The organism is Oceanobacillus chungangensis, assembly GCF_003369565.1.
Classification (GTDB): Bacteria; Bacillota; Bacilli; order Bacillales; family Amphibacillaceae; genus Oceanobacillus; species Oceanobacillus chungangensis.
On sequence record NZ_PIOD01000010.1, the window covers coordinates 10,986 to 67,727 of the forward strand.

General features: G+C 39.0%; 70 protein-coding genes, 1 pseudogene and 1 other annotated feature (1 of these 72 cut by a window edge). Of the genes and pseudogenes, 68 read left to right on the forward strand and 3 right to left on the reverse strand.

Annotated features, from left to right (window positions below; translation table 11 throughout):
* Positions 1–79 precede the first annotated feature (79 nt).
* The 63 genes and pseudogenes from cysE (at position 80) to CWR45_RS09805 (ending at position 50,727) form a co-directional block, all read left to right on the forward strand.
* A complete protein-coding gene (cysE, locus tag CWR45_RS09495; RefSeq protein WP_115749728.1) occupies positions 80–745 on the forward strand; it encodes a serine O-acetyltransferase in 666 nt (221 codons plus the stop codon).
* Positions 726–2,129, forward strand: a complete 1,404-nt coding sequence (gene cysS / locus CWR45_RS09500) for a cysteine--tRNA ligase (protein ID WP_115749638.1) — start codon at positions 726–728, stop codon at positions 2,127–2,129. The genes cysE and cysS overlap by 20 nt, the downstream gene beginning before the upstream one ends.
* On the forward strand, positions 2,129–2,527 hold the full coding sequence (locus CWR45_RS09505) for a Mini-ribonuclease 3 (protein ID WP_115749639.1): 399 nt from the start codon (positions 2,129–2,131) through the stop codon (positions 2,525–2,527). Before cysS ends, CWR45_RS09505 begins: the two co-directional genes overlap by 1 nt.
* Before the next feature lie 7 nt (positions 2,528–2,534).
* Entirely contained in the window at positions 2,535–3,281 is a 747-nt protein-coding gene (rlmB, locus tag CWR45_RS09510; protein WP_115749729.1) for a 23S rRNA (guanosine(2251)-2'-O)-methyltransferase RlmB, read from the forward strand.
* Positions 3,281–3,790, forward strand: a complete 510-nt coding sequence (locus CWR45_RS09515; RefSeq protein WP_115749640.1) for an NYN domain-containing protein — start codon at positions 3,281–3,283, stop codon at positions 3,788–3,790. The genes rlmB and CWR45_RS09515 overlap by 1 nt, the downstream gene beginning before the upstream one ends.
* Before the next feature lie 78 nt (positions 3,791–3,868).
* Positions 3,869–4,591: an RNA polymerase sporulation sigma factor SigH gene (sigH, locus tag CWR45_RS09520; protein ID WP_425453613.1), complete on the forward strand. Its 723-nt coding sequence runs from the start codon at positions 3,869–3,871 to the stop codon at positions 4,589–4,591.
* A gap of 99 nt (positions 4,592–4,690) precedes the next feature.
* Positions 4,691–4,840, forward strand: a complete 150-nt coding sequence (gene rpmG, locus CWR45_RS09525; RefSeq protein ID WP_115749642.1) for a 50S ribosomal protein L33 — start codon at positions 4,691–4,693, stop codon at positions 4,838–4,840.
* A gap of 132 nt (positions 4,841–4,972) precedes the next feature.
* Positions 4,973–5,146, forward strand: coding sequence for a preprotein translocase subunit SecE (secE, locus tag CWR45_RS09530; protein ID WP_115749643.1), 174 nt, complete (start codon positions 4,973–4,975; stop codon positions 5,144–5,146).
* Between the two features lie 229 nt (positions 5,147–5,375).
* The gene (gene nusG, locus CWR45_RS09535; RefSeq protein WP_115749644.1) at positions 5,376–5,912 is read left to right on the forward strand and encodes a transcription termination/antitermination protein NusG; all 537 of its coding nucleotides are present in this window, start codon (positions 5,376–5,378) and stop codon (positions 5,910–5,912) included.
* A gap of 377 nt (positions 5,913–6,289) precedes the next feature.
* Positions 6,290–6,715 (forward strand): 50S ribosomal protein L11, encoded by a 426-nt coding sequence (gene rplK, locus CWR45_RS09540; protein ID WP_147294831.1) that lies wholly within the window; start codon positions 6,290–6,292, stop codon positions 6,713–6,715.
* A gap of 155 nt (positions 6,716–6,870) precedes the next feature.
* Positions 6,871–7,560 (forward strand): 50S ribosomal protein L1, encoded by a 690-nt coding sequence (rplA, locus tag CWR45_RS09545; protein ID WP_115749646.1) that lies wholly within the window; start codon positions 6,871–6,873, stop codon positions 7,558–7,560.
* 51 nt (positions 7,561–7,611) lie between these two features.
* Positions 7,612–7,752, forward strand: a sequence feature (ribosomal protein L10 leader region).
* A gap of 86 nt (positions 7,753–7,838) precedes the next feature.
* Positions 7,839–8,345, forward strand: coding sequence for a 50S ribosomal protein L10 (gene rplJ, locus CWR45_RS09550; protein ID WP_115749647.1), 507 nt, complete (start codon positions 7,839–7,841; stop codon positions 8,343–8,345).
* A gap of 57 nt (positions 8,346–8,402) precedes the next feature.
* Positions 8,403–8,768, forward strand: coding sequence for a 50S ribosomal protein L7/L12 (gene rplL, locus CWR45_RS09555; RefSeq protein ID WP_115749648.1), 366 nt, complete (start codon positions 8,403–8,405; stop codon positions 8,766–8,768).
* 116 nt (positions 8,769–8,884) lie between these two features.
* Positions 8,885–9,487, forward strand: coding sequence for a class I SAM-dependent methyltransferase (locus tag CWR45_RS09560; RefSeq protein ID WP_115749649.1), 603 nt, complete (start codon positions 8,885–8,887; stop codon positions 9,485–9,487).
* Positions 9,488–9,920: 433 nt separating this feature from the next.
* Positions 9,921–13,451 (forward strand): DNA-directed RNA polymerase subunit beta, encoded by a 3,531-nt coding sequence (gene rpoB, locus CWR45_RS09565; protein WP_115749650.1) that lies wholly within the window; start codon positions 9,921–9,923, stop codon positions 13,449–13,451.
* Positions 13,452–13,554: 103 nt separating this feature from the next.
* Complete coding sequence (gene rpoC / locus CWR45_RS09570) at positions 13,555–17,160, forward strand: DNA-directed RNA polymerase subunit beta' (protein ID WP_115749651.1); 3,606 nt, start codon at positions 13,555–13,557, stop codon at positions 17,158–17,160.
* A gap of 245 nt (positions 17,161–17,405) precedes the next feature.
* Positions 17,406–17,666: a ribosomal L7Ae/L30e/S12e/Gadd45 family protein gene (locus CWR45_RS09575; protein ID WP_425453614.1), complete on the forward strand. Its 261-nt coding sequence runs from the start codon at positions 17,406–17,408 to the stop codon at positions 17,664–17,666.
* A gap of 123 nt (positions 17,667–17,789) precedes the next feature.
* On the forward strand, positions 17,790–18,206 hold the full coding sequence (rpsL, locus tag CWR45_RS09580; protein WP_115749653.1) for a 30S ribosomal protein S12: 417 nt from the start codon (positions 17,790–17,792) through the stop codon (positions 18,204–18,206).
* Between the two features lie 39 nt (positions 18,207–18,245).
* The gene (gene rpsG, locus CWR45_RS09585; RefSeq protein WP_115749654.1) at positions 18,246–18,716 is read left to right on the forward strand and encodes a 30S ribosomal protein S7; all 471 of its coding nucleotides are present in this window, start codon (positions 18,246–18,248) and stop codon (positions 18,714–18,716) included.
* A gap of 40 nt (positions 18,717–18,756) precedes the next feature.
* Positions 18,757–20,835, forward strand: a complete 2,079-nt coding sequence (gene fusA, locus CWR45_RS09590; RefSeq protein ID WP_115749655.1) for an elongation factor G — start codon at positions 18,757–18,759, stop codon at positions 20,833–20,835.
* Positions 20,836–20,960: 125 nt separating this feature from the next.
* Positions 20,961–22,148 carry an elongation factor Tu gene (gene tuf, locus CWR45_RS09595; RefSeq protein ID WP_115749656.1) on the forward strand — a complete coding sequence of 396 codons (1,188 nt, stop codon included), beginning with the start codon at positions 20,961–20,963 and terminating at the stop codon, positions 22,146–22,148.
* 519 nt (positions 22,149–22,667) lie between these two features.
* Positions 22,668–22,976 (forward strand): 30S ribosomal protein S10, encoded by a 309-nt coding sequence (gene rpsJ, locus CWR45_RS09600; protein ID WP_114914888.1) that lies wholly within the window; start codon positions 22,668–22,670, stop codon positions 22,974–22,976.
* 30 nt (positions 22,977–23,006) lie between these two features.
* Positions 23,007–23,636, forward strand: a complete 630-nt coding sequence (gene rplC, locus CWR45_RS09605) for a 50S ribosomal protein L3 (RefSeq protein ID WP_115749657.1) — start codon at positions 23,007–23,009, stop codon at positions 23,634–23,636.
* A 26-nt stretch (positions 23,637–23,662) separates the two neighbouring features.
* A complete protein-coding gene (rplD, locus tag CWR45_RS09610) occupies positions 23,663–24,286 on the forward strand; it encodes a 50S ribosomal protein L4 (protein ID WP_115749658.1) in 624 nt (207 codons plus the stop codon).
* Positions 24,286–24,573, forward strand: coding sequence for a 50S ribosomal protein L23 (rplW, locus tag CWR45_RS09615; RefSeq protein WP_115749659.1), 288 nt, complete (start codon positions 24,286–24,288; stop codon positions 24,571–24,573). Before rplD ends, rplW begins: the two co-directional genes overlap by 1 nt.
* Positions 24,574–24,604: 31 nt before the next feature.
* A complete protein-coding gene (gene rplB, locus CWR45_RS09620; RefSeq protein ID WP_115749660.1) occupies positions 24,605–25,435 on the forward strand; it encodes a 50S ribosomal protein L2 in 831 nt (276 codons plus the stop codon).
* A 57-nt stretch (positions 25,436–25,492) separates the two neighbouring features.
* Positions 25,493–25,771: a 30S ribosomal protein S19 gene (rpsS, locus tag CWR45_RS09625; RefSeq protein WP_115749661.1), complete on the forward strand. Its 279-nt coding sequence runs from the start codon at positions 25,493–25,495 to the stop codon at positions 25,769–25,771.
* 18 nt (positions 25,772–25,789) lie between these two features.
* On the forward strand, positions 25,790–26,131 hold the full coding sequence (rplV, locus tag CWR45_RS09630) for a 50S ribosomal protein L22 (RefSeq protein ID WP_115749662.1): 342 nt from the start codon (positions 25,790–25,792) through the stop codon (positions 26,129–26,131).
* Between the two features lie 3 nt (positions 26,132–26,134).
* The gene (gene rpsC / locus CWR45_RS09635; protein ID WP_115749663.1) at positions 26,135–26,776 is read left to right on the forward strand and encodes a 30S ribosomal protein S3; all 642 of its coding nucleotides are present in this window, start codon (positions 26,135–26,137) and stop codon (positions 26,774–26,776) included.
* An 18-nt stretch (positions 26,777–26,794) separates the two neighbouring features.
* Positions 26,795–27,229, forward strand: coding sequence for a 50S ribosomal protein L16 (gene rplP / locus CWR45_RS09640; RefSeq protein ID WP_115749664.1), 435 nt, complete (start codon positions 26,795–26,797; stop codon positions 27,227–27,229).
* Positions 27,219–27,419, forward strand: a complete 201-nt coding sequence (rpmC, locus tag CWR45_RS09645) for a 50S ribosomal protein L29 (RefSeq protein ID WP_114914897.1) — start codon at positions 27,219–27,221, stop codon at positions 27,417–27,419. The genes rplP and rpmC overlap by 11 nt, the downstream gene beginning before the upstream one ends.
* Before the next feature lie 25 nt (positions 27,420–27,444).
* On the forward strand, positions 27,445–27,708 hold the full coding sequence (gene rpsQ, locus CWR45_RS09650; protein ID WP_115749665.1) for a 30S ribosomal protein S17: 264 nt from the start codon (positions 27,445–27,447) through the stop codon (positions 27,706–27,708).
* Between the two features lie 43 nt (positions 27,709–27,751).
* Complete coding sequence (gene rplN, locus CWR45_RS09655) at positions 27,752–28,120, forward strand: 50S ribosomal protein L14 (RefSeq protein ID WP_115749666.1); 369 nt, start codon at positions 27,752–27,754, stop codon at positions 28,118–28,120.
* Between the two features lie 36 nt (positions 28,121–28,156).
* Positions 28,157–28,468: a 50S ribosomal protein L24 gene (gene rplX / locus CWR45_RS09660; RefSeq protein ID WP_115749667.1), complete on the forward strand. Its 312-nt coding sequence runs from the start codon at positions 28,157–28,159 to the stop codon at positions 28,466–28,468.
* 26 nt (positions 28,469–28,494) lie between these two features.
* Complete coding sequence (rplE, locus tag CWR45_RS09665) at positions 28,495–29,034, forward strand: 50S ribosomal protein L5 (protein ID WP_115749668.1); 540 nt, start codon at positions 28,495–28,497, stop codon at positions 29,032–29,034.
* Between the two features lie 29 nt (positions 29,035–29,063).
* On the forward strand, positions 29,064–29,249 hold the full coding sequence (locus CWR45_RS09670) for a type Z 30S ribosomal protein S14 (protein WP_114914902.1): 186 nt from the start codon (positions 29,064–29,066) through the stop codon (positions 29,247–29,249).
* A 29-nt stretch (positions 29,250–29,278) separates the two neighbouring features.
* Positions 29,279–29,677: a 30S ribosomal protein S8 gene (gene rpsH, locus CWR45_RS09675; protein ID WP_115749669.1), complete on the forward strand. Its 399-nt coding sequence runs from the start codon at positions 29,279–29,281 to the stop codon at positions 29,675–29,677.
* Between the two features lie 31 nt (positions 29,678–29,708).
* Positions 29,709–30,245 carry a 50S ribosomal protein L6 gene (gene rplF, locus CWR45_RS09680; RefSeq protein WP_115749670.1) on the forward strand — a complete coding sequence of 179 codons (537 nt, stop codon included), beginning with the start codon at positions 29,709–29,711 and terminating at the stop codon, positions 30,243–30,245.
* A 37-nt stretch (positions 30,246–30,282) separates the two neighbouring features.
* Entirely contained in the window at positions 30,283–30,645 is a 363-nt protein-coding gene (gene rplR, locus CWR45_RS09685) for a 50S ribosomal protein L18 (protein WP_115749671.1), read from the forward strand.
* 21 nt (positions 30,646–30,666) lie between these two features.
* Positions 30,667–31,170 (forward strand): 30S ribosomal protein S5, encoded by a 504-nt coding sequence (gene rpsE / locus CWR45_RS09690; protein WP_115749672.1) that lies wholly within the window; start codon positions 30,667–30,669, stop codon positions 31,168–31,170.
* A gap of 16 nt (positions 31,171–31,186) precedes the next feature.
* Complete coding sequence (gene rpmD, locus CWR45_RS09695) at positions 31,187–31,369, forward strand: 50S ribosomal protein L30 (RefSeq protein ID WP_115749673.1); 183 nt, start codon at positions 31,187–31,189, stop codon at positions 31,367–31,369.
* Between the two features lie 30 nt (positions 31,370–31,399).
* The gene (gene rplO, locus CWR45_RS09700) at positions 31,400–31,840 is read left to right on the forward strand and encodes a 50S ribosomal protein L15 (protein WP_115749674.1); all 441 of its coding nucleotides are present in this window, start codon (positions 31,400–31,402) and stop codon (positions 31,838–31,840) included.
* Positions 31,840–33,132, forward strand: a complete 1,293-nt coding sequence (secY, locus tag CWR45_RS09705) for a preprotein translocase subunit SecY (protein WP_115749675.1) — start codon at positions 31,840–31,842, stop codon at positions 33,130–33,132. Before rplO ends, secY begins: the two co-directional genes overlap by 1 nt.
* Before the next feature lie 33 nt (positions 33,133–33,165).
* The gene (locus tag CWR45_RS09710; RefSeq protein WP_115749676.1) at positions 33,166–33,810 is read left to right on the forward strand and encodes an adenylate kinase; all 645 of its coding nucleotides are present in this window, start codon (positions 33,166–33,168) and stop codon (positions 33,808–33,810) included.
* Between the two features lie 184 nt (positions 33,811–33,994).
* Entirely contained in the window at positions 33,995–34,321 is a 327-nt protein-coding gene (locus CWR45_RS09715; protein WP_425453615.1) for a KOW domain-containing RNA-binding protein, read from the forward strand.
* Positions 34,308–34,526, forward strand: coding sequence for a translation initiation factor IF-1 (gene infA, locus CWR45_RS09720; protein ID WP_040985051.1), 219 nt, complete (start codon positions 34,308–34,310; stop codon positions 34,524–34,526). Before CWR45_RS09715 ends, infA begins: the two co-directional genes overlap by 14 nt.
* 31 nt (positions 34,527–34,557) lie before the next feature.
* A complete protein-coding gene (rpmJ, locus tag CWR45_RS09725; RefSeq protein WP_029267374.1) occupies positions 34,558–34,671 on the forward strand; it encodes a 50S ribosomal protein L36 in 114 nt (37 codons plus the stop codon).
* 24 nt (positions 34,672–34,695) lie between these two features.
* On the forward strand, positions 34,696–35,061 hold the full coding sequence (rpsM, locus tag CWR45_RS09730; RefSeq protein ID WP_114914912.1) for a 30S ribosomal protein S13: 366 nt from the start codon (positions 34,696–34,698) through the stop codon (positions 35,059–35,061).
* Between the two features lie 25 nt (positions 35,062–35,086).
* Positions 35,087–35,476: a 30S ribosomal protein S11 gene (gene rpsK, locus CWR45_RS09735; RefSeq protein ID WP_114914913.1), complete on the forward strand. Its 390-nt coding sequence runs from the start codon at positions 35,087–35,089 to the stop codon at positions 35,474–35,476.
* A gap of 198 nt (positions 35,477–35,674) precedes the next feature.
* The gene (locus CWR45_RS09740) at positions 35,675–36,619 is read left to right on the forward strand and encodes a DNA-directed RNA polymerase subunit alpha (protein ID WP_115749678.1); all 945 of its coding nucleotides are present in this window, start codon (positions 35,675–35,677) and stop codon (positions 36,617–36,619) included.
* Between the two features lie 44 nt (positions 36,620–36,663).
* The gene (gene rplQ, locus CWR45_RS09745; RefSeq protein WP_115749679.1) at positions 36,664–37,017 is read left to right on the forward strand and encodes a 50S ribosomal protein L17; all 354 of its coding nucleotides are present in this window, start codon (positions 36,664–36,666) and stop codon (positions 37,015–37,017) included.
* A gap of 677 nt (positions 37,018–37,694) precedes the next feature.
* Positions 37,695–38,534: an energy-coupling factor ABC transporter ATP-binding protein gene (locus CWR45_RS09755; protein ID WP_115749681.1), complete on the forward strand. Its 840-nt coding sequence runs from the start codon at positions 37,695–37,697 to the stop codon at positions 38,532–38,534.
* Positions 38,510–39,379: an energy-coupling factor ABC transporter ATP-binding protein gene (locus CWR45_RS09760; RefSeq protein ID WP_115749682.1), complete on the forward strand. Its 870-nt coding sequence runs from the start codon at positions 38,510–38,512 to the stop codon at positions 39,377–39,379. Before CWR45_RS09755 ends, CWR45_RS09760 begins: the two co-directional genes overlap by 25 nt.
* Positions 39,376–40,179 carry an energy-coupling factor transporter transmembrane component T family protein gene (locus tag CWR45_RS09765; protein ID WP_115749683.1) on the forward strand — a complete coding sequence of 268 codons (804 nt, stop codon included), beginning with the start codon at positions 39,376–39,378 and terminating at the stop codon, positions 40,177–40,179. Before CWR45_RS09760 ends, CWR45_RS09765 begins: the two co-directional genes overlap by 4 nt.
* 16 nt (positions 40,180–40,195) lie before the next feature.
* On the forward strand, positions 40,196–40,942 hold the full coding sequence (gene truA, locus CWR45_RS09770) for a tRNA pseudouridine(38-40) synthase TruA (RefSeq protein ID WP_115749684.1): 747 nt from the start codon (positions 40,196–40,198) through the stop codon (positions 40,940–40,942).
* A gap of 157 nt (positions 40,943–41,099) precedes the next feature.
* The gene (gene rplM, locus CWR45_RS09775) at positions 41,100–41,537 is read left to right on the forward strand and encodes a 50S ribosomal protein L13 (protein WP_115749685.1); all 438 of its coding nucleotides are present in this window, start codon (positions 41,100–41,102) and stop codon (positions 41,535–41,537) included.
* Between the two features lie 19 nt (positions 41,538–41,556).
* Complete coding sequence (gene rpsI, locus CWR45_RS09780; RefSeq protein WP_115749686.1) at positions 41,557–41,949, forward strand: 30S ribosomal protein S9; 393 nt, start codon at positions 41,557–41,559, stop codon at positions 41,947–41,949.
* 262 nt (positions 41,950–42,211) lie between these two features.
* Positions 42,212–43,996, forward strand: coding sequence for a S9 family peptidase (locus CWR45_RS09785; RefSeq protein ID WP_115749687.1), 1,785 nt, complete (start codon positions 42,212–42,214; stop codon positions 43,994–43,996).
* 749 nt (positions 43,997–44,745) lie between these two features.
* Positions 44,746–44,907, forward strand: a pseudogene (locus CWR45_RS20490) (heterocycloanthracin/sonorensin family bacteriocin); the annotation flags it as partial.
* Complete coding sequence (locus CWR45_RS20135) at positions 44,837–45,052, forward strand: hypothetical protein (RefSeq protein ID WP_245975398.1); 216 nt, start codon at positions 44,837–44,839, stop codon at positions 45,050–45,052. The pseudogene CWR45_RS20490 and the gene CWR45_RS20135, both read left to right, overlap by 71 nt.
* Positions 45,053–45,229: 177 nt before the next feature.
* Positions 45,230–47,188: a putative thiazole-containing bacteriocin maturation protein gene (locus CWR45_RS09795; protein ID WP_115749689.1), complete on the forward strand. Its 1,959-nt coding sequence runs from the start codon at positions 45,230–45,232 to the stop codon at positions 47,186–47,188.
* Positions 47,185–49,128 carry a TOMM precursor leader peptide-binding protein gene (locus tag CWR45_RS09800; protein WP_115749690.1) on the forward strand — a complete coding sequence of 648 codons (1,944 nt, stop codon included), beginning with the start codon at positions 47,185–47,187 and terminating at the stop codon, positions 49,126–49,128. The genes CWR45_RS09795 and CWR45_RS09800 overlap by 4 nt, the downstream gene beginning before the upstream one ends.
* Positions 49,129–49,149: 21 nt before the next feature.
* The gene (locus tag CWR45_RS09805) at positions 49,150–50,727 is read left to right on the forward strand and encodes a SagB family peptide dehydrogenase (protein ID WP_115749691.1); all 1,578 of its coding nucleotides are present in this window, start codon (positions 49,150–49,152) and stop codon (positions 50,725–50,727) included.
* A gap of 109 nt (positions 50,728–50,836) precedes the next feature.
* Here CWR45_RS09805 and CWR45_RS09810 read toward each other — a convergent pair whose 3' ends face one another.
* Together CWR45_RS09810 and CWR45_RS09815 are read right to left on the reverse strand one after the other, a co-directional pair.
* On the reverse strand, positions 50,837–51,100 hold the full coding sequence (locus tag CWR45_RS09810) for a hypothetical protein (protein WP_211315961.1): 264 nt from the start codon (positions 51,098–51,100) through the stop codon (positions 50,837–50,839).
* A 122-nt stretch (positions 51,101–51,222) separates the two neighbouring features.
* Positions 51,223–52,263 carry an AI-2E family transporter gene (locus tag CWR45_RS09815; protein ID WP_115749692.1) on the reverse strand — a complete coding sequence of 347 codons (1,041 nt, stop codon included), beginning with the start codon at positions 52,261–52,263 and terminating at the stop codon, positions 51,223–51,225.
* A gap of 184 nt (positions 52,264–52,447) precedes the next feature.
* Here CWR45_RS09815 and CWR45_RS20310 point away from each other — a divergent pair, with 184 nt between their 5' ends.
* The 4 genes from CWR45_RS20310 to sspO all read left to right on the forward strand — a co-directional run bounded on the left by CWR45_RS20310 (position 52,448) and on the right by sspO (position 53,961).
* The gene (locus tag CWR45_RS20310) at positions 52,448–52,573 is read left to right on the forward strand and encodes a hypothetical protein (RefSeq protein WP_281271851.1); all 126 of its coding nucleotides are present in this window, start codon (positions 52,448–52,450) and stop codon (positions 52,571–52,573) included.
* Between the two features lie 550 nt (positions 52,574–53,123).
* Positions 53,124–53,510: a MerR family transcriptional regulator gene (locus CWR45_RS09820; RefSeq protein ID WP_115749693.1), complete on the forward strand. Its 387-nt coding sequence runs from the start codon at positions 53,124–53,126 to the stop codon at positions 53,508–53,510.
* Positions 53,511–53,579: 69 nt separating this feature from the next.
* Positions 53,580–53,726: a hypothetical protein gene (locus CWR45_RS19815; protein ID WP_170138836.1), complete on the forward strand. Its 147-nt coding sequence runs from the start codon at positions 53,580–53,582 to the stop codon at positions 53,724–53,726.
* A gap of 79 nt (positions 53,727–53,805) precedes the next feature.
* Positions 53,806–53,961, forward strand: a complete 156-nt coding sequence (gene sspO / locus CWR45_RS09825; protein WP_425453616.1) for a small acid-soluble spore protein O — start codon at positions 53,806–53,808, stop codon at positions 53,959–53,961.
* 563 nt (positions 53,962–54,524) lie between these two features.
* Here the strand turns inward: sspO and CWR45_RS09830 are convergent.
* A complete protein-coding gene (locus CWR45_RS09830; RefSeq protein WP_115749695.1) occupies positions 54,525–55,709 on the reverse strand; it encodes an ROK family transcriptional regulator in 1,185 nt (394 codons plus the stop codon).
* A gap of 202 nt (positions 55,710–55,911) precedes the next feature.
* Here CWR45_RS09830 and uxaC point away from each other — a divergent pair, with 202 nt between their 5' ends.
* Positions 55,912–56,742: the 5' portion of a glucuronate isomerase gene (uxaC, locus tag CWR45_RS09835; RefSeq protein WP_115749696.1), read on the forward strand. 567 nt of this gene lie beyond the right edge of the window; only the first 831 of its 1,398 coding nucleotides appear in the window; its start codon is at positions 55,912–55,914; the stop codon falls past the right edge of the window.

Here is a 56,742-nt window from a genome sequence, read left to right on the forward strand (position 1 = left end):
ATTTGATTTGGCTGCAGTATCCATTTGTATGGTATGCATAATTTCTTGTTAATCAAGAGGGGGTTTCAGAAACGTGGGGATATTTAAAAGGATGAAAGAGGACATGGATGTGGTGTTTGAACAGGATCCAGCTGCGAGAACGTATTTTGAAGTGTTTTTAACCTATTCTGGTGTGCACGCTGTTTGGAACCACCGAATAGCCCATGCTTTTTATAAAAAGAAATTATTCTTTATTGCTAGGGTAATATCGCAGGTTAGTCGCTTTTTTACTGGAATTGAAATCCACCCTGGTGCAGTAATTGGCAGACGTTTATTCATCGACCATGGCATGGGGGTTGTCATTGGTGAAACATGTGAAATAGGTGATAACGTCACGATTTTCCAAGGAGTGACGTTAGGTGGAACGGGGAAAGAAAGAGGAAAACGTCATCCAACGGTTAAGGACAATGCACTTATTTCAACTGGTGCAAAGGTACTTGGTGCAATTACAATTGGTGAAAGCTCTAAAGTTGGTGGTGGCGCTGTCGTTATTAAAGATGTCCCAGACCACTCTACAGTTGTAGGTATACCGGGGAGAGTCGTCGTACAAAATGGAGAAAGAGTAAGGACAGATTTAGATCACCATATGATACCAGATCCTGTAGCAGACCGCTGTAAAGAATTGCAACAGGAGATTGAACGGTTAAAAATTGAAATCGATAGGCTAAAGGAAGGGAATGCTGATTATGTCAATAAAAGTTTATAATACGTTAACCCGTAATAAAGAAGAATTCAAATCACTAGTTGATGGAAAGGTCAGCATGTATGTATGTGGACCAACAGTTTATAACTATATCCATATCGGTAATGCCCGTCCTGCAATCGTATTTGATACAGTAAGAAGGTATTTTGAATACAAGGGATATGCTGTCGACTACGTACTCAATTTCACTGATGTCGATGATAAGATTATTAGAACGGCAAATGAAGCGGGTGTAGAAGTACAGGAAATTGCAGATAAATATATTGATGCCTATTTAGAGGATGTTGCTGCATTGGGAGTGAAAAAGGCAACCGTTAACCCTCGTGTAATGGAATCAATGGATGATATCATTACGTTCATTGAAGTTCTCATAAAGAAGGATTATGCATACGAAGCAGATGGCGATGTTTATTTTAAACCACGTGCGTTTGAAGGTTATGGGAAGTTGTCCCATCAGTCCATCGATGAATTACGTTCTGGTGCAAGAATTCAAATTGGCGAAAGAAAAGATGACCCACTTGATTTTGCCTTGTGGAAAAAGGCAAAGGATGGCGAAATTTCTTGGGATTCCCCGTGGGGAAAAGGTCGACCAGGCTGGCATATCGAATGTTCAACGATGGTGAAGAAATATCTTGGCGATACCATTGATATTCATGCAGGCGGACAGGATTTAACCTTCCCCCATCATGAGAATGAAATAGCCCAGTCGGAAGCGATGACAGGGCATCAATTTGCCAATTACTGGATGCATAATGGTTATATTAATATTGATAATGAAAAAATGTCAAAATCACTCGGGAACTTTGTATTGGCACGTGAATTAATTGAAAAGCATGATCCACAAATTTTAAGATTTTTCATGCTAAGTGTACATTATCGCAATCCGATTAATTTTACAGAAGAATTACTAGAGAATGCAAAAAATGGATTTGGTCGAATTAAAACGGCATTCCAAAACCTAGAACATCGAAAAGCTTCAAGTACTGGTTTGGCAGAAAATGAAGCAGAATGGCTAACGAAGATTGATACATTAAAACAACAATTTGAAGCAGCGATGGATGATGACTTTAATACTGCAAATGCTATTTCTATATTATTTGATTTAGCAAAGGAAGCAAATGTTTATTTACAATCGAAGCAGACAACAATTCAAGTTATCGAGACATTCCAAGAAACGATTCGAGTATTCTTACAAGTTCTTGGAATTAATGTGAAAGAAGAAAAGGATTTGCTAGACGAAGATATCGAAGCTTTGATTGCCGAACGGAACGAAGCAAGAAAGAACCGCAACTTTGCTCGAGCAGATGAGATTAGAGATTTACTGAAGGACCAGCATATTATTTTGGAAGATACTGCTCAAGGAGTTCGCTGGAAAAGGGGCAAATAATGGAATTAGATGTAAAACAAATGAAAAGTTTAGCGCTTGCGTACATGGGGGATGCGATATATGAAGTCTATGTACGTGAGTATTTATTAAATAAAGGTGAGGTTAAACCTAATCAACTTCATAATCATGCCGTTCGTTTCGTATCAGGAAAAGCCCAAGCCTCTGTTATCTTACACTTTTTAGAAAAGGACATCTTGTCAGATGAAGAGAGCCGTGTCGTAGGGCGTGGGAGAAATGCGAAGTCGGGATCAATTCCAAAGAATATCAGTGTTCAAACTTATCGCTATAGCACCGCATTCGAAGCGTTAATTGGTTATCATTATTTATTGAAAAATGAAGCTCGATTAAGTGAATTATTACAACTATCGGTAGCATTTATCGAAGGAAGGAGCGAATAAGATGGAAATCGAACAGGAAATTATTATTGGTAAAAATCCGGTAATGGAGGCATTGCGATCTGGAAGATCTGTGAATAAAGTGTTAGTACTTGAGCATCTAAATGCGCAGACAATGGGCAAGCTTCATCAATTAGTCAAGGAAGCCGGAACGATTGTACAAAAGGTGCCAAAGTCCAAACTGGATCAATTATCAGATGGAAATCATCAAGGGGTGATTGCATATGTTGCTTCCTATGAATATGCGTCATTAGATGATTTATTTAGAAATGCAGAGGAAAAATCGGAGGATCCATTTTTCATTATTTTGGACGAGCTGGAGGACCCGCATAATCTGGGTTCTATTTTACGGACAGCAGATGCTACAGGGGCACATGGCGTCATTATTCCCAAACGCAGGTCGGTCGGACTGACAGCAACAGTTGCTAAGACAGCGGCGGGCGCAATCGAGCATATTCCGGTTGCGAGAGTGACGAATATCGCTAATACGATTGACGAGCTGAAGGAAAGAAATATTTGGGTTGTTGGTACAGAAGCGGAAGCGACAGAGGACTATCGAAGGCTTGACGGAACCCTGCCAATCGCTTTAGTTATAGGGAATGAGGGTAAAGGAATCAGTCGATTAGTACGTAAAAAGTGTGATTGGACGGTTAGCTTGCCGATGAAGGGCGAGGTTTCTTCCTTGAATGCATCAGTAGCTTGCAGTTTACTGCTTTATGAAGTTTACCGGAAGCGATATCCATTAGGTGAAGCATAATGGTCGTCCTCGTAGTTGATGGGTACAATATCATTGGGGCATGGAGTGAATTGCAGCGACTAAAGGATAATGATATCGGCGAGGCACGTGAACGATTAATTCAATTAATGGCAGAGTATCAAGCATATTCAGGGCATCGAGTGATTGTAGTATTCGATGCCTATTATGTAAAAGGGATAGAAAGCAAGCTGAATCAATATAAAGTCGACATCATTTATACGAAAGAGAAGGAAACTGCCGATGAATGCATTGAGAAGCTTGTAAAGAAAATAAAAAATGTGAAAACACAAGTATATGTGGCTACTTCAGACTATGCGGAGCAACGGACAATCTTTGGACAAGGTGCACTTCGTAAATCGGCAAGAGAATTATATATTGAGTTAAAAGATATTGAGCGTGAAATTAAATCCAATATAATTCAGCATCAACAAATAAAGCCACAAACAAAAATAGAATTAAATCAAGAAATCTTAGCTAAATTTGAGAAAATGAGACGTGGGGAATTGTAAGGTGACCATTATTTAATAGAATTTATCTAAAATATTTGGATTGTTCCCAATTAAGTAATGGAATTACCTGTCCTCGTATTGACGTGCTTGAAAGTCGTCCTGTATAATGAACGGTACAGTGATTGCACGGTAATTGGAGGGGGCTTCATGAACGTTAGTCAACTTGATCCAGATAAACAAGAATTGCATAATCTGCATGATAATGACATTTTATACTTGATTCAGCAAGGGAATAACCATGCACTAGACTTCTTAATACATAAATATAGAAATTTCGTGCGTGCAAAAGCAAGGACATATTTTTTAATTGGAGCTGATAAAGAGGATATTGTTCAAGAAGGAATGATTGGCCTATATAAGGCGATTCGTGATTTTGATGCAGACAAGCTATCTTCTTTTAAAGCGTTTGCAGAATTATGTATCACACGACAAATTATTACTGCAATTAAGACAGCGACAAGGCAAAAGCATATTCCGCTTAATTCATATGTATCTTTGGATAAACCAATTTATGATGAAGAATCGGAACGAACATTATTAGATATTATTGCTGGATCAAGATCAATCGATCCACAGGAACTACTTGTAAATCGGGAGAAGATGGGGGACATCGAACTGCAATTATCAGAGTTATTAAGCGAATTAGAGCGAGAAGTGCTGCATTTATATGTCGATGGGCGCACATATCAAGAGATCTCAATTGAGTTGAAAAGACATGTTAAATCAATTGATAATGCTCTGCAGCGAGTAAAGCGTAAAATGGAGCAGTTGTTGGAAGTAAATGAAGCAAAATTTCAATAGTCTATCTATCGGAAAGATTCGTTTTATATTACATTGACATAAGAAGTAGAAACATGCTACATTATATGAGGAAAAACCTCGAAGTGATGGGGTGGTATAATGAGTAACAAGATAACTTTAGCGTGCGAAATTTGTTTAAGTAGAAACTATTCGACAAATAAAAATGTATCCACACAATCTACACGTTTAGAAGTACGCAAGTTTTGCAAAACATGTGGGAAACATACATTGCATCGCGAAACGAAATAAAGTGTGATTTCATATAGAGGGCACATCTGTAATATTGGATAGTTACCTTTTTAATGAGCGAAATACTACAGCAAAATTGCTAGTTTTATGCGGGATAAATGTATATTTAGGTAGAGTTTGGGGGGTACAAGCGTGTTTACGTTTTTCAAAAATGTATCAAAGGAAATGAAAAAGGTCAGCTGGCCAAAAGGTAAAGAATTAAGGAACTATACAGTAATTGTTATATCAACAGTCGTATTCATAGCGTTATTTTTTATGGTAGTTGATACAGGAATTTCATTAGTTCTGGAATCTTTCTTTGAATAATTTATTTTAATTATGCTATAATAGTATAAAAATACGCCTTTACGAGAAAACCCGCTAAAACGGGTTTTTTAATGTTGGCAGAAAGAAAGTATATTTATATTTCTTTACTGTATAAGTGCAACTAGGGCAATCTGCCCAAAGTTTGGCGAATTGCAAAGTTTTCTAAGGGAATATTCATGATAAAAACTCTTTATAAGGGAGGGAAGGGCAAGCGAGTTGTCCTATATAAATGGAGAAAAATTGGTATGTTGTTCATACGTACTCTGGATATGAAAATAAAGTAAAAATGAATTTAGAAAAAAGAGTGGAAACAATGGGGATGGAAGATAAGATTTTCCGTGTGCTTGTTCCAGAAGATGAAGAAACAGAAATAAAAAATGGTAAAAAGAAGGTCTTGAAGAAGAAATTCTTCCCTGGTTATGTATTAACGGAAATGATTATGACCGATGATTCATGGTATGTTGTGCGCAATACACCTGGTGTTACAGGGTTTGTTGGTTCAAGTGGCCATGGTGCTAAGCCTACACCATTATTGCCTGATGAAGTAGATACACTTCTCAAGCGAATGGGAATGGAATCGCAGAAGGTTCAAATTGACTTCGAACTAAAAGAAAATGTTCGTGTTAAAGAAGGACCGTTTGCTGACTTCACAGGATCAATCGAGCATATCGATTTAGACAAGCAAAAAGTTAAGGTTCATGTAAACATGTTTGGTAGAGAAACCCCAGTTGAACTAGACTTCGCACAAATAGAAAAACTAGGATAATCGACTAGACTAATTTTGAGTACAAATGACAATGTTGACATAACATCTTCGTTATATTTAGTGTAGTTTGAGTAAAGGTCAATCATAATCATTGCTCACGGAAGATAGAAGTCTATCTCTGTAGTCAACAATTGCTAACGCGCTTAATTTTTAGCATCGATAACTTAGAAAAGCAATAAACGTTTCATTTTTTCTATGAAAAAATGAAACGTTAAATTATTTTGAGAAAAATAATCTAACGCCTTGCATTTTAATGAAATTCATGGTAAAATTCTTTTGTTATTTATGCTCGTGTTTTAGAGCGTATTTAAATATGAGTGGGAGGGATCCATCGGTACCCCTATTACCACATCACGGACTTTAAGGAGGTGTGTCTCGTGGCTAAAAAAGTAATCAAATTAGTAAAATTACAAATTCCAGCTGGTAAAGCAAACCCAGCACCGCCAGTAGGACCAGCATTAGGTCAAGCAGGTGTAAACATCATGGGATTCTGTAAGGAGTTCAATGCACGTACACAAGATCAAGCGGGCTTAATTATCCCTGTTGAAATCACGGTATTTGAAGACCGTTCATTTACATTTATTACAAAGACTCCACCAGCAGCTGTTCTATTGAAAAAAGCAGCAGGTATTGAGTCTGGTTCAGGTGAACCGAACAAGAACAAAGTTGCTACTGTAAAACGTGATAAAGTGAAGGAAATTGCAGAAACTAAAATGCCAGATTTAAACGCCGCTGATGTAGAAGCAGCGATGCGCATGGTTGAAGGTACTGCACGAAGCATGGGAATTACGATCGAAGACTAATTTACAATACGGCAATGGTTGCGGATGGGAACTGACGCAACCTTTTTCGTGAATGGGATAGACCGATGATGGTTTATTGCATGCTTTATAAGAGCCCTTGCGCTTTTATAAGTGGGAGGTATTACCGTTATAACCACAATAGAGGAGGAAATAAAATGGCTAAAAGAGGTAAAAAACATCAAGAAGCTACAAAGCTTGTTGATCGCACGAAATCATATGAAGTAAAAGAAGCTATTGCATTAGCGAAACAAACTGCTAAAGCTAACTTCGACGAAACGGTTGAAGCTGCATTCCGTTTAGGAGTAGATCCTAAGAAAGCAGATCAACAAATCCGTGGCGCTTTCGTATTGCCGCACGGTACTGGTAAAACACAACGTGTACTAGTATTTGCAAAAGGTGAGAAAGCGAAAGAAGCGGAAGCTGCTGGAGCTGATTACGTTGGTGAAGGAGAATACATCGAGAAGATCAACCAAGGTTGGTTCGAATTTGATGTTATTGTTGCTACACCTGACATGATGGCTGAAGTAGGAAAACTTGGTCGCGTTCTTGGGCCAAAAGGCTTAATGCCAAACCCGAAAACTGGAACAGTTACATTTGATGTAGAAAAAGCTGTTAACGATATTAAAGCTGGTAAAGTTGAATATCGTGTGGACAAACAATCTAACATTCATGTTCCAATCGGAAAAATTTCATTTGATGATGAGAAATTAGTTGAAAACTTTGTGGCGTTAACAGAACAACTTGTGAAGGTTAAACCACAAACTGCAAAAGGAACTTACATGAAGAATGTTTCAATTGCATCAACTATGGGACCTGGAATCAAAGTTGACGTTTCAAGCATCTAATTAAAATAACGTTGACATATCAATTGAAATTGGATATAATTATGTCCGTTGATAAAAAAATACGTTATACCGCAGACAGTGGGGACCCTAGTGGTTTAATAATCCTGCCGAGGTGTTTATAAGCAGTCGATAAAATATATCGTTTGTTATATAAAGCTCCTATGTCTACATGGGAGCTTTTTACTATATTGCTTACCTGCATAAGCTTATTATAACTCGCCAAAGTGCTTGCACTTTTGGGTCGGTGTAATGATGTAATACTAATGGGAGGTGGAAAAATGGCTAATCTTAAGATTGTAGAAAAGAAACAAGAACTTGTTGAAGAAATCACAACTAAATTCCGTGAAAGTCAAACATCAGTAGTTGTTGACTATCGTGGTTTAAGTGTTGCTGAGTTAACAACACTTCGTAAACAATTACGTGACGAAGGTATCGAATTCAAAGTATACAAGAACTCTATGAGTCGTCGTGCTGCAGAAGCTGCAGAAGTTGCGGAAATTAACGATACTTTAGTTGGGCCTACAGCTATTGCATTCAGTAATAATGATGTAGTAGCTCCAGCAAGAATCCTTAATGATTTCGCGAAAACAAACGAAAACTTAGAGATCAAAGGCGGCATAATCGAAGGTAAGGTTGCAACGTTAGAGCAAATTAAAGAACTTGCAGATCTTCCGAATTACGAAGGTATGGTTTCTATGTTGCTTAGCGTGCTTCAAGCACCTATCCGTAACTTTGCTTATGTTACAAAAGCAATTGCAGAACAAAAAGAAGAACAAGGTGCATAATATTTTATCCCTTGCGTGTTAATAAAAAATGAAAATTAAATTAGGAGGAAATATATCATGACTAAAGAAGAAATGATTGGCGCGATTAAAGAAATGTCAGTTTTAGAATTAAACGACTTAGTTAAAGCGATTGAAGAAGAATTTGGAGTAACAGCTGCTGCACCAGTTGCAGTTGCAGGTGGAGCTGCTGGTGGAGCTGCTGCAGAAGAAAAAACTGAATTTGATGTAGTACTTGCATCAGTTGGTGACGCGAAGATTAAAGTTGTTAAAGCTGTTCGTGAAATCACTGGTCTTGGACTTAAAGATGCTAAAGAATTAGTAGATAACGCACCGAAGGCAATTAAAGAAGGCGTATCTAAAGATGAAGCAGAAGAAATGAAAGCTAAACTTGAAGAAGTTGGCGCAAGCGTAGAAGTTAAATAATTACAATGCTATTAATAAATGGAGCTCGTCGTATTACGACTGAGCTCTTTTCAACTACCGAGGAACATATGTTCCTTTAAAAACTTCAATTATTACATGATAAAGTAGGTGCCCAAATGTCTGAGCATTACTTTTCTCAACAACCTCAATCTAAAAGCACACCAAAGACTTGGAAATACAAATTAAGAGAGAAAGAATATAGATTCACTAGTGATATTGGCGTCTTTTCCAAAAATGAAGTTGACTTCGGATCAAAATTATTAATCGAACAATTTATGGAGCCAGTAATCGCCGGTGATTTATTAGATTTGGGCTGCGGTTATGGACCGATTGGGCTCTCTTTGGCGGATAGTTTCCATGAAAGAACTGTTGTGATGGTAGATGTGAATGAACGTGCGTTAGCGCTAGCGAAGCAAAATGCTGCGGCTAATCATATTGAAAACATCGAAATCTTCCAAAGTGATCGTTTCTCAAATTTAAATGATCGTTCATTTGCGGCAATTATAACAAACCCACCGATTAGAGCGGGCAAACAGGTTGTTCATAGTATGCTTGAAGAATCATTTGCTGCACTAGTACAGCGTGGAGAGTTATGGGTGGTTATTCAAAAGAAGCAAGGAGCACCATCGGCGAAAATAAAGCTGGAAAGTCTATTTGGTGAGGTAGAAGTCGTTAAGAAAGATAAAGGATATTATATTTTACGAGCTATAAAAATTTGACCTAATAAAACTCATGTGCTAAGATAATAGAATGTTACTATGGGGTTATTTTGTCTAGAGGGTACTTAATAACTTGTAAAATGTATATTTCATTGGTGAACGGAAACACTGGTAGAATTAAGAGAAAACAATGCTTTTCATGTAAACCTTAGCTCTACTTTTTTCTATTATACCGTTTATAGGTTGATTCTGTAAACTATAAAATAGAAATATCCTAGCCTTTGAAGTCGAAATCCTTCTTTTGCACATAAGTATTCATATTAGAAAACTTGTAAAATAAGACTTTGCAAGTTTGTTTCGGCTTTTTTATCAATTAGCCGTAAAGTGTTTGATTTGAAAACTACACTGTGCCTCGTGTTCAGTCGTCGTTTTTTAAATAAGATAAGCCTTGTTGATTACTTTCAATAAAGGCAGGATTTAAGGGGTGAAGCAGTTGACAGGTCAACTAGTTCAGTATGGACGGCATCGCCAACGCAGGAGCTATGCGCGTATTAGTGAAGTATTAGAGTTGCCGAATCTAATCGAAATTCAAACTTCTTCTTATGAGTGGTTCTTGGAAGAAGGAATGGGAGAAATGTTTAGGGATATTTCACCTATTGAAGACTTCACGGGGAATTTGTCACTTGAATTTGTAGACTATAGCTTGGGTGAGCCGAAGTATAGTGTAGACGAATCGAAATCAAGAGACGTTACTTATAACGCTCCGCTTCGTGTGAAGGTTCGTTTAATCAATAATGAAACCGGTGAAGTGAAAGAACAAGAAGTATTTATGGGAGACTTCCCATTAATGACCGATACCGGTACGTTTGTAATAAATGGAGCGGAACGTGTAATTGTTTCTCAACTAGTACGTTCACCTAGTGTTTATTTTAACGCGAAAATCGACAAAAACGGAAAACGCGGCATTACTTCTACGGTTATACCAAACCGTGGGGCATGGTTGGAGTTTGAAACGGATGCAAAAGATGTTGCTTATGTCCGGATTGATCGTACTCGTAAATTACCAATAACAGTGCTATTACGTGCGCTTGGCTTTGGTACAGACCAAGAGATTATTGATTTACTTGGTGAAAATGAATACCTAAAAAACACGCTTGAAAAGGATAATACAGAAACGACTGAAAAAGCGTTGCTGGAAATCTATGATCGACTACGTCCTGGTGAACCACCGACAGTAGAAAATGCAAAGAGTCTATTGATTTCACGCTTCTTTGATCCAAAACGTTACGATCTAGCACACGTTGGTCGTTATAAAATGAACAAGAAATTAAATATAAAAAATCGCTTATTCAATCAAGTTTTAGCGGAAACCATTGTTGACCAGGAAACTGGTGAAGTGTTAGCGCAAAAAGGTGATCGACTAGAGCGTAAATTATTAGATAAATTGATTCCTTATTTGGAACGCGAGGAAGATAAGATTGGTGAAGGTGTATTCCAACCGCATGATGGAGTACTTGAAGAAGAAATTCATTTGCAAACCATCAAAATACTAGATCCAACAGATCCTAGCGGTGAAAGAGAATTAAACATTATCGGTAATGGAGGAGTGGATGCTTCAATTAAGCATATTACTCCAGCTGATATCTTATCATCGATCAGTTATTTCTTTAACTTACTCTACCAAGTAGGGGACACAGATGATATTGACCATTTAGGTAATCGTCGTCTTCGTTCAGTAGGTGAATTACTACAGAACCAATTCCGTATTGGATTATCTCGTATGGAACGTGTTGTGCGTGAAAGAATGTCGATTCAGGATACATCAAGTGTTACACCACAACAATTGATTAATATCCGTCCGATTATTGCATCCATCAAAGAATTCTTTGGGAGCTCACAGCTTTCACAGTTCATGGATCAAATCAACCCATTAGCAGAGCTTACGCATAAACGTCGATTATCTGCATTAGGACCTGGTGGTTTGACTCGTGAACGTGCTGGATTTGAAGTGCGAGATGTTCACTATACTCATTATGGCCGTATGTGTCCGATTGAAACGCCAGAGGGACCGAATATCGGGTTGATCAACTCGTTATCAAGTTATGCGAGAGTAAATGCGTTTGGTTTTATCGAATCCCCTTATCGTCGTGTTGATCCGGATTCAGGAAAAGTAACGATGCAAATCGATTACTTAACCGCAGATGAACAAGATAACTATATTGTGGCACAAGCGAACGCGATTCTTGATGAAGAAGGTAAATTCGTTGATGAAGAAGTAATCGCTCGTTTCCGTGAAGATAATATTATTGTAAATCGTTCAAAAATTGATTACATGGATGTATCACCTAAACAAGTGGTGTCTGCTGCTACAGCATGTATTCCTTTCTTGGAAAATGATGACTCAAACCGTGCGTTAATGGGTGCCAACATGCAACGACAAGCAGTTCCGTTATTGAAACCAGAGGCGCCAATCGTTGGTACTGGTATGGAATATGTAAACGGAAAAGACTCCGGTGCAGCTGTGATTTGTAGAGCAGAGGGTATCGTTGAACGTGTCGAAGCAAAAGAGATTCTTGTACGTCGCGTTTCAAATGTAGACGGAAAAGAAGTTCAAGGTGATCTTGATCGTTATCCTTTGCAAAAGTTCATTCGTTCGAATGCTGGGTCATGTATTAATCAGCGTCCGATTGTAACAGAAGGAGATCGTGTTACAAAAGGAGAGGTTCTTGCAGATGGTCCTTCAATGGAAGACGGAGAGCTTGCATTAGGTCGTAACGTCCTAGTTGGTTTCATGACTTGGGAAGGTTACAACTATGAAGATGCGATTATTATGAGTGAAAGACTTGTTAAGGACGATGTCTATACATCTATCCATATAGAAGAGTATGAATCTGAGTCTCGTGATACGAAGCTTGGACCAGAAGAAATTACGAGAGATATTCCTAACGTTGGTGAAGAAGCGCTAAAAGACCTGGATGAGCATGGTATCATTCGTGTCGGAGCAGAAGTAACCGATGGAGATATTTTAGTTGGTAAAGTAACACCTAAGGGAGTTACTGAGTTATCGGCTGAAGAAAGATTACTACATGCTATCTTTGGTGAGAAGGCTCGTGAGGTTCGCGATACTTCATTACGTGTACCACATGGTGCTGGAGGAATTGTCTTGGATGTTAAGATCTTCAATCGTGAAGATGGCGACGAGTTACCACCGGGTGTTAACCAACTTGTCCGTGCATATATCGTTCAAAAACGTAAAATTCACGAAGGAGATAAGATGGCTGGACGTCACGGTAATAAGGGTGTTATTTCGAAAATATTACCAGAAGAAGATATGCCGTTCATGCCAGATGGAACGCCAATTGATATTATGCTTAACCCACTGGGGGTACCTTCACGAATGAATATCGGACAGGTGTTCGAACTTCATTTAGGGATGGCAGCAAGATACCTTGGAATCCATGTTGCATCGCCAGTATTTGATGGAGCAACAGAAGAAGATGTATACGAAACATTGGAAGAAGCTGGAATGTCGAGAGATGCGAAAACAATTCTTTATGATGGAAGAACGGGTGAAACCTTTGATAACCGTGTGTCTGTAGGAGTTATGTATATGATTAAGCTTGCGCACATGGTAGATGATAAGCTACATGCACGTTCAACTGGACCATATTCACTTGTTACGCAACAACCACTTGGTGGTAAAGCACAGTTCGGTGGACAACGTTTCGGAGAAATGGAAGTATGGGCACTTGAAGCATATGGTGCTGCATACACACTTCAAGAAATCTTAACAGTGAAATCAGATGATATTGTTGGTCGTGTGAAGGCTTACGAGTCTATTGTGAAAGGCGATAACATCCCTGAACCAGGTGTACCAGAATCGTTTAAGGTACTAATCAAAGAACTGCAAAGTCTTGGGTTAGATGTTAAGATGCTCAATAGCAATGAACAAGAAGTTGATTTACGTGAAATTGATGAAGAAGATGTTCAAACAGCAAGCAAACTTAATTTAGAAGTCGAGTAAATGCGATAAGCAATAGAGAATTACCTATGCTGAGTAGGTAATTCTCCAGTTTATCCCGATAGTCGAAACGTAAAAATCGCACATTAAAAGGGAGGAAGGCTCCTTGCTAGATGTAAATACATTTGAGTATATGAAAATAGGTTTGGCTTCACCAGAGAAGATTCGCTCCTGGTCATACGGCGAGGTAAAAAAACCAGAAACAATTAATTATCGTACGTTAAAGCCTGAGAAAGATGGCTTGTTCTGTGAACGTATATTTGGGCCAACAAAAGACTGGGAATGCCATTGTGGAAAATACAAACGTGTACGGTACAAAGGTGTAGTTTGTGACCGCTGTGGTGTAGAAGTAACTAAATCGAAAGTACGCCGTGAACGTATGGGGCATATCGAATTAGCTGCACCTGTGTCACATATTTGGTATTTTAAAGGGATTCCAAGCCGAATGGGTCTTATTTTAGACATGTCTCCAAGAGCATTGGAAGAAGTTATCTACTTCGCTGCATATATTGTGACTGATTCAGGAAACACACCTTTAGAGAAGAAACAATTATTATCAGAGAAGGAATATCGTGCATATTACGATAAGTATGGCAATACCTTTAAAGCGCAAATGGGAGCAGAGGCAATTCGCAAACTTCTTCAAGATATTGATCTTGAAAAAGAAGTTGACGCATTAAGAGAAGAGCTAAAGACTGCAAGTGGTCAAAGAAGAACAAGAGCAATTAAACGATTAGAAGTATTGGAAGCATTCCGCCATTCTGGTAATGATACGAGCTGGATGGTTCTTGATGTTATTCCAGTTATCCCGCCAGAAATTAGACCAATGGTACAACTTGATGGTGGACGTTTTGCTACTTCTGATTTAAACGATTTATATCGTAGAGTAATTAACAGAAATAACCGTCTGAAACGACTATTGGATCTTGGTGCACCTAGCATCATCGTGCAAAATGAAAAACGTATGCTTCAAGAGGCAGTCGATGCCTTAATTGATAATGGTCGAAGAGGCCGTCCGGTAACAGGACCAGGTAATAGACCTTTGAAATCTTTATCACATATGTTAAAAGGGAAGCAAGGTCGATTCCGTCAAAACTTACTAGGAAAACGTGTTGACTACTCTGGACGTTCAGTAATTATCGTTGGTCCTAACTTAAAAATGTACCAATGTGGACTACCAAGAGAAATGGCGTTAGAGTTATTTAAACCATTTATTATGAAAGAGCTTGTCGAAAGAGGGCTTGCTCATAACATTAAGTCAGCAAAACGTAAAATCGAACGTGTACATCCAGATGTTTGGGATGTGTTAGAGGATGTTATTAAAGAACATCCGGTACTCTTAAACCGAGCACCTACACTGCATAGATTAGGGATTCAAGCATTTGAACCTACATTAGTAGAAGGACGCGCAATTCGTTTGCATCCATTAGTTTGTACTGCATATAACGCAGACTTTGATGGTGACCAAATGGCTGTTCACGTTCCGCTAAGTGCAGAAGCTCAGGCAGAAGCGCGCATCTTAATGCTTGCCGCACAAAACATCTTGAATCCTAAAGATGGTAAACCAGTTGTTACACCTTCACAGGATATGGTATTAGGAAACTACTACTTAACATTAGAACGTGCTGGTGCTGTTGGAGAAGGCAGTGTATTTAAAGATATTAATGAAGCAATGTTAGCTTATCATAATGGCTATGTTCATTTACACACAAGGGTAGCTGTCTTAGCATCCAGCGTAAACAACAAGACCTTTACTGAGAAGCAGCAAAAAATGATGCTTCTAACGACAATAGGTAAATTAATCTTTAACGAAATATTACCTGAGTCATTCCCATATATAAACGAACCAACAAAAGTAAACTTGCAAGAGGAAACTCCTGCAGAGTATTTTGTCGAAGTTGGAACAGATCTCAAGAAGGAAATCAAGAGTCGCGACGAAGTCAAACCATTTAAGAAAGGTTTCTTAGGTGATATTATCGCTGAAGTGTTTAAGCAATATAAAATCACAGAAACATCGAAAATGCTTGACCGTATGAAGGACTTAGGATTTAGTTATTCTACAAAGGCTGGTATGACAGTTGGTATTTCAGATATCGTTGTATTACCTGACAAACAAGAAATCCTTGATGAAGCACAAATAAAAGTAGATAATGTCCTAAAACAATTCCGTCGTGGTTTGATAACAGAGGAAGAACGTTATGACCGAGTAATTTCGATTTGGTCACAAGCGAAAGACGTTATACAAGGTAAATTAATGGATTCATTGAGTAACCGAAACCCAATCTTCATGATGAGTGATTCCGGTGCCCGTGGTAATGCATCTAACTTCACGCAGCTTGCGGGTATGCGTGGATTAATGGCTGACCCATCTGGTAAAATCATTGAAATCCCAATCAAATCAAGTTTCCGTGAAGGATTAACAGTTCTAGAGTACTTTATTTCTACACACGGTGCTCGTAAAGGTCTTGCGGATACGGCGCTTAAGACTGCTGACTCTGGTTACTTGACAAGAAGACTTGTAGATGTTGCACAAGATGTAATCATTCGTGAGGAAGATTGTGGTACAGATAGAGGCTTAACAGTTTCTGCTCTAGTAGATGGAACAGAAGTGATTGAGCCATTAATTGACCGACTAATCGGCCGTAATGCATTCACAGCTGTGAAGCATCCAGAAACAGGCGAAGTGCTTGTGGATCGAAATGAATTAATTCTAGAAGATCAAGCGAAAGCTATTATTAATGCAGGAATTGAAGAGGTAACGATTCGTTCTGCATTTACATGTAATACGAAACATGGCGTCTGCCAAAAATGTTATGGTCGAAACCTTGCAACTGGTGCTGATGTTGAAGTTGGAGAAGCAGTTGGTATTATTGCTGCACAATCTATCGGTGAACCAGGTACACAGTTAACAATGCGTACCTTCCATACAGGTGGGGTTGCCGGGGATGATATAACCCAAGGTTTACCGCGTATTCAAGAGCTATTTGAAGCACGTATTCCGAAAGGTCAGGCAGTCATTACAGAAATCAGTGGTAAAGTCTTAGAAATGAAAGAAGTCAAGGATAAACAAGAAATTGTTATCCAAGGTGAAGTTGAGCAACGTTCTTATCCGGTTCCTTACAACGCACGGATGAAAGTAGCTATTGGAGACGAAGTGTTCGCTGGACAGGAATTAACGGAAGGTTCAATCGATCCGAAAGACTTGCTGCGAATTCAAGGTGTTGAAGGTGTTCAAGCTTACCTACTACGCGAAGTACAACGCGTATATCGTATGCAAGGGGTAGAAATTGGCGATAAACACGTAGAAGTAATGGTTCGTCAAATGCTACGTAAAATCCGTGTTAGTGAATCTGGAGATACAAACTTACTTCCTGGGTCATTACTTGAATTACATCAATTTAGAGATGCAAACCATACTGTCTTAATTAGTGGTGAGCAACCAGCGACAGGTAAACCTGTATTACTTGGGATTACGAAAGCTTCCCTTGAAACAGATTCATTCCTTTCAGCGGCATCATTCCAAGAAACGACTCGTGTCTTGACAGATGCAGCAATCAAAGGGAAACGCGACGAATTACTTGGATTGAAAGAAAATGTTATCATCGGAAAACTCGTTCCAGCTGGTACGGGAATGCCGCAGTATCGCAACACTAAGGGTGTACTTGATAAACCCGTAATTGAACAAACAGAGGAAATCGAAACTGTTCAATAATAACGAAAAGTATTTCTGTAGAAAGCAGGGCAGAGAATGTCCCTGTTTTCTACAAAAATATTCAATTATCATATGTCTCGATTTAATCGCTATTTGCAATGATACGAATGCAAATAATGCTAGAATGTTAAATTAATGTAATAAGTGATAAACACGACAAAATATTTCATTTTTTTATTGACATTAAAAAATGACAATGTTACTATATTCAAGGTGATTCCGTTTATACTTGGAAGCTTTGGAGGATGTATAATATGTCTTATGAAAAAGTGGCACAAGATAAAACACGAGTTGTTATTGGAGTAAAACAAACACTGAAAGCCATGAAGAATGGTGAAGTAAGTGAAGTTTTTATTGCTGATGATGCTAATCAACAATTGACACAAAAGGTAGCTAGCTTAGCTATGGAATTGAATATACCTTGTCATCATGTCGGTTCGAAACAAAAGCTCGGGGCAGCTTGTAATATTGAAGTGAATGCATCAAGCGTAGCGGTGAAGAAATAGCGTTATAAAACAATGAACTATTTTTTTGCCAAAAAATGAACCACCTGGATGTGTGGTATTACGAAAGCCATTTAACATATCTGGTTACCCATTTTTTAAAAGTAAAGAAGGGAGGACATATAAATGCCTACTATTAATCAACTTATCCGTAAAGGTCGCGTGAGCAAAGTGAAAAAGACTGACTCACCTGCACTTAATAAAGGATACAATAGCTTTAAAAAGAAATTAACTGATCAAAATTCTCCACAAAAACGTGGTGTATGTACTCGTGTTGGTACATTGACTCCTAAGAAACCGAACTCAGCATTACGTAAATATGCGCGTGTTCGTTTGTCAAACAACATGGAAGTAACTGCATATATCCCTGGAATTGGTCACAATCTACAAGAACATAGTGTAGTACTTCTACGTGGTGGTCGTGTTAAAGACTTACCTGGGGTACGTTACCACATCGTTCGTGGAGCACTTGATACTGCTGGAGTAGACGGCCGTATGCAAAGTCGTTCAAAATACGGAACAAAGAAACCAAAACAAAAATAATTAAACTAAAGCACCATATACAGGAAAGGAGGATGCTATATGCCTCGTAAAGGACCAGTGCCAAAACGTGATGTATTGCCAGATCCACTATATAATTCAAAATTAGTAACTCGTTTAATCAACCAAATCATGATTGATGGTAAACGTGGAAAGGCTCAAAAAATTCTTTATAAAGCATTCGAATTAGTTGCTGAAAGAAGCGGCCAATCATCTATGGAAGTTTTCGAACAAGCAATGAAAAATGTAATGCCAGTATTAGAAGTACGCGCTCGTCGTGTTGGGGGTTCAAACTATCAAGTACCAGTTGAAGTTCGCCCTGAACGTCGTCAAGCATTAGGCTTACGCTACATCGTTAACTACTCACGTCTACGTGGGGAGAAGACAATGGAAGAACGTCTTGCTAATGAAATTCTAGATGCTTCTAACAACACAGGAGCTTCTGTGAAAAAACGCGAAGAAATGCACAAAATGGCTGAAGCTAATAAAGCTTTCGCTCACTACCGTTGGTAAGTTAAAAAAACTAGAGCATTAAGAGGAAGGAGAAAGATACATGACAAGAGAGTTCTCCTTGGAAAAGACGCGTAATATTGGTATTATGGCGCACATTGATGCAGGTAAAACCACTACTACTGAGCGTATTCTTTTCTACACAGGACGTATTCATAAGATTGGTGAAACACATGAAGGTGCATCACAGATGGACTGGATGGAGCAAGAACAAGAACGTGGAATTACGATCACTTCTGCTGCGACAACTGCTGCATGGAAAGGTCATCGAATCAACATCATTGACACTCCTGGACACGTAGACTTCACTGTTGAAGTTGAACGTTCATTACGTGTACTTGATGGAGCGGTGACTGTACTTGATGCACAATCAGGTGTAGAACCACAAACAGAAACTGTTTGGCGTCAAGCAACAACATACGGCGTACCTCGTATGGTATTTGTTAATAAAATGGATAAAACAGGTGCAGATTTCCTTTATGCAACAAACACATTAAAGGAACGACTTGGTGCAAATGCACATCCAGTTCAAATGCCAATTGGTGCAGAAGATCAATTCGAAGGAATTATCGATTTAATTAAAATGGAAGCTCATTTCTATACAGATGATCTTGGTACAGTTGATGAATCAAGAGAAATTCCAGAAGGATTAAAAGAGCAAGCCGAAGAACTTCGTGCTAGCTTAATCGAAGCTGTAGCTGATTCTGATGAAGAATTAATGATGAAGTTCTTAGAAGGAGAAGAAATCTCTAACGACGAACTAAATGCTGCAATTCGTAAAGCGACTTTAAGTGTTGAATTCTACCCTGTATTCTGTGGATCAGCATTTAAAAACAAAGGTGTTCAATTAATGCTTGATGGTGTACTTGCTTACCTTCCGGCGCCAACGGATGTTGCTGCTATCGAAGGTACTGTTCCTGGTACAGAAGAGAAAGTTACTCGTCCAGCTGACGATAAAGCTCCATTCTCTGCACTAGCATTTAAAGTTATGACAGACCCGTTTGTTGGTAAACTAACATTCTTCCGTGTATATTCTGGAACATTACATTCTGGATCATATGTACGAAACTCTGTTAAGGATAAACGTGAACGTGTTGGACGTATTCTACAAATGCATGCGAATCACCGTGAAGAAATTTCTGAAGTATATTCTGGTGAGATTGCAGCAGCAGTTGGTTTGAAAGATACAACAACTGGAGACACACTTTGTGATGAGAAGGATCTTGTAATCTTAGAATCAATGGAATTCCCAGCGCCAGTTATCTCGGTTGCAATTGAACCAAAAACAAAAGCTGACCAAGATAAGATGGGTATTGCATTATCCAAACTTGCTGAAGAAGATCCAACTTTCAAAACTGAAACTAACGTAGAAACTGGTCAAACAATTATTTCTGGTATGGGTGAACTTCACCTAGACATCATTGTTGACCGTATGAAACGTGAATTTAAAGTAGAAGCAAATGTTGGTGCGCCTCAAGTAGCATACCGTGAAACATTCCGTGCATCAGCTGAAGTCGAAGGTAAATTCGTACGTCAGTCTGGTGGTCGTGGGCAATTCGGACACGTTTGGATCAAATTTGAACCAAACGAAGAAGGAGCAGGCTTCGAATTTAACAATAACATCGTTGGTGGGGTTGTACCACGTGAGTACATTCCTGCAGTTGAGCAAGGAGTTAAAGACTCACTGGCAAACGGTGTGTTAGCTGGCTATCCATTAGTTGATATTAAAGCTTCATTATTCGATGGTAGTTATCATGATGTTGACTCGAACGAAATGGCGTTTAAAGTCGCTGCATCAATGGCATTGAAAGCTGCTAAGAACAAGTGTAACCCAGTTATCTTGGAACCAATGATGCGTGTAGAAATCGTTATTCCAGAAGAATACATGGGTGATATCATGGGTGACGTTACTTCTCGTCGTGGACGTATTGAAGGAATGGAAGCTCGTGGTAACGCACAAGTTGTTAAAGGCTTCGTACCACTTTCCGAAATGTTTGGTTATGCAACTGCATTACGTTCAAACACTCAAGGTCGTGGAGTATACACAATGACATTTGATCATTATGAAGAAGTACCGAAGAGCATTTCTGAAGAAATTATTAAGAAAAATGCAGGCGAATAATTGATTTTTTGTTAAAACTAAAGTATAACTCTTATTAAAGACTAAGGAATAATGTACAATCATTATTTCTTAGTCCAATATAAAATAATATAAACACTTTTACTTACTTAAAGGAGGAACTATAAATGGCTAAAGAAAAATTTGACCGCTCAAAAGATCACGTTAACGTTGGTACTCTTGGACACGTTGACCATGGTAAAACAACTTTAACTGCTGCAATTACAACTGTTCTTGCAAAACACGGTGGTGGAGAAGCACGCGCCTACGACCAAATCGATGGTGCTCCAGAAGAAAGAGAACGTGGTATCACAATCTCAACTTCTCACGTAGAATATGAAACTGAAACTCGTCACTATGCGCACGTTGACTGCCCAGGGCATGCTGACTATGTTAAAAACATGATCACTGGTGCTGCACAAATGGACGGAGCTATCTTAGTAGTATCTGCTGCTGACGGCCCAATGCCACAAACTCGTGAACATATCCTTCTATCTCGCAACGTTGGGGTACCTGCTTTCGTAGTATTCCTTAACAAAGTTGATATGGTTGACGATGAAGAATTACTTGAACTAGTTGAAATGGAAGTTCGTGATCTATTATCAGAATACGATTTCCCTGGTGATGATGTGCCAGTTATCAAAGGTTCAGCTCTTAAAGCTCTTGAAGGTGAAGATAAATACGAACAAGCTATTTTAGAATTAATGGCTGCTGTTGATGAATATGTTCCAACTCCAGAACGTGACAACGACAAACCATTCATGATGCCTGTTGAGGATGTATTCTCAATCACTGGCCGTGGTACAGTTGCAACTGGTCGTGTAGAACGTGGGCAAATTAAAGTTGGGGATGAAATTGAAATCATTGGACTTAATGAAGCTCCAAGCAAATCAACTGTAACAGGTGTTGAAATGTTCCGTAAGCTTCTTGACTACGCTGAAGCTGGTGACAACATCGGTGCACTTCTTCGTGGGGTTTCTCGTGAAGATATCAACCGTGGTCAAGTATTAGCTAAACCAGGTACAATTACACCACATACTAACTTCAAAGCTGAAGTTTATGTATTATCAAAAGAAGAAGGTGGACGTCATACTCCATTCTTCTCAAACTATCGCCCACAGTTCTACTTCCGTACAACTGACGTAACTGGAGTTATCCAACTTCCAGAAGGCGTAGAAATGATTATGCCTGGTGATAACACAGAAATGATCGTAGAACTTATTTCACCAATCGCTATTGAAGACGGTACTCGTTTCTCAATCCGTGAAGGTGGACGTACTGTAGGATCAGGTGTTGTTTCAACAATCACTAAATAAGTAATTATTATAAACACAGGTAACTTAATGAAGTTATCTGTGTTTTTTTATGTAATTTTTTCAAGTATTCGGTGCTTTGTTTTCATGGAAGTTTAGCTTACTGCTCTGGTAATATATAAACACCTGCAACGGAAACAATACAGCTGTAATGTAATGCCACTACTACTTAGCAGCAGAGAACATTATATCTAGCATTTTTTGGAATGGGTAATAAATCGTTATGAAGAGAGGTAAATAAAGCTTACTGCACGAAGGCTTGTCCATACAAAAAAATAATTTGTTAAAAGCTTGCTTTCGTCATAACAATTATGTATAATGTGAAAATGTGCAAAGAACCTATAAGCTTATGAAAATATAGGTTGCATTGACCTAGCATATTTAGTATAATATTAATGTTGGTCAAAAGAAGGCGATGATGTGAGAGGTTGTTGGCACGCCCGGCCCCTTTGCCATGGCGAGCTGTCAAGTAATTTTCACGGAGTATGTCTGTAATAATATGGACGATAAGGAGGGAAAATAATGGCAAAAGAGAAGATTAGAATTCGATTAAAAGCGTATGATCATCGTATTTTAGATCAATCAGCTGAGAAAATTGTAGAAACTGCGAAACGTTCTGGTGCTAACGTATCAGGTCCGATTCCATTGCCTACAGAAAAAGCAATCTATACTGTATTACGTGCGGTGCACAAATACAAAGATTCTCGTGAGCAATTTGAAATGCGCACGCATAAACGCTTAATTGATATTGTTGATCCAACACCAAAAACAGTTGACTCATTAATGCGTCTAGACTTACCATCTGGTGTAGATATAGAAATTAAATTATAAAATAAAGGTTTATTATAGGAGGTGTAACGGATGACGAAAGGAATCTTAGGTCGTAAAATCGGCATGACTCAGCTTTTTTCTGAGAACGGAGAGTTGATCCCTGTTACAGTAATTCAGGCTGAGCCAAACGTAGTTCTACAAAAGAGAACAACAGAAAATGACGGTTATGAAGCACTACAAATCGGTTTTGCAGATAAAAAGGAATCACGTACTAATAAAGCGGAAAAAGGCCATGCTGAGAAAGCAAACACAGCCCCTAAGCGCTACGTTCGTGAAATCCGTAACGCAAATCTTGATGAGTATGAAGTAGGTCAAGAAATTAGCGTTGAAATTTTCCAAGCTGGAGATATGGTTGATGTAACTGGGACATCTAAAGGTAAAGGATTCCAGGGTTCAATCAAACGTCACGGTCAATCTCGTGGTCCAATGAGTCACGGTTCGCATTATCATAGAGGACCAGGTTCAATGGGTGCAGTAGACGCAATGCGTGTCTTCAAAGGAAAAAAATTACCAGGACATATGGGTTCAAAACAAATTACAATTCAAAACCTTGAAATTGTTAATGTTGATGTAGAACGCAACTTGCTTTTAGTTAAAGGTAATGTACCTGGTGCTAAGAAATCTTATGTAGAAATCAAAAGCGCAATTAAAGCTAATTAATTAAACACAGGAAGGGAGGATATGTCATGCCTAAAGTAGCACTATTTAAACAAGACGGAAGTAATGCTGGCGAAATCGAATTAAATGATGTTGTATTCGGTATTGAGCCACATACTCATGTATTACATGAAGCAGTAGTAATGCAACGTGCATCTTTACGTCAAGGTACTCACGATGTAAAAAATCGTTCTGAAGTACGCGGTGGTGGTCGTAAACCATGGCGTCAAAAAGGAACTGGTCGTGCACGTCAAGGATCTATTCGCTCACCACAATGGGTAGGCGGTGGAGTAGTTTTCGGACCAACACCACGCAGCTATAGCTATAAACTACCTAAGAAAGTACGTCGTTTAGCACTTAGATCTGCATTATCTTCTAAAGTAAAGGAAGATAATTTAGTAGTATTGGAATCAATCGCAATCGATGCTCCAAAAACAAAAGAAGTAGTTAACATGCTTGCAGCATTAAATGTTGATGCTAAAGCATTAATCGTAACTGCAGATAAAAATGAAGTTGTTGCTCGTTCAGCAAACAATCTTCAAACTGTAAAAGTATTAACAGTTGAAGAATTGAATGTATTAGACTTGCTTTCGCATGATAAGTTGATCTTAACGAAGGATGCAGCTGAAAAAGCAGGGGAGGTGCTTGCATAATGAAAGAGGCACGCGATATTATTAAACGCCCTGTCATTACGGAGCATTCTGCAGACTTAATGGCAGAAAAAAAATATACTTTCGAAGTATATCCAAAAGCAAATAAAACTGAAATCAAAGATGCGATTGAATCTGTCTTTGGTGTAAAAGTTGTTAATGTAAACACAATTAACGTTAAAGGTAAATTAAAGCGTCAAGGACGTTATCAAGGATATCGTTCAGATCGCAAAAAAGCTATCGTACAGCTTTCAGAAGATAGTAAAGAACTAGACTTCTTTGAAAGCTAAAAACAAATACTCGTGAAGGAGGGAAAACAAGATGGCGATTAAAAAATTCAGACCAACATCAAATGGTCGTCGTAACATGTCTGTATCAGATTTCGCAGAGATCACAACAGACACTCCAGAGAAATCCTTGCTAAGTCCATTATTTAAACGTGGCGGACGTAACAACCAAGGTAGATTAACTGTTCGTCATCAAGGTGGCGGTCATAAACGTCAATATCGTATTATTGACTTTAAACGCAACAAAGATGGTATACCAGGACGCGTTGCTACAGTTGAGTACGATCCAAACCGTACTGCAAACATCGCATTAATTAACTATGCTGATGGTGAAAAACGCTATATCTTAGCTCCAAAAGGATTACAAGTAGGTCAACTTATTGAATCTGGTGCAGAAGCAGATATTAAAGTTGGTAATGCATTACCACTAGTAAACATTCCAGTTGGTACTGTTATCCACAATATCGAATTGAAACCAGGTAATGGTGGACAATTAGCACGTTCAGCTGGTGCTGAAGCACAAATTTTAGGTCGTGAAGATAAGTACACATTAGTACGTCTTGCTTCTGGTGAAGTTCGTTTAATCTTAAGCACTTGCCGCGCAACAGTTGGTCAAGTAGGAAATATTGAACATGAGCTTATCCGTATTGGTAAAGCAGGTCGTTCTCGTTGGATGGGTATCCGCCCAACTGTACGTGGATCTGTTATGAACCCTAACGATCACCCACATGGTGGTGGTGAAGGACGCACACCAATCGGACGTAAATCACCAATGTCACCTTGGGGTAAACCAACTCTTGGTTACAAGACACGTACGCGTAACAAACCGTCTGATAAATATATCGTTCGTAAACGTAAAAAATAAGCGGAATAATTGGCGGGAGTTATCCCCCGTCTCTCAATTGCGGAAGGAGGTTTATCCATGGGTCGTAGCTTAAAAAAAGGACCTTTTGCAGATGATCATTTATTAACAAAAATTGAGAAATTAAACGAATCTGATAAGAAGCAAGTAGTAAAAACTTGGTCTCGTCGTTCAACTATTTTCCCTACTTTTGTTGGTCATACAGTTGCAGTATATGATGGACGTAAACACGTTCCAGTTTATATCACAGAGGACATGGTCGGACATAAATTAGGTGAATTCGCGCCAACCCGTACGTATAAAGGACATGCTGGCGATGATAAGAAAACAAATCGTTAATGAGAGGAGGCACTAAGTATGCAAGCTAAAGCCGTTGCGAAATCAGTTCGTATTGCTCCTCGTAAAGTTCGTTTAGTTGTTGATCTTATTCGAGGAAAAAATGTTGGCGAAGCAGTTGCAATACTCCGTCATACACAACGTGGTGCTTCTCCAGTCGTAGAGAAAGTTTTGAAGTCTGCAATCGCAAACGCAGAACACAACTACGAGATGGATACAGATAATCTAGTAATATCTGAAGCATATGTTAATGAGGGTGCTACATTGAAACGTTTCCGTCCACGCGCACAAGGACGTGCAAGTAAAATTAATAAACGCACTAGCCACATTACAGTAGTGGTAACAGAAAAGAAGGAGGGATAGTCAGTGGGTCAAAAAATTAATCCAACGGGTCTCCGTGTAGGTATTATTAAAGACTGGGAGTCTAAATGGTATGCAGATAAAGACTATGCAGACTTTTTACACGAAGATATTAAGATTAGAGAATATCTTGAAAACCGCTTGAAGATTGCTGCTGTTTCTTCTATCGAAATCGAACGTGCAGCAAATCGTGTAAACATTACAATTCATACTGGTAAACCTGGTATGGTAATCGGTAAAGGTGGATCTGAAGTAGAAGCTCTACGTAAATCGTTAAACAGCCTAACAGGCAAACGTGTCCACATTAATATTGTTGAAATCAAAAAAGTTGATTTAGACGCTAAATTAGTAGCAGATAGTATTGCTCGTCAATTAGAAAACCGTATTTCATTCCGTCGAGCTCAAAAACAAGCAATCCAACGTGCTATTCGTGGGGGAGCAAAAGGAATCAAAACACAAGTATCTGGTCGTCTAGGTGGAGCAGATATCGCTCGTGCAGAACATTATAGTGAAGGAACAGTGCCACTACACACATTACGTGCTGACATTGACTATGGTACAGCAGAAGCTGATACTACTTATGGTAAATTAGGTGTTAAAGTGTGGATCTACCGTGGAGAAGTCCTTCCAACAAAAAATAATAAATAAGGAAGGGGGCAATGCATTATGTTAATGCCTAAACGTGTTAAATATCGTAGACAACATCGTGGTAAAATGAGAGGCCAAGCTAAAGGTGGTACAACAGTAGCTTTCGGTGAATACGGCTTACAAGCTGTAGAAGCTTCTTGGATTACAAGTCGTCAAATCGAGGCTGCTCGTATTGCAATGACTCGTTACATGAAACGTGGTGGTAAAGTTTGGATTAAGATTTTCCCAGACAAACCATATACAGCAAAACCTCTAGAAGTACGAATGGGTTCTGGTAAAGGTGCTCCTGAAGGATGGGTAGCAGTAGTAAAACCAGGAAAAATTATGTTTGAAATCGCGGGAGTTTCAGAAGAAGTAGCACGCGAAGCTTTACGTCTTGCTGCTCATAAACTACCGATCAAAACTAAGTTCGTAAAACGCGAAGAAATTGGTGGTGAAATCAATGAAGGCTAATGAAATCAGAGAACTAACCACTGCCGAAATTGAACAAAAAGTTAAATCATTAAAAGAAGAATTATTTAATTTGCGTTTCCAACTTGCAACTGGTCAGTTGGAAAACACTGCACGTATTCGTGAAGTAAGAAAAGAAATCGCACGAATGAAAACTGTTGTACGTCACCGTGAATTAAACGTAAATAACTAATTCAAGAGAGGAGGTTAGCCTCAAAATGACTGAACGTAATAATCGTAAAGTATACACAGGCCGTGTTGTTTCAGACAAAATGGATAAAACCATTACTGTAGTAATTGAAACTCACAAGAACCATAAATTGTACGGTAAACGTGTTAAATACTCTAAGAAATTTAAAGCACATGATGAGAATAACCAAGCTAAAATCGGCGACATTGTTCGCATTATGGAAACTCGACCACTTTCAGCTACTAAACGTTTTCGTCTAGTTGAAGTAGTGGAAGAAGCAGTAATTATCTAATTTAAGTTCGCGAAGGAATTATCCGAAGGGAGGTCACAGTGTTATGATTCAACAAGAAACTCGTTTAAAAGTTGCAGATAACTCTGGTGCTCGTGAATTATTAACCATTAAAGTATTAGGCGGATCAGGACGTAAAACTGCTAATATTGGTGATATAATTGTTTGTTCAGTGAAACAAGCAACACCAGGTGGCGTTGTTAAGAAAGGTGAAGTTGTTAAAGCTGTCATCGTTCGTACGAAAACTGGTGCTCGTCGTAAAGATGGATCATATATTCGTTTTGATGAAAATGCAGCCGTAATTATCCGTGATGATAAAAGTCCAAGAGGGACTCGTATTTTCGGACCTGTTGCACGTGAATTACGTGATGCTAAATTCATGAAAATCGTATCTCTAGCTCCAGAAGTTTTATAAGCGAATGAATAGCCCTGTCAAGGAGGTGCGCAAAGCATGCATGTAAAAAAAGGTGATAAAGTAAAAGTATTATCTGGTAAAGACCGTGGTAAAACAGGTACGATATTAGAAGCATATCCGAAGAAAGATCGTGTTCTAGTAGAAGGTGTAAACATTGTAAAGAAACACGCTAAACCTTCACAAGAAAATCCACAAGGTGGAATTCTTGAACTAGAAGCGCCAATTCATGTTTCTAATGTAATGCCAATTGATCCTAAATCCGGTGAACCAACTCGTGTTGGGTATGAAGTACGTGACGGCAAAAAAGTCCGCATCGCTAAAAAATCCGGTGAAGTATTAGATAAATAATTTAGCGACGAAAGGAGGGCGACATGATGAATCAATTAAGACAAAAATATCAAGATGAAATTGCACCATCATTAATGAATAAATTTAACTATAAATCAGCAATGCAAGTGCCTAAAGTAGAGAAAATCGTAATCAACATGGGTGTTGGTGACGCTGTTCAAAACTCAAAAGCATTAGATGCCGCTGTTGAAGAATTAACATTAATTTCTGGTCAAAAACCATTAGTAACTCGTGCGAAGAAATCAATCGCTGGTTTCCGTCTTCGTGAAGGAATGCCTATCGGTACAAAAGTAACCCTTCGTGGTGAACGTATGTATGATTTCTTACAAAAACTTATCTCAGTTTCACTTCCACGTGTACGTGACTTCCGTGGGATTTCTAAGAAAGCTTTTGACGGACGTGGAAATTACACTCTAGGTGTAAAAGAACAACTAATTTTCCCAGAAATCAACTATGATAAAGTAAATAAAGTTCGTGGTATGGATATTGTTATTGTAACAACTTCTAATACAGACGAAGAAGCTCGTGAACTTTTAGCTCAGTTAGGCATGCCTTTCCAAAAGTAAGCTAAGAGCTAATACAAGGAGGGAAATTTGTGGCTAAAAAATCTATGGTTGCGAAACAAAAACGTACACATAAATATCAAGTACAAGAATATACACGCTGTGAACGTTGTGGTCGTCCACATTCAGTAATTCGTAAATTTAAACTTTGCCGTATTTGTTTCCGTGAACTTGCCTATAAAGGTCAAATTCCTGGTGTCAAAAAAGCAAGTTGGTAAAACCCGATTCGGGAAGGAGGTAATTTGTAATGGTTATGACAGATCCAATCGCAGATATGCTAACTCGCATTCGTAATGCGAACACAGTAAAACATGAACAACTGGAGCTTCCAGCTTCAAAAATGAAAAAAGATATCGCTGATATCCTTAAACGTGAAGGTTTTGTTAAAGATTATGAATTAATCGAAGACAATAAACAAGGCGTTCTGCGTATTTTCCTTAAGTACGGTGCAAACGAAGAACGAGTAATCACAGGAATTAAACGTATTAGCAAACCAGGTCTACGTGTATACGCTAAAGCTGATGAAGTACCTCGTGTACTTAATGGTTTAGGTATCGCTATCGTTTCAACATCTAAAGGAGTGCTTTCCGATAAAGAAGCACGTTCTCAAGCTGTTGGTGGCGAAGTAGTCGCATACGTTTGGTAATTAACATTTTTTAATTAAGGAGGTGCATGGAATGTCTCGTATAGGACTTAAATTAATTGAAATTCCACAAGGTGTAGACATTAACCTTAATGGCACTACAATTACTGTTAAAGGACCAAAAGGTGAATTATCAAGAGATCTACATCCAGATATGAAAATTAATATAAATGATAATGTTCTTACTGTTGAACGTCCATCAGATGCTAAAGAACATCGTGCATTACACGGAACTACTCGTAGTTTAATCAACAACATGGTTGAAGGTGTTAGCAAAGGTTTTGAAAAGAATCTTGAGATGATCGGTGTTGGTTATCGTGCTCAAATGCAAGGTAAGAAACTAATCGTTAATGCTGGTTACTCAAATCCAGTTGAAGTTGATCCAATCGAAGGTATCGAAATTGAAGTACCGAAGAATACTCAATTAACAATTAGAGGTATTGATAAAGAATTAGTTGGTGCAGTTGCTTCTAACATCAGAGCAATCAGACCACCTGAGCCGTATAAAGGTAAAGGAATTCGCTACGTTGGTGAATTTGTTCGCCGTAAAGAAGGTAAAACTGCTAAGTAAGATTAGTTAGTTAGCAAGCAAGAAAGGAGTGACCTAGATGATCACAAAGCCTGACAGAAATGTACTACGTAAAAAGAGACACGGCCGAGTTCGTAAAAACCTTAGTGGAACAGAAGCACGTCCTCGTTTAAACGTATATCGTTCAAATAAAAATATCTACGCACAAATTATCGATGATAATAACGGCGTAACATTAGCAAGTGCATCAACAAAGGACAAAGAACTTAATGTTGAAGTTACTAGCAATGTAGATGCAGCTAAAAAAGTCGGTGAAATGGTAGCGAAGCGTGCTCAAGAAAAAGGAATTAAATCCGTTGTTTTTGATCGCGGAGGCTATCTATACCATGGTCGTATACAAGCGTTGGCGGAAGCTGCTCGTGAGGCAGGTCTTGAATTTTAATAAAAAGGAGGGAACTCTTAAATGAAAACAAACATCGATCCGAACAAATTAGAACTTGAAGAACGTGTAGTTACGGTAAACCGTGTTGCTAAAGTAGTAAAAGGTGGACGTCGTTTCCGTTTTGCAGCTCTAGTTGTTGTTGGAGATAAAAACGGTCATGTAGGTTTTGGTACTGGTAAAGCACAAGAAGTACCAGAAGCAATTAAAAAAGCAGTTGATGATGCTAAGAAAAACTTAATTACTGTACCAATCGTTGGAACTTCAATTCCACACACAGTAAATGGTAAATTTGGATCTGGTCACGTATTAATGAAACCAGCTTCTGAAGGTACTGGAGTTATCTCTGGTGGTCCAGTTCGTGCGATTTTAGAACTTGCTGGTGTCGGTGATATTCTTACAAAATCATTAGGTTCAAACACACCAATTAATATGATTCGTGCAACATTAGATGGCTTAACACAATTAAAACGTGCAGAAGACGTAGCAAAACTACGTGGAAAGTCTGTAGAAGAACTGTTAGGATAATAGGGAGGGAAACAATATGTCTAAACAATTAGAAATCACCCTCACACGGAGTGTTATTGGTCGAAAAGAAAAACAAATTAAAACTGTTGAAGCACTAGGGCTTAAGAAAATTCGCCAGTCCGTTGTTCGTGAAGATACTCCAGTTGTTCGTGGTATGATCAACGTCGTATCTCATCTTGTAACAGTTAAAGAAATATAATACTATAAAGCTTAAAGAGGAGGTGCTTGTATGAAACTTCATGAATTAAAAGCATCAGAAGGAACTCGCAAAGAGAGAAATCGTGTGGGTCGTGGAATGTCCTCAGGTAACGGGAAGACTTCTGGCAGAGGACATAAAGGACAAAACTCACGTTCAGGCGGCGGTGTACGCCCAGGGTTCGAGGGTGGTCAAATGCCATTATTCCAACGTTTACCGAAACGTGGCTTTAGCAACATTAATCGTAAAGAATTTGCTATAGTTAACTTAGATGCATTAAATCGCTTTGAAGACGGCACAGAAGTTACACCAGAGCTATTACTTGAAGAAGGTATCGTGAGCAAATTGAATTCCGGCATTAAGGTGCTAGGTTTTGGCGCTATCGAAAAGAAACTAACAGTAAAAGCTCATAAGTTCTCTGCTTCAGCTAAAGAAGCTATTGAGACAGCGGGCGGTAAGACTGAGGTGATCTAATGTTTCGTACAATCTCCAATTTTTGGCGCGTGGCTGACATTAGACGAAAAATAGTTTTTACATTATTAATGTTAATTGTTTTTCGTCTAGGCACGTTCATTCCTGTGCCATTTACAGATAAAGCAGCAATTGACTTTATGAACCAGCAGAACGTCTTTGGTTTCTTAAATACATTTGGTGGTGGAGCACTACAGAACTTTTCAATTTTTGCTATGGGAATAATGCCATATATTACGGCATCTATCATCATGCAATTATTGCAAATGGACATTGTTCCAAAATTTGCTGAGTGGAAGAAACAAGGCGAGATGGGACGCAAGAAAATTGCACAGGTTACACGCTATGCAGCAATCGGATTCGCATTCATTCAAGCAATTGCTATGTCAGCAGGGTTTAATGCAATGGCCGGTGGGTTGTTAATAGTTGATCCAGGTTTTATGAAATTCCTTGTAATTGCAATTGTATTAACGGCAGGTACAGCTTTCTTAATGTGGTTAGGTGAACAAATTACAGCACATGGTGTTGGAAATGGAATCTCTGTAATTATTTTTGCTGGTATCGTTGCTGCAGTACCGAACGGTGTTGCTCAATTGTATAGTCAATATTTTGTAAATGCTGGTGATGAACTATTTATCAACATCATTATCGTTGCCTTAATTGTATTAGTTGCAATAGCTGTTGTAGTTGGAGTTATATTTGTTAACCAAGCATTACGAAAAATACCAGTTCAATACGCAAAAAAACTTGTAAATCGTTCTCCAGTTGGTGGTCAGTCAACACATTTACCTTTAAAAGTAAATGGTGCAGGGGTTATTCCTGTAATCTTTGCAGTAGCGTTTATCATGGCACCAAGGACGATTGCTAGTTTCTTTGAAGGTAATCAAGTAGCAGCAACACTTATGAATATATTTGATTACACTCAACCCGTTGGTATGGTAATATACTCAGCTCTAATCATTGCATTTGCATACTTCTATACATTTATTCAGGTTAATCCTGAGCAAATGGCAGAGAACTTGCAAAAACAAGGTGGCTATATTCCTGGAATTCGTCCAGGGAAGAATACTGAAACGTATCTTACACGTGTTCTATACCGTTTAACATTTGTAGGTGCGATATTCTTAGCAGTTGTTGCGGTATTACCAATTATCTTGGGTAGTCTTGCTAATCTGCCTAGTGCAGTACAAATCGGCGGCACAAGTTTACTAATCGTTGTAGGTGTAGCATTACAAACAATGAAACAATTAGAAAGTCAGTTAGTGAAGCGTCACTACAAAGGGTTTATTAAATAAGTTCTCTGCTGCCAATGAGAGCGAGGAAGATCGATGAATTTAATTTTAATGGGATTACCTGGTGCAGGAAAAGGTACACAGGCAGAGAAAATTAAAGATAAATATAATATCCCGCATATTTCAACAGGGGATATGTTTCGTCTAAGCATCAAAGAAGGTACAGATCTTGGTAAGAAAGCGCAGGAATATATGGATCGTGGAGATCTTGTTCCAGATGAAGTAACAATTGGAATTGTGAAAGAACGTTTAAGTAAAGATGACTGCAAGAACGGCTTCCTATTGGATGGATTTCCAAGAACGATTGCTCAAGCAGAAGCCTTACAGCAACTTCTTTCAGATCTTGGTGAATCCATTGACTACGTATTACATGTAGACGTGCCGGAAGAAAAATTAGTGGAGCGTCTAACGGGTCGTAGAATTTGTCCAACATGTGGAACAGCCTATCATATCGAATTCAATCCGCCTAAAGTAGAAGGAATTTGCGATAAAGACGGTTCACAGTTAATTCAACGTGATGATGATAAAGCCGAAACAGTGAAAAGACGTTTAGCCGTGAATATCGAGCAGACAAAACCATTACTCGATTTTTATCAAGAAAAAGGATATCTTGTTACTGTTAACGGAAATCAAGAAATTGACAATGTTTTCGAAGATATTCAAAAAAAACTTGTAAAATAAAACGATTTTAATTACATCTAGCGCGGAATAGATGCATTTCTATCTGTAAAAAGTTATAATTAAAGTCGTGAGTAATTTAAAAATTAAAATGTATTGCTTTAAATAAAGTGACACAGGTCAAATATAGAAGTAGCCCTTTAAGAGGGAATATATTTTTCTAATGCCTTAGTGCAGGTGATCGTTGTTGAACACAGGAGATCAGGTTCTGATGCTAGGTCAGGTTGTTCGTATTTTGCAAGGTCGTGATGCGGGTCTTTATATGATAATCATTCATGTAGTGGATCATCATACTGTCTTGTTAGCTGATGGGGAGAGGCGAAAGACGAATAGGCCAAAGAGAAAGAATCTACATCACCTTGAGAAGCTGGACTATATTTCCCCAGAAGTCCAAAACAGCCTTCTAGAAACTGGTCGTGTCACAAATGGGAAATTGCGATTTGCCATATCTAAGTTTAAAAGTGAGATTGTGACTGATTTGAAGAAGGGAGATCTACACGATGGCAAAAGATGATGTAATTGAAGTAGAAGGCACCGTAACAGATACATTGCCTAACGCAATGTTTAAAGTAGAGCTTGAAAACGGCCATACGGTCTTAGCACATGTATCTGGTAAAATCCGTATGCATTTTATCCGTATTCTGCCAGGTGACAAAGTAACGGTTGAGCTTTCTCCGTATGATTTGACAAAAGGACGAATTACGTATCGTTATAAATAAACGAGCTCCGATATAAAAGGAGGTAAAGATGATGAAAGTAAGAGCATCTGTAAAACCAATTTGTGAAAAATGTAAAATAATTAAGCGTAAGGGTAAAGTAATGGTGATTTGCGAAAATCCCAAACACAAACAAAAACAAGGCTAAAACCTTAGGAGGTGCAACTATTCTATGGCACGTATAGCAGGTATTGACATCCCACGTGATAAACGTGTTGTCATTTCTTTAACTTATATCTTTGGAATTGGTAAAGTTACCGCACAGAAAGTCCTTAAAGAAGCAGGCGTTTCAGAAGACACTCGTGTTCGTGATTTAACTGAAGACGAATTAGGTAGAATTCGTACAGCAATCGATCAATATAATACGGAAGGTGACCTTCGTCGTGAAGTATCACTTAACATTAAACGTTTGATCGAAATTGGTTCATATAGAGGCCTTCGTCATCGTCGTAGCTTACCAGTTCGTGGACAACATACTAAAAACAACTCACGTACTCGTAAAGGCCCACGTCGTACAATGGCTAACAAGAAAAAATAAAGTAGTAAAGGAGGTTAACTAATCAATGGCACGTAATACTAATACACGTAAACGTCGTGTGAAAAAGAATATTGAATCAGGTATCGCGCATATCCGTTCTACATTTAACAATACAATTGTTACAATTACGGATACACAAGGTAATGCAGTTGGCTGGAGCTCAGCAGGTGCATTAGGCTTTAAGGGTTCACGTAAATCTACTCCATTTGCTGCTCAAATGGCTGCAGAAACTGTAGCTAAATCAGCAATCGAAAATGGCATGAAGACATTAGAGGTTACTGTTAAAGGGCCTGGAGCTGGACGTGAAGCAGCAATTCGTTCACTTCAAGCAGCTGGTTTAGAAGTTACAGCAATTGTTGACGTAACTCCAGTTCCTCATAATGGATGCCGCCCACCAAAACGTCGTCGTGTATAATTTTACCGTATAGAATTTGTCACCCTGTCTATAATGGGTTATGATAGCTAAAAAAAGTAGATTTATTTTTTAAGACATCAGGACAGGACAGTACGAATGAATTGCAGGTAGTGCAGAAACGCCAACTGCCTATTGAGGAATTTCGGTTAGACATGGGTCTAGCCGGGGTTTCGACGTTTTAAAGGAGGGTTTTGTTGAATGATCGAAATAGAAAAGCCAAATATTGAAACGATTGAAATTAGCGATGATGCTACTTTCGGGAAATTCGTAGTAGAACCACTTGAACGTGGATATGGTGCCACTCTAGGAAACTCCTTGCGTCGTATCTTACTATCCTCACTTCCAGGTGCTGCCGTTACATCAATTCAAATTGATGGTGCTTTACATGAGTTCTCAACTATCGATGGAGTTGTCGAAGATGTCACTCAAATTATTTTGAGCTTAAAGAAGTTAGCACTTAAGATTTATTCTGATGAACCGAAAACGATTGAATTATCTGTTCAAGGTGAAGGGGTAGTAACTGCTGCTGACCTTACGTATGACAGTGATGTAGAAGTGTTGAATCCGGATTTGAAGATCGCTACTTTAAATAGTAAAGGCGCTTTAAACATGAGAATGACAGCTGAGCGTGGTCGAGGATATCGCCAAGCTGAGCAGAATAAACATGAGGATCAACCAATAGGTGTTATTGCGATTGATTCTATTTTTACACCTGTATCACGTGTTTCCTACCAAGTAGAAAACACAAGAGTAGGTCAAAATGCAAACTATGATAAATTAACAATTGATGTCTCTACTGATGGAAGCATTCGTCCTGAAGAAGCAGTTTCTTTAGGTGCTAAAATCATTACAGAGCATTTTAATATTTTCGTAGGGCTAACGGATGAGGCACAAAATGCCGAAATTATGGTTGAAAAAGAAGAAGATCAAAAAGAGAAAGTTATGGAAATGACAATCGAAGAACTTGATCTTTCTGTTAGATCTTATAACTGCTTAAAACGCGCTGGAATTAATACTGTTCAAGAGCTTGCAAATAAGAGCGAAGAAGATATGATGAAGGTTCGTAATTTAGGTCGTAAATCACTTGAAGAAGTTAAACATAAATTAGCAGATCTTGATTTAGGTTTGCGTAATGACGACTGATAAACACAGTCACCTTTAGAGATTTTTGAAAGGGAGGTACTAACATGGCTAGAAAATTTGGACGTAGTACAGACAGCCGTATGGCAATGCTTCGCAACCTTGCATCTGATTTAATTATTCATGAACGGATTGAAACTACAGAAGCAAAAGCGAAGGATTTAAAATCGATTGTAGATAAAATGATTACATTAGGTAAACGTGGAGATCTTCACGCTCGCCGTCAAGCAGCAGCATTCCTTTATAACAAAGAAGCTGATGAAGAAAATAATGTAATTCAAAAACTTTTTGATGATGTTGCTAAACGCTATGATGAGAGACAAGGTGGATACACACGTGTTCTTAAACTTGGTGAACGCCAAGGCGATGGCGCAAAAATGGCAATCATTGAATTGGTCTAAACAAGAAACATGCGGCAAGGGCAGGACTTTAATCTCTAACGAGGTGAATCCAAGCCCTTTTTTTGTAGTAAGGAAAAGTATAGCGGGCTTGCCCAGAGACGGAGGGCATAGGCAAGGGACCTAAGAGTGGCGAACTTACCACTCGAAGTGCCAATTGCTTATGACGGTAGCCTCTAGGAGTTTGAGCTAGACAAGGAAAAATGCAAGCGACCGTTTAGAGGCGGTATTTTTTCGTAGAATGATTATATCGTCACGTACGAGCCATATCAGCAGGAGAACAATATATCAGCATGAGCTCAAGGATATCGGCAAGAGAAAAAATATATCAGCATGGGCGCAAGTATATCAGCAGGAGAAAAAATATATCGCCACGAGCGCAAGTATATCAGCAGGAGAAAAAATATATCGCCACGAGCGCAAGTGTATCAGCAGGAGAAAAAATATATCGCCACGAGCGCAAGTATATTAGCAGGAGAAAAAATATATCGCCACGAGCGCAAGGATATCGGCAGGAGAAAAAATATATCGCCACGAGCGCAAGGATATCGGCAGGAGAAAAAATATATCAGCATGAGCGCAAGTATATCAGCAGGAGAAACGATAAATCACTCCGTGCGAAGCGATATCGGCAGTACAAAAATCCCAGGCAGGAGTATAGGTTAGGAGAGATATTTTTAATGAGTAGAAAGTTAATTGAGTTTAGAAATGTATCGTTTCGATATGGAGAAGAGCAGCCTTGGGTATTAAAAAATGTTTCATTTGATATTTACGAAGATGAGTGGGTAGCGATTATTGGCCATAATGGCTCTGGAAAATCTACTATCGCTAAGCTCGTAAATGGATTGCTTTTCCCGCAGCAAGGGGAAATTATTATAGATGGACAAGAAGTAAATGAGGCATCCATCTGGAATATTCGCAAAGAAGTTGGAATGGTGTTTCAAAATCCCGATAATCAGTTTGTAGGGGCGACAGTTCAGGATGATGTTGCGTTTGGGATGGAAAATCGCGGTTTTCCCCGTGAAAAAATGGTGAAGCGTATTGATGAAACATTGAATGCAGTCGGAATGCAGGCCTATCGGATGACAGAGCCACATCGCCTGTCTGGTGGGCAGAAACAACGTGTTGCGATTGCAAGTGTGTTGGCAATTTCACCGAAAGTACTAATTCTTGATGAGGCGACCGCAATGCTTGATCCAAATGGTCGCAAGGAAATTATGGAAACTGTATCGCAGCTCCAAAGCAATCAAGGGCTTTCCTTAATCACGATTACACATGATTTACATGAAGTCGTACAAGCAGATCGTGTTATTGTTATGAATGAAGGCGAAATATGGGATGAGGCTACTCCACGAGAGATATTCTCCAAAAAAGATGAACTTCGGATAATCGGATTGGATGTACCATTTGTAGCCATTTTAGCTGATGAACTTAATCAAGTGGGAATCACAATTTCGCAAGAACCTTTAAACCACGAAGAGCTATTGGAGGAATTATGGACATTACATTCGAGAACGTAACTTACATTTATCAACCTAATTCACCATTCGAACATAAAGCATTAGACAATGTTTCATTTCATATTGAATCGGGTTCATTTGTAGCAATTATCGGTCATACCGGTTCAGGGAAGTCAACTTTGATTAACCATCTAAACGGTCTATCTGTGCCAACAGAGGGAATTGTATCTATTGGTGATTACCATCTGTCTAAAGAAGACAAGCCGAAGAATATGAAAGAATTACGCAGCCGTGTTGGCGTTGTTTTTCAATATCCAGAACATCAATTATTTGAAGAAAACGTTGAGAAGGATATAGCCTTTGGACCCGAGAACTTCGATGTTCCAAAAGAAGAGATTAAGAAACGTATCGAAGCGATAGTTCCAGCAGTAGGGTTGCCTACAAGCGTATTAGAACGGTCGCCATTTGATTTAAGCGGTGGACAGATGCGTAGGGTCGCGATTGCTGGTGTTCTTGCCATTAAACCGGATATACTCGTCCTGGATGAACCAACAGCTGGACTCGACCCTAGGGGACAGAAGGATATTATGGAAATGTTCTATCGTTTACATAAGGAAGAAGGCCTAACAACTGTTCTTGTCACACATAGCATGGAGGATGCGGTAAAGTATGCCGATCAGGTGATCATTTTAAATAATGGAACCAAGTACATGGAAGGAAAACCTGAGGAAGTTTTTGTTCAAAAGGATGCATTGAACCGAGTTCAATTAGATGTACCAGAAATGGTTCGCTTTTTAAACTCCTTCAAGGAGCGATTCGGTGAGGAAATTCCTTTTGAAAAACAATCAGTCAAGGAACTAGCACAGATAATACAGCCAGTAGTTAAAGGAGCGAAAGTCAAATGAATAATTCCTTAATTATTGGTCAGTATGTTCCAGGTAATTCGCTTGTCCATAAATTGGATCCAAGAACAAAAATTACGATCATCTTTTTCTATGTGATTACCGTTTTCTTCGCAAATAGTTTAGCGAGCTATAGTGTACTCGTTGTATTTGCACTTGCATGTATGTTCACGTCACGAGTTCCATTACGTTTTATTATGAAGGGTCTCACACCGGTATGGTTCTTAATTATATTTACGTTTATTCTGCACTTATTTGTTACAAAAGAAGGAACGGTTATTTTTGATTTTTGGATTTTCGAATTCTATTCGGGTGGTGTCATTCAGGGATTTGCAATTTCAATCCGGTTCTTCCTGTTAATTCTTGTAACTTCATTACTTACGTTAACAACGACACCAATTGAAATAACTGATGCGATTGAAGACATGCTGCGACCATTAAACAAAGTTAGATTTCCAGTTCATGAGCTTGCACTCATGATGTCGATTTCTTTACGCTTTATTCCTACTCTAATGCAGGAAACGGATAAGATTTCCAGAGCACAGGCATCGCGTGGTGTTGATTTTCGTACAGGGCCAATAAAGGACCGGATAAAAGCGGTAGTCCCTCTGTTAGTTCCACTGTTTGTTAGTGCATTTAAACGTGCTGAAGAGCTTGCAATGGCAATGGAGGCACGTGGCTATCAAGGTGGAGAGGGCCGTACGAAGTTGCGTGAACTGAAAATCGAGCTACGGGACATTATGGTCTATCTTCTCTTTGCATGTGTCATAGCATTGTTATTTTTAACTAGAAATTATTCGTAAGAGAGGCTGGACTAGTATGGGAAGACTGAAATGTACAATCAACTATGATGGTTATGAATTCTTTGGCTTCCAACACCAGCCGACGAAGCGTACTGTTCAAGGAGAACTGGAAAAGGTTTTAAAGCAGATTCATAAAGGGGAATCGGTACGCCTGCAGGCATCGGGACGTACCGATGCAGGCGTTCATGCAAAGGGACAGGTAATTCATTTCGATTCACCTTTCGATATTCCTGAGTTAGGATGGAAGCGAGCGATGAATACCTTGTTACCGGATGATGTTTATATTGAAAAGGTTGAAAGGGTTACAGATGCGTTTCATGCGAGATATAGTGCAGTGGAAAAAGAATATCACTATTTCGTTTGGAATGCTGAGAAACCAGACGTATTTAAACGAAACTATGCGTATTATTTTCCATATCATCTCGACATAGAGAAAATGCAGGAAGCATGTAGCTATTTAGAAGGTACGCATGATTTCACAACGTTTTCTTCAGCAAAGGCGACGACAAAGGGGAGTAAGGTAAGAACGATTTACCAAGCAACCTGCAATCGAAAAGGAGCGGAAATTGAGTTCGTTTTCCGCGGATCTGGCTTTTTGTATAATATGGTACGAATTATGGTTAGCGTGTTATTAGATATCGGGCAAGGAAGAAGACTGCCAGCCGATATTAAGATGCTATTGGAAGGGGAAAATCGACAGCTTGCAGGTAAAACAATTGCACCTCAAGGACTGTACTTATGGCAAGTAAAATATGATAAATAAATGCCTATTGAACTTGACAATTACCGGTCATATGTTATATTATTATCTATGGCATTTTATTTCTAAATAAACCATGATTAGCCCCGGAATCTAATTATGTTGACTATAGGAATAACAAATTTGAAACGAATTTTTATATATATGGAGGGAAATTATCATGCGCACAACTTTTATGGCGAATGAAGCTAATATCGAACGCAAATGGCTTGTTGTGGATGCTGAAGGTCAAAGACTTGGTCGTTTATCAAGTGAAGTTGCTGCAATCCTTCGTGGAAAGCACAAACCAACTTACACACCACATGCAGACACTGGAGATAATGTTATCATTATCAACGCTGAGAAAATAGAATTAACAGGAAACAAAATCAATGACAAAATGTACTACAATCATTCAGGTCATCCAGGCGGAATGAGAGAACGTAACGCAGACGAAATGCGTTCTAAATATCCTCAAGAAATGCTAGAAAGAGCAATTAAAGGGATGCTTCCAAAAGGTCCATTAGGTCGCAAAATGGCTAAGAAATTACATGTATATAGAGGACCAGAACACAATAATCAAGCACAAAAACCAGAAGTTTACGAACTTCGTGGATAATTAGAAGGAGGTTAAACAATTGGCACAAGTACAATATTACGGCACAGGTCGTAGAAAAAAATCAACTGCTCGTGTACGTCTAGTACCAGGCACAGGTAATGTTACTATCAATGGTCGTGAAGCAAAAGACTATTTCCCATATGACACACAACTTCTTATTCTTAACCAGCCACTAGCTGCTACAGAAACAGAAGGAACTTATGACGTGCTAGTTAACGTTCATGGTGGTGGATTCACTGGTCAAGCTGGTGCAATTCGTCATGGTATCGCTCGTGCACTTTTAGAAGCTGATCCTGAATACCGTGCTTCACTTAAACGTGAAGGTTACCTAACTCGTGATGCTCGCATGAAAGAACGTAAAAAATACGGTCTTAAAGGCGCTCGTCGTGCACCTCAGTTCTCAAAACGTTAATATATTTACATTTCAAGACTCTTTTCACTTATGTGGAAAGGGTCTTTTTTATGTTTGAAAAGTACTTTTGACCATGAGTGAACACATTTCATAGCTCAATATACTTCTGAAATTTTTCTGCTGTTTGCTCTTTTCCTTTTGGTGTTCATGCATACTGCCCACTTTGTCTAAATATAATGAATCTGAGTGTCCTTTTTTTTCAAAATCATTTTAAGAAAAACGCCAAACTTTTTTCACAAACTAGAGAATGGGTGGGGAGGAAATGACCAAAGTTGTTCCAGATCCTTATGTCAATCAGCTTACGGTTAGAGATTTTGATTGTGAAGCTAATAGTAATCAAATAAGTGTGATCGTGGAATATATGGGATTGCCTCGAGTAGAGAAGTGGAATATAGATCAAAGGAGACCTGAGCAGCCATCTTTTACATCGGAAAGAATTACGTTCTTAAAATATGTTACTGGCACTTCGGATTTAATTATCGGGATGGATGTGACCGGCGATGAAAGGGAGCAATTATTTCTCCTCAAGGAAAATGGTATGCTCATCCCACTGACCCACTCGCCTGAACATGTTCATCTATATGGGGGAAGCTCTCCAGACGGAAAATGGATTGCCTGGTCCAGCAACCGACAAAACCCAGCCTTTTTAGATATTTATATCCAAAGTCTAGAGACTTATGAAACTCATCTAGTGTTTGCTGGAGATGGAATGTTTACTGTGGAGAGATGGTTTCCTAATGGAAATGCATTATTGGTCAGAAGAACGAACTCTGCGCTGGATCAAGATTTAGGGATTCTATCTCTTTTAACTGGAAACATCGACTGGATTACAGAGCATTCAGGAGAAGCAAGCTACCGCAATATCCATTTCAGTAACAACGGAGATGAAATATATCTATTGTCCAACAAAGATAGTGAATTCTATGGACTGGCGTGTATTCATCTGCCCACCAAACAATTAACTTGGCTGCTTCGGGGGAATTGGGACTTTGAAGGATTGACTCTTAATAAAGAAAATAACATGTTTGCTTTTACTGAAAATCAAGGTGGAATCTCAAAAGGATATTTGTTTGATTTGAACCAAGGGGCTCTTTATACATGGGAAACCCCGATGGGCGTGATTACCAATCTCACCTTTTTACTTCAACGACAAATGCTGCTTTTTAAATTAAATGGACCTGCGCATCCCTCAGAACTATGGGCTCTTCACCTTCCAACTCTTCAGGTCCAGTCATTAATGAATATAAGCAAACCTCTCATAGAAGGAAAACTAGCCAATCCAAAACTGCTATCCTATCGTTCATTTGACGGTCTTCAAATCCCCTTCTTTTACTATAAGCCAGAGCCAGCTGCTCAGAAACATCCAGTTGTCATCTATCTTCATGGCGGACCAGAAAGTCAAAGCCGGGCGTCCTACAACCCACTTTTTGAATATTTACAAAGCAAGGGCTTTTGTATAGCAGCGCCTAATTTCCGCGGAAGCACAGGGTACGGTAAGACGTATACCCAATTGGATGATGTACGTAAACGGATGGATGCCCTAAAGGATGTGATATCCCTAGTGGACTTTCTCAAACAAGATCCAGATATTGATGCTAGTAAAATCGCTGTTCTAGGAGGAAGTTATGGTGGATTTTTAACACTTGCGGCGATCAGTCACTATCCCAATTTATGGGTGTCTGCAGTTGATATTGTAGGAATGTCGAGCCTGCGAACGTTTATCCAAACAACCAGTCCCTGGAGGAAGCGGCTTAGAGAAATTGAATACGGTACGGTTAAACAGGACGAGGATTTTTTTAATCAGATTGATCCTCTTAATCATGCGGACAGAATTACGGCTCCCTTGCTAGTCATTCACGGCGTAAATGACCCACGTGTCTCCATTGACGAGTCGGAGCAAATCGTCAATAAACTGAAGCAACGAGAACATCCCGTTACCTTTCATCGCATTGAAGGGGAGGGGCATAACTTAGTCAAACCAGAGGATAAAATCTACGTTTACTCTATGGTGGCTGCTTTCCTTGAGCAATATATGGGACGTGATTAATATCAAAGCTCAACGAACGGTGTATATGTATGTTCATCATCATTTGGATATCAGAGTGTCCCAGCCGCTTCCGGACTTTTCTAAAACTAGTTTATAAATAGGAATAAATACACCATCCATAGTGAAAGATTTCCCGGTTTTCCCCTTTGTGGGTGGCATAAGTGATGAAGAACAATGTATATCATATGCCGCTCAAAAGGTGATAAATTAATCGTTTACGGAGTGGTGACCATTCTGCCGCCAATCTTGTCCTATGCAATCATTTTTTCTTTTTAACCTGGCAAAATGTAGAACAAACGGACAAGCTGTCCAGACAATATTCAAGCTTTATCGTGCTGAAAAATGAGATAACATTCATTACTTCAATGGTCAGTCATACGATGAACACACTATAGAAAAATCGATTAATAATACTATTACTTTCTATAGCTTATCTAAATTAACGAAGGTTCCATGAAAAGAGTGCTTCATAAGTAAATCTGTTAATCCGGATGAAGGTGAACCAGCTATTAGATTCGATGTATAAAATTTGCCGGTTTTACCAGTTCCATAAAATTAGGCATCTATATTAGTAACAATACCCATCTATTGTACATAATTTGTTGATGAGTGTTCGAAATATAAATATTTTCATTTGTATACAGTACTTTTTTCGATATAACTCAGCTGCCGTTTTAAGTTTTCAATACCTATTTTTAATTTTGATTGAGGAGGAATAGAAAATGAATGATTTCCAAAATGAACTTCAAATGTTAAATGTTGGTGATTTCCAAGCGACTCAGGCAGTCCCTTCGGATCAAACACAGTATTATACTGATCAATTCGGTGAGCAATTCGGATTTGGTTTTGGTTTCAGATGCTTTAGTTGTTTTAGATGCTTTAACTGTTTTAATTGCTTTAACTGCTTTAACTGTTTTAGATGCTCTAACTGCTTTAGTTGTTCCCATTGCTCATCTTGCGCCAGATGTCATCGAGAAGACAATTAAGCCGTGTGTTAATCGTTTAGTTTTTTATTTGAGAAAGTCCCCTGTATTGTTGGCAGGTAGGAAAGTATAAACTTTCCTCCGCTGCATAAGTGCAACTAAGGTTGTCACCGAAAGGCTTGGTGACAACCAAGTTTTTTAACAGGAGTCTTTCAATATAAGGCATGACATAATGGACAAATTGCTGTACATAAGATGGTAGTGGAAGTGATAGTGAACAATTATGGCCACAAGGGTAAGGAGGATAGAGATGGCAAGTTTGAAACCTTCTATGCGTCTGAAAGTGAAAAGAGACACGTTTTATCTCCCTGAACCAAACCGAGGTGTATATTTTCGAAACAACTTAAGTTCATTCCGTATCGAAGGTAATGGAATCGATCAATGGCTTGAAAAATTGTTACCGATGTTTAATGGGGAGTATACGTTAGGACAATTGACTAACGAATTGCCTGGCCCATACCGGGATCGTGTATATGAAATTGCTGAAGCGCTGTATGCAAATGGCTATGTTCGTGATTTAAGCCAAGACCTTCAGCATCAATTATCGGATTATCAGCTTAAAAATCATGCATCTCAAATTGAGTTTGTGGACAATTTAGTTGGTTCTGGGGCAGCCCGTTTTCAAGTTTTTCGTCAGGCCAAAGTGCTGGCAGTTGGCTCTGGTCCTATTTTAAATTCATTGGTTTCTTCTTTAATTGAATCCGGGTTGACTAAGATCCAAGTGCTAATCACAGACGGGGTTCCGACCAATAGACAAAGGTTAAAAGAACTCGTGGAACATGCACGAAAGAAAGATCCAGAGTTTGACTTAAAGGAGGTTCCGCAAAAGAAAGAGAGTTGGCGGGAAATAGTAAAGCCCTTTGATTCAATTTTGTATGTGAGTCAGGAGGGAGAACTAGAGGAACTTAAGTATTTTCATACAGTTTGCAGGGAAGAGAAGAAAATGTTTCTCCCTGCTATATGCTTGCAGCAGGTAGGTTTAGCTGGTCCATTAGTACATCCAGATTCCGAGGTGTGTTGGGAGTCGGCATGGCGCCGTTTACACCATCCTGTCTTATTAAAAAATAGGCAATTTCCTTCTTTCTCTGCCACTCCGGGATCGTTGTTAGCCAATGTGATCGTATTTGAATTTTTTAAAGAGGTTACAGAAGTCACGGGATTGGAACAGAAAAATAGGATTTTTCTTCTTGATTTGGATACATTGGAGGGAAACTGGCATTCGTTTTTGCCTCATCCACTTGTAACGAGCGATATATTTGCTGAATGGGTTGAAGATGTCGAAAGCCGCATCCAAATAGGCTTAGAGAAAGTTGAGTCAGCCGGTAAATTACTTCTTTATTTCAACCAGTTGACATCAGAGAAATCAGGAATCTTCCATATTTGGGAGGAGGAAGATTTAAGGCAGCTTCCATTAGCTCAGTGTCGCGTTCAGGTAGTCGACCCCTTGTCAGAGGGACCAGCTGAGTTGATGCAGGACGTTGTCTGTTCGGGTTTGACTCATGAGGAGGCACGAAGAGAAGCTGGATTAACTGGGATTGAAACTTATGGATCGCGGATGGTCCGTTTGGTCGTTAATACGCTGCCACAAAATAAAAATGATGAAGGAATTTTGTCAGTAATGGAGGAAGTTGTCGGGGTTGGAGCTGGTGAATCGTTTGTTGAAGGTGTAGGTCGTGGGTTACAAAAGTGCTTGGCAGTGGAGCTTAGCAAGCAACAACTTAATCAGAAGTATTCTGTCTCTCCAGTACAGTTGCGTTTTATAGAAGACGAGAGATGCCGATTCTATTTAGAGGCACTGACTGTGATGCAGGGAGCACCAATTATCGGAATAGGAAGTGAAGTATCCGGTTTTCCTGTAGTATGGGTAGGTACGAAAGATGGATGGTATGGCAGTGCAGATCTAAATATAACAATGGCGTTACGGAGGGCATTACAGCAGGCACTTATCAAAGTGCAAAACAAAATGGACTCTACTAATGAACTAGCTAGTGAGGTAACGTCCGTATTTTTGGAGGACAAAGTGCCAGTTAGTCTCGGTATTCCTGCGTGTGAAGATGGGATACAAGCAGACATCCTGCAAGGAGCCATGGAAATACTAAAACGGAATGGAAAACGGGTCTTAGTATTTGAATTAGGACTTGAACCTGTTTTTAAAGAGCAGCTAGACGGAGTGTTTGGTGTTTTGCTGCGAGAGGAGGATTCACAATGAGTTCCCTCGTGTTGATTGTCGGAGAAGGTGTGCTTGCGGAACTTGTTAGCGATGAACTGTCAGCACACCATCAGGTTATTCGTAAGTCCAATTTTGAGGAAGGAGTTCCAAAAAATGCAGATTTGGCCCTTTTTTTGGATGATGGTTGGGAACCCTCTGTTCATCAAAAGGCTGAAGAAATGTTTAAAAAGACTGGTACTCCCTGGCTCAGAGGGTTCGTTTCATTTGGAGAAGGTGTAGTTGGTCCGCTTGTAAGACCAGGTGCAGCCGGTTGCTCTCAATGTGCGGACATGAGACGTCTAATGGGAGGACGTGACCGTTCAGAGATGTGGGAGGTACAACAGAGACCAGCTCTGGCCGGGGGAATGGGAAGTGACCCGTGGGCTTCAAGTAACGGACTTTTACAAATGGTTTACCTTATTGAGGTTGAGGTACAGAATTTATTACAAGGTGATCAGGCTTATTCGGAAGGGAAGATATATCTAATTGACTTGAAAACACTGAATAGCTCGTGGCATTCTTTTCTGCCCAACCCGCTGTGTCAGGTCTGTGGCGAATTACCCGATGATTCGCGAGACTTAGCCCGATTTTCACTGCAAGCAAGTCCGAAAATCAGTTCCAGCAGTTTCCGCTGCCGTCCGTTGGATGAAATGAAAAAAGTTATTGTCAAAGACTATCTGGATAATCGTACTGGTCTTTTGAATAGTAAAATGTATGATCTAGTGCCTCCATTTGCCGATGCGAGTGTTAATCTTCCTATGTTAGTCGGGGACGAGGGAACAGCCGGCCGGACCCATTCATACGAAGAAAGCGTGTCAACAGCCATTTTAGAGGGATTGGAGCGGTACTGTGGTTTAGAGCCACGTGGCAAACGGACAGTAATACATGATAGCTTGATTAACCTTGAAAATCAAGCACTTAATCCATTGAAGGTAGGCGTACACGCAAAGGAACAATATGCGCAGCCTGGTTTTCCATTTAAATCGTTTAATCCTGACCGTTCCATTAATTGGGTATGGGGTTATTCGTTCTTAGAAGAGCGTCCCATTCTGGTACCTGAGCGACTTGCCTATTATAGTGTTCGCGGGTCGCAAGGTTTTATCTATGAAACTTCCAATGGATGTGCGCTAGGAGGAAGTTTAGAGGAGGCGATTTTCTACGGAATTATGGAAGTGGTCGAGCGTGATTCATTCCTGATGACTTGGTACGCGAAGCTGAATCTTCCGCGACTGGACCCTTTTACAGCTGAAGACCAGGAGTTGGAGTTAATGGTCGAACGGATGCGAGCGGTCGCTGGGTATGATTTGTATTTGTATAACTCTACGATGGAACATGGTATTCCAAGTATTTGGGCAATGGCTAAAAACAGAAAGGAAAAGGGATTGAATCTCATCTGTGCAGCCGGAGCCCATCTGGACCCGGTACGGGCCGTTAAAAGCGCGATTCACGAGCTGGCGGGCATGATGCTCAACCTTGATGAACAGTTTGAGGCGAACCAGGAGGAGTATGAAAGAATGCTGCATGATTCTTCCTTGGTAAGACAGATGGATGACCACGGCATGCTTTACGGTTTACCGCAAGCAGAAGAACGCTTAAGTTTTTTGTTTGACACCAACAGCCCAATGCGGACTTTTAAGGAGGAGTTTAAGTGGGAGTCGAATCATACGGATCTTACCGATGATTTGCAAGACATTCTTCAAGTGTTCCGTCAGTTAAACCTTGATGTAATTGTTGTAGACCAGTCGACACCGGAAACGATGCGAAACAGATTACATTGCGTAAAAGTACTGATTCCGGGGATGCTGCCGATGACATTCGGGCATCACCTAACCCGCCTAACAGGACTTGAGAGGGTACTCCGGGTCCCTATGGAACTTGGGTATACGAATAAACCATTGACACCAGAACAACTCAATCCATATCCACACCCGTTTCCTTAAAGACTGATTAGGAGGTAGAGGATGAGTCTGGAAGAATTTTTGCAAAATCTGCATTTTAATATTGATAAGGCAAATCAGCCGAACTTGGAGGTAGACTGGGAGGATGCACCTCTTGCATATAAACTCTACCGTGGATTACCGATTGTTCCATTGTCCTCGGAAGTGCCGCTAACGCTTACTGGAGAAGAACCTCCAGCTAGACTGGACCTTAATAGAGTCGGTCATTTTCTCTGGTATGTATTCGGTTTTACCCAGTTGAGCCAATCAGTCTTTCCAATGGACTCCACAGAGCAAGATCCCCACCCTGTGCAGTCTTATCGGCGATTTGCTCCTTCTGGTGGGGCGCTATACCCTAACGAATTGTACGTGTATTTGAAGGTAGAGGGACTTCCTGATGGAGTCTACCATTATGATGTAGCGCACCATAGCCTGGTATGCTTAAGGGAAGGGAATTTCGACTCCTATTTAGCCAGGGCTCTGGGCAATCGGTGCGACTTCTCCTCGTGTTTTGGTATTGTCTTTGTGTCGACAATGTTCTGGAAAAATTTCTTTAAATACAACAACTTTGCGTATCGACTCCAAGGATTGGATGCTGGTGTGCTGATGGGACAGTTAATGGAGGTAGCAAAAAGGTTTGGCTTCGCGTCAGGTGTGTACTTTCAATTTCTTGATACCGCAATCAATCATCTGCTTGGACTATCCGAACTAGAGGAGAGCGTATATAGTGTAATCCCGCTATCTGTGGAAGCAACCACCTGGTCTGCTAACGGAAGGGACTTATACAAAAATGTTACATCGGAAGAATTGAAAAAAGAACTGCCAGCAATTCAAGCCGAACATTTCGAGCGGTCACTTAGTGTCAAAGAATATCCGATGATAACTGCGATGAATGAAGTCTCTAAGCTGGATTCCACAAATTCATTTAGGTTGCTCGAGAGGAGGACAATTCCTGAACGTATGGAGCTTACTGTGGAATTGCCTCAGGTAAAGTCCCTAACGTATGATCTGGCTGAGGCCTGCGGAAACCGATTTTCCCCCGACATGGATTTCGTTTTAGAAAAGGTGAGTCAACAACAACTGGCCACCCTTCTTCAAGAGGCAACAACTTCTTTTTCATACAGAAATGATTTGGATGAAGCGTATAGGAGTAATGTTCCTCGTGTAACAATTTACAGCTGTTTATATAATGTCGAAGGTATTTCTAATGGGGCGTACGATTATGACAGCGCAAAGCATATATTAAGAGAAATATACCCTGGAGACCATCGACTCCATTTGCAGACTGGAATGTCTCTGGATAATGTGAATTTGCTTCAAGTACCACTTTGCCTGCATGTTGCTGGTGATAAGGAATTCTATCAAACAGAACTAGGACACAGGGGTTACAGAATCCAACAGATGGAAGCAGGCATGCTAGTGCAACGATTGCTTTTGGCCGCATCAGCTCTCGAGATGGGAGGGCACCCGCTACTTGGATTTGACGCGAATTTGAGTGATGAACTCTATAAAATGGATCAACAAGGAAAGACCAGCTTAATCCAAATCCCAATTGGTCCCTATCGCCCTCGCCCTTCGCTGAGTGGAAGTTTGCACAGCTAATTTAAGGGAATACATTACAAACGCTGAAATGTACGATGAACAAATCGTAAGAAACTCACTCTCAGTAGTCCTTTCGCTGTTCATTTTTTTAAGAAGAGCATGTCTTAGCCTAATCTAATACATGCTCTTCATTATACTCAATTTTAACTTCACTTTTTCGCCCTGCATACCACTGAAAGAAAGAATGCGCCAGTTCGACCGGTACATCATTCATGACTGTTTTACGAACTGGCCTCCCTCTATTCGTTGTTTGAATTGATGCAAGTCCTAGCTTTTTTTGTACGATATTTCGTGTAATCATCGCTTTAATTACTTTTTCCCATTTAGAAACGAATAATGAGATAGTAAGCGCTCGCCTTTTTAAGAGGGACAACGATTCCAATTCTCCTACAGTACATGCAGAGAACAATAATAGATAGAATGCAGCCCCCTGGCAGAAACGTATTTGATTTTTCTTATTCATCATCACTAAGTAAAAAACAACGTGAAGCGCGCTCACGTTGTTTTTTTATTAATACCGTTATTCAAGTCTACCGATGGTTTATCGGTAACATCCAGTATATCAAGCAGGAAAACAAACACTGGAATACCGATAATCAATCCCCAGACACCAAAGAAATGCTGCGAGAATATTAGGACGATAAATGTATAAAATACAGGTAAATCCGTTTTCGAGGACATTAGCTTTGGATTTAAAATGTATGCTTCAATTGCATGGATAACCATAATTGCAATGAATAAGTAAACTACTGTCAAAAATCCCCCGATTGTAAAAGCAATTAGAGTTAAGGGGATAAGTGAAATAATAACGCCTGCGACAGGAATAAGTCCTAAAAAGAAAACCATGATTGACAATCCTATGATTTGCGGGAATCCAAGGATCATTAATACAATTACCGTTAGGAAAGTATTAATAAGCGCAATCATGAATTGTGCTTCAATTACCTTTCCAAATGTGCGTGAGAACTTTCTGCCAAAGTATTCGATCTCTCGATAAAATGGAGCAATCTTACTATGTTTAAACTTGCCAGTGAATTCCAATAAGCGTGGCTTTTCGAGAAGGAAAAACAAGCTAAGTAATAAAGCAATCAACACTTGAACACTCGTTTTGCTAATATCTGAGAATGACTTTAAAAGAAATGAGAAGCCATCTTCTAAATAAGCGGTAATTTGATTGCTTGCGATAATCGATTCAATGTAGTTAACGATAGCATTATCATACGACTTAAATGAGAAATTAGAAATTTGTCGAATCAATTGACTGATCTCCGCTGTAATCACTGGTAAATACTTCACAATTCCGACTGTTAACAGACTGACGATGAATGTGTATAGCAATAATATAAGTATTGTTCGATTTAGCTTAATACGTGCAACCGTAAATTCAACAAGTCCATTCATTAGAAAAGAAAAAATGAAGGTTAATAGAATGAGGTTCATCATGCTTCTAACACTAAAAAGGATAAGGATAATCAATCCAAAAATAATGCTTCGTTTTACACCTGTTTTCCTGAAAAAGTCTGCAATTGATTCCATGTAAAATAGTTCCCCTCTTACTAAAATATGTAATTGTATGAATAATAATACCTATCTATTTAAGTATCTACTCTAAAGTGGCAAAATACAAGCTGGAATTAAAGTTATTTGTTATTAATGCCTAATGACCAGGAGTTAACTCCATCTTTTATAGTTAGAATAATAAAAGACGGGAGTGATTGAAATGGTATGGTTTGTTTATATTGTCATTATTTTGTATGGACTATTGACTATGATTGCAACCGTGAGTCAAATAATCGCAAAAACGTTCCACGTGAATCATTTTATGTTTATCTTTCTACAATATTGATTCCTTCCTCACTGTTTATTGATAGTCAGCAGATAATGATTACCGTATTGATTATCGCTTTCACTGGTTTGCATATCGTAGCAGTTATCGAAGGACTAAAGGTGAATGGTCAGTTAAAATACAATCACCACCTTGTTAGATTTGGTGTTCATAGAATAATTTTTATCGTGGCGTTATATTATAACTTATTTCGGATAGTTTGTTACTATTTAGATAAAGTGTGACTTAGCTTAGTAGGGAGCTTGCTCTTAGGCTGGTCGCTCGGAAAATACACTTCGCTTTCCGTGGGGGGCTGGTGAGCCTTCTTGTGCTGGCGCACTTCGAAGTCTCACCTAGGCTCATCTTCCCGCAGGAGTCTTCGTGTATTTCCTACGCTGAGATTGAGCAAAATCTATCATATGTGAGTGTCAAACATACTACAATCAACATTGCGCCTATCTCGCACTTTATATCAACTTATCATTGACCTTGGAAAAGTAATAATTCTTTTCTTTTAACCGCAGTCCATTTTTAGTAAACTTTCTTATACCTTAAGTAAAGTGGTGAGTTAATGAAAATAGGGGAATTCTCCAGAGTAGTCGGATTAAGTAAGGATACCATTCGCTATTATGAAAAAATCGGATTGATTAAACCTAAAGTAATCAACAAACATCGGTATTATAAGGAAAAAGAACTTGATGACCTGGCTGCAATTATTAAGTTAATAAGGAATGGATTTAGCTTAGATGAAATTAAGCGAATGTTTCAGCTTGCTGAAAATGTCGAGAAAGATCAAAAGTTGGATGATGAAGCATTGGCTCGTTTAATGGAATTAATAGTTATATTTGAGAATAAAAATGAAGAAATGCTGGAAAGGGAACGGATTTTAGTGGTTAAGGCAGTTTTAGAGAGAGCAATAGGGAAAAATGAATATATGAATCGACTAAACAGACATTAGGAGATATAAGAATCTATTATACTTATAAATAGGGCAGGATGCCTCTGTGAAAACAGAAGGGGGATACAAATGGAATTTCTAAATTTGATTGCTATCTTTATTGTTATTTTCATATCAACGAATACGATAGAAAAAAGTTTAAAGACAATCGTTAGTCAAAATGAGCGTGTGATTGAATTATTATTGGAGATTAAAGAATCACAAGAAAAGGAATGAAGGAAAGTCTAAGCAGCTTATTTCTTGATACATACTCGAGATAATTCGTGGCAAACTAGAACCCATGGAGGTGTATCTATTGAGTAAGAATAGAAAGAATAAATTAAGCGGTAATGTAAGTGACGAGCAAGCGGTACGGAAGAATTTATCAAAGGAATTTGATCATGAATTTGCAAATGAACCATTAACACCAGAAGAGAAATATAATAATAAGAAAACGAAGAAGCGGCAATAAGGCAGTATTGGTTCCCTATTAACTATGTTGATGGGGGATTTTTAATTTATTCGCTTTTGGTTGATAAGTTATATAACTGACAATGCCTGTTATTGATAACAGTGTGGATATCCACTTTGGTGTTTTAGCATTAATCAGAGACTGCTTCCAAAAAATACCGAACTTCAAATAATAAGTATTAGTGCTAAGCGGATATAAAGTGGGAACTAACTCAGAATAGTAAATGCTCTGGGGACCGGTCGCTCCGGAAATATACTTCGCTTTCCGCGGGGGGCTGGTGAGCCTACTCGTGCTATCGCGCTTCGTAGTCTCACCGAGGCCCAACCTCCCGCAGGAGTCTTCGTGTATTTCCTACGCTTAGATTGTACACAACCTAGCGATATAAGTATGACTGGCCACTAGCTCACTAACTATCATTGGTGATTGCAATTGAAGAATTGACTAAGGAAAGTGACTGTCTACTATCTATATTCAGCATTATCACTAGTTCGTACTTTAACTATATACAACAATAATCGATAACACTGAGCCTTATCAAAAAGAGTCAGCTTATTCAAGCTGACTCACACATCATAAATAGAAGTAAAATATTCATATCCAGTATAATCAATTTTATTCACACCGAAGAAATTCTTAATTACAAATGCGGCCCCACCTAATGCACAGGAATATTCGCCCAATCTGGAAGCTCTAATTTCACGGTAATTATTAATTTTCGACTTAAGTTTATGCTCGATTTCTGTAATAAATGGAGAATTTCCATTTATAATGGCGCCATTAAGAATGATTTTCTCTGGGTTAAAGATATTGATAATATTATTGATACCAACTGCTAGATAATCGAGATAGGAATCAATGATTTGTGCTGACACCTCTCCAGCAGGCATTGCTTTGATGATCTCTTGGAGCGAGGCGGCGGGATCGTCTTTTTCTAACGCTTCAATCAATGCCCGCTCTGAGGCATACAATTCCCAGCAGCCTGTATTGCCACATGAGCAAGATAAGCCCTTCGATTCAACAACCATATGTCCTATTTCTCCAGCGAAACCTTGGTAGCCGCGATAGATTTTATTTTCATTAATGATTCCCAGTCCAATCCCTGAATATAATGTAATACAAAAAAGGTCTGCGATTGGTTCATCAAAGGCTTGTTCTGCGAAGACACTTAAGTTCGCATTATTATCAATATAGACAGTGGTTTGTAATGCTTCCTCAAGTCGATCCTTTATATTAATGTTGGACCACTTCTGTTTTGGAGTGAAAATAATTTCCTCCTTATCATTAACAATACCGTGGATGCCGACACTTATGCCGACGAGACCGTTTGGCTGATAGGCTTTTGCAAATTTTTCAATCAATGGTGTGATCGTTTCAATTAATTGATTTACCGCAAACTCCAGGACGGCATCCTGAAGTGCCAGTCGCACTTTATGGAATGCTTCTCCTTTTAAATTCATAAAGATTATATTGATATAATCTTCGACAATATCAATGCCAATACTAAATGCGCCGTTTGCATTTAATTCAAGAAGAATCGGCTTTCTCCCACGGGTAATCGATTCTCCTTCTTTCTTTTCCATTACGATTTTTTCTGCAATTAGATCACTTACTTGTGCAGAAACTGTAGCCTTATTCAATCCAGTAATTCGTGCCAAATCGCTTCTTGATAAGGATCTATTTTTGATAATTTCTTCAATCAATATTCTTCTATTCAATTGTTTTATATAGCTTGCATCGCCTGTATTCATGAATATCCTCCTCAATTATAAATTAAATTGAAAAAAATTAATATTTATACTTGAAAATTAAAACGTTTACATATATGATAATACTATACAATAAATAGTTTGTTTAGTAAACAAATAATTAATCCTATAAAATAAAACTTTACGTGGCATAATAAAATGTAGTGGCAAACTATTTAATATAAAAAGGGAGAGGTTGATCAAAGTGAAAACTTTTATTACAGACGATTTTCTACTCTACAATGAAACAGCCAGAGAACTCTTTCACAACACAGCTAAAAATTTACCAATTATAGATTATCATAACCATTTGAATCAATATGAAATCTTAGAAGATAAAAATTACTCCAATTTAGCAGAAGTATGGCTTGGTGGAGACCATTATAAATGGCGTGGAATGAGAGCAAATGGGATTAGTGAAGATTATATTACTGGAAATAAGAGTGATTATGAGAAATTCCTAGCATGGGCAAAGACTGTACCTAATACATTAGGTAATCCATTGTATCACTGGACCCATTTAGAATTGCTTCGATATTTTGATATTGATGAACTTTTAAATGAGAAATCAGCTCCAGCGATTTGGGAAGCTGCGAATGCTAAGCTAGCAACTCCGGAATTATCGACGAGAGCATTATTAAAAAACAAAAATGTCGAATTTGTCGGTACAACGGATGACCCAACAGACGACCTAGAAGCACATAAAGCATTAGCGAAGGAAGACTTCTCGATTAATGTTTCTCCTTCTTTCCGTCCAGACAAAGGATTAGCAATTGAAAACGATGATTTTCTTGCTTGGGTTGAGAAGCTAGAACAAGCTACGAATACTTCTGTTAAAAATTATGAAGCATTCTTAAATGGAATGGCAAGTCGTGTGGACTACTTTGATGAACATGGCTGCCGCAGTTCGGATCATGGAATAAATGTAATCTTCTATGAAGCAGCAACGAAAGAAGAAGTATCTGCTATTTTTGAGAAGCGTCTAAATAATGAAGCATTGTCTGAAAAGGAAGTTGAACAGTTTAAAACCTATACA

What these genes read in the sequence shown, in the direction of transcription:
- cysS (WP_115749638.1), top strand. Translation starts at nt 726, where the DNA reads ATGTCAATAAAAGTTTATAATACGTTAACCCGTAATAAAGAAGAATTC.
- CWR45_RS09505 (WP_115749639.1), top strand. Translation starts at nt 2,129, where the DNA reads ATGGAATTAGATGTAAAACAAATGAAAAGTTTAGCGCTTGCGTACATG.
- CWR45_RS09515 (WP_115749640.1), top strand. Translation starts at nt 3,281, where the DNA reads ATGGTCGTCCTCGTAGTTGATGGGTACAATATCATTGGGGCATGGAGT.
- rpmG (WP_115749642.1), top strand. Translation starts at nt 4,691, where the DNA reads ATGAGTAACAAGATAACTTTAGCGTGCGAAATTTGTTTAAGTAGAAAC.
- nusG (WP_115749644.1), top strand. Translation starts at nt 5,376, where the DNA reads ATGGAGAAAAATTGGTATGTTGTTCATACGTACTCTGGATATGAAAAT.
- rplA (WP_115749646.1), top strand. Translation starts at nt 6,871, where the DNA reads ATGGCTAAAAGAGGTAAAAAACATCAAGAAGCTACAAAGCTTGTTGAT.
- rplJ (WP_115749647.1), top strand. Translation starts at nt 7,839, where the DNA reads ATGGCTAATCTTAAGATTGTAGAAAAGAAACAAGAACTTGTTGAAGAA.
- rplL (WP_115749648.1), top strand. Translation starts at nt 8,403, where the DNA reads ATGACTAAAGAAGAAATGATTGGCGCGATTAAAGAAATGTCAGTTTTA.
- CWR45_RS09560 (WP_115749649.1), top strand. Translation starts at nt 8,885, where the DNA reads ATGTCTGAGCATTACTTTTCTCAACAACCTCAATCTAAAAGCACACCA.
- CWR45_RS09575 (WP_425453614.1), top strand. Translation starts at nt 17,406, where the DNA reads ATGTATAATATGTCTTATGAAAAAGTGGCACAAGATAAAACACGAGTT.
- rpsL (WP_115749653.1), top strand. Translation starts at nt 17,790, where the DNA reads ATGCCTACTATTAATCAACTTATCCGTAAAGGTCGCGTGAGCAAAGTG.
- rpsG (WP_115749654.1), top strand. Translation starts at nt 18,246, where the DNA reads ATGCCTCGTAAAGGACCAGTGCCAAAACGTGATGTATTGCCAGATCCA.
- fusA (WP_115749655.1), top strand. Translation starts at nt 18,757, where the DNA reads ATGACAAGAGAGTTCTCCTTGGAAAAGACGCGTAATATTGGTATTATG.
- tuf (WP_115749656.1), top strand. Translation starts at nt 20,961, where the DNA reads ATGGCTAAAGAAAAATTTGACCGCTCAAAAGATCACGTTAACGTTGGT.
- rpsJ (WP_114914888.1), top strand. Translation starts at nt 22,668, where the DNA reads ATGGCAAAAGAGAAGATTAGAATTCGATTAAAAGCGTATGATCATCGT.
- rplC (WP_115749657.1), top strand. Translation starts at nt 23,007, where the DNA reads ATGACGAAAGGAATCTTAGGTCGTAAAATCGGCATGACTCAGCTTTTT.
- rplD (WP_115749658.1), top strand. Translation starts at nt 23,663, where the DNA reads ATGCCTAAAGTAGCACTATTTAAACAAGACGGAAGTAATGCTGGCGAA.
- rplW (WP_115749659.1), top strand. Translation starts at nt 24,286, where the DNA reads ATGAAAGAGGCACGCGATATTATTAAACGCCCTGTCATTACGGAGCAT.
- rplB (WP_115749660.1), top strand. Translation starts at nt 24,605, where the DNA reads ATGGCGATTAAAAAATTCAGACCAACATCAAATGGTCGTCGTAACATG.
- rpsS (WP_115749661.1), top strand. Translation starts at nt 25,493, where the DNA reads ATGGGTCGTAGCTTAAAAAAAGGACCTTTTGCAGATGATCATTTATTA.
- rplV (WP_115749662.1), top strand. Translation starts at nt 25,790, where the DNA reads ATGCAAGCTAAAGCCGTTGCGAAATCAGTTCGTATTGCTCCTCGTAAA.
- rplP (WP_115749664.1), top strand. Translation starts at nt 26,795, where the DNA reads ATGTTAATGCCTAAACGTGTTAAATATCGTAGACAACATCGTGGTAAA.
- rpmC (WP_114914897.1), top strand. Translation starts at nt 27,219, where the DNA reads ATGAAGGCTAATGAAATCAGAGAACTAACCACTGCCGAAATTGAACAA.
- rpsQ (WP_115749665.1), top strand. Translation starts at nt 27,445, where the DNA reads ATGACTGAACGTAATAATCGTAAAGTATACACAGGCCGTGTTGTTTCA.
- rplN (WP_115749666.1), top strand. Translation starts at nt 27,752, where the DNA reads ATGATTCAACAAGAAACTCGTTTAAAAGTTGCAGATAACTCTGGTGCT.
- rplX (WP_115749667.1), top strand. Translation starts at nt 28,157, where the DNA reads ATGCATGTAAAAAAAGGTGATAAAGTAAAAGTATTATCTGGTAAAGAC.
- rplE (WP_115749668.1), top strand. Translation starts at nt 28,495, where the DNA reads ATGAATCAATTAAGACAAAAATATCAAGATGAAATTGCACCATCATTA.
- rpsH (WP_115749669.1), top strand. Translation starts at nt 29,279, where the DNA reads ATGGTTATGACAGATCCAATCGCAGATATGCTAACTCGCATTCGTAAT.
- rplF (WP_115749670.1), top strand. Translation starts at nt 29,709, where the DNA reads ATGTCTCGTATAGGACTTAAATTAATTGAAATTCCACAAGGTGTAGAC.
- rplR (WP_115749671.1), top strand. Translation starts at nt 30,283, where the DNA reads ATGATCACAAAGCCTGACAGAAATGTACTACGTAAAAAGAGACACGGC.
- rpsE (WP_115749672.1), top strand. Translation starts at nt 30,667, where the DNA reads ATGAAAACAAACATCGATCCGAACAAATTAGAACTTGAAGAACGTGTA.
- rpmD (WP_115749673.1), top strand. Translation starts at nt 31,187, where the DNA reads ATGTCTAAACAATTAGAAATCACCCTCACACGGAGTGTTATTGGTCGA.
- rplO (WP_115749674.1), top strand. Translation starts at nt 31,400, where the DNA reads ATGAAACTTCATGAATTAAAAGCATCAGAAGGAACTCGCAAAGAGAGA.
- secY (WP_115749675.1), top strand. Translation starts at nt 31,840, where the DNA reads ATGTTTCGTACAATCTCCAATTTTTGGCGCGTGGCTGACATTAGACGA.
- CWR45_RS09710 (WP_115749676.1), top strand. Translation starts at nt 33,166, where the DNA reads ATGAATTTAATTTTAATGGGATTACCTGGTGCAGGAAAAGGTACACAG.
- infA (WP_040985051.1), top strand. Translation starts at nt 34,308, where the DNA reads ATGGCAAAAGATGATGTAATTGAAGTAGAAGGCACCGTAACAGATACA.
- rpmJ (WP_029267374.1), top strand. Translation starts at nt 34,558, where the DNA reads ATGAAAGTAAGAGCATCTGTAAAACCAATTTGTGAAAAATGTAAAATA.
- rpsM (WP_114914912.1), top strand. Translation starts at nt 34,696, where the DNA reads ATGGCACGTATAGCAGGTATTGACATCCCACGTGATAAACGTGTTGTC.
- rpsK (WP_114914913.1), top strand. Translation starts at nt 35,087, where the DNA reads ATGGCACGTAATACTAATACACGTAAACGTCGTGTGAAAAAGAATATT.
- CWR45_RS09740 (WP_115749678.1), top strand. Translation starts at nt 35,675, where the DNA reads ATGATCGAAATAGAAAAGCCAAATATTGAAACGATTGAAATTAGCGAT.
- rplQ (WP_115749679.1), top strand. Translation starts at nt 36,664, where the DNA reads ATGGCTAGAAAATTTGGACGTAGTACAGACAGCCGTATGGCAATGCTT.
- CWR45_RS09755 (WP_115749681.1), top strand. Translation starts at nt 37,695, where the DNA reads ATGAGTAGAAAGTTAATTGAGTTTAGAAATGTATCGTTTCGATATGGA.
- CWR45_RS09760 (WP_115749682.1), top strand. Translation starts at nt 38,510, where the DNA reads ATGGACATTACATTCGAGAACGTAACTTACATTTATCAACCTAATTCA.
- CWR45_RS09765 (WP_115749683.1), top strand. Translation starts at nt 39,376, where the DNA reads ATGAATAATTCCTTAATTATTGGTCAGTATGTTCCAGGTAATTCGCTT.
- truA (WP_115749684.1), top strand. Translation starts at nt 40,196, where the DNA reads ATGGGAAGACTGAAATGTACAATCAACTATGATGGTTATGAATTCTTT.
- rplM (WP_115749685.1), top strand. Translation starts at nt 41,100, where the DNA reads ATGCGCACAACTTTTATGGCGAATGAAGCTAATATCGAACGCAAATGG.
- CWR45_RS09785 (WP_115749687.1), top strand. Translation starts at nt 42,212, where the DNA reads ATGACCAAAGTTGTTCCAGATCCTTATGTCAATCAGCTTACGGTTAGA.
- CWR45_RS09795 (WP_115749689.1), top strand. Translation starts at nt 45,230, where the DNA reads ATGGCAAGTTTGAAACCTTCTATGCGTCTGAAAGTGAAAAGAGACACG.
- CWR45_RS09800 (WP_115749690.1), top strand. Translation starts at nt 47,185, where the DNA reads ATGAGTTCCCTCGTGTTGATTGTCGGAGAAGGTGTGCTTGCGGAACTT.
- CWR45_RS09805 (WP_115749691.1), top strand. Translation starts at nt 49,150, where the DNA reads ATGAGTCTGGAAGAATTTTTGCAAAATCTGCATTTTAATATTGATAAG.
- CWR45_RS09815 (WP_115749692.1), bottom strand. Translation starts at nt 52,263, where the DNA reads ATGGAATCAATTGCAGACTTTTTCAGGAAAACAGGTGTAAAACGAAGC.
- CWR45_RS20310 (WP_281271851.1), top strand. Translation starts at nt 52,448, where the DNA reads ATGGTATGGTTTGTTTATATTGTCATTATTTTGTATGGACTATTGACT.
- CWR45_RS09820 (WP_115749693.1), top strand. Translation starts at nt 53,124, where the DNA reads ATGAAAATAGGGGAATTCTCCAGAGTAGTCGGATTAAGTAAGGATACC.
- CWR45_RS19815 (WP_170138836.1), top strand. Translation starts at nt 53,580, where the DNA reads ATGGAATTTCTAAATTTGATTGCTATCTTTATTGTTATTTTCATATCA.
- CWR45_RS09830 (WP_115749695.1), bottom strand. Translation starts at nt 55,709, where the DNA reads ATGAATACAGGCGATGCAAGCTATATAAAACAATTGAATAGAAGAATA.